Origin of the sequence: Rhodococcus sp. OK302, from assembly GCF_002245895.1 — a bacterium.
GTDB lineage: Bacteria > Actinomycetota > Actinomycetes > Mycobacteriales > Mycobacteriaceae > Rhodococcus_F.
Genome location: NZ_NPJZ01000001.1, coordinates 5,779,873 through 5,835,458, shown reverse-complemented (window position 1 = coordinate 5,835,458; position 55,586 = coordinate 5,779,873). Strand labels below are relative to the sequence as shown.

Annotated in this window: 57 protein-coding genes and 1 tRNA gene (1 of these 58 running past the window's edge); 33 read left to right on the top strand and 25 right to left on the bottom strand. The window is 61.5% G+C overall.

Annotated elements, in window-relative coordinates:
• Window positions 1-81 precede the first annotated feature (81 nt).
• From BDB13_RS26645 to BDB13_RS26635, 3 genes are all read right to left on the bottom strand, one after another.
• Window positions 82-792 carry an SAF domain-containing protein gene (locus BDB13_RS26645; protein ID WP_094274422.1) on the bottom strand — a complete coding sequence of 237 codons (711 nt, stop codon included), beginning with the start codon at window positions 790-792 and terminating at the stop codon, window positions 82-84.
• Window positions 793-893: 101 nt separating this feature from the next.
• Complete coding sequence (locus tag BDB13_RS26640; protein WP_094274421.1) at window positions 894-1,199, bottom strand: FmdB family zinc ribbon protein; 306 nt, start codon at window positions 1,197-1,199, stop codon at window positions 894-896.
• A gap of 126 nt (window positions 1,200-1,325) precedes the next feature.
• Window positions 1,326-1,901 carry a 5-formyltetrahydrofolate cyclo-ligase gene (locus tag BDB13_RS26635; protein WP_094275238.1) on the bottom strand — a complete coding sequence of 192 codons (576 nt, stop codon included), beginning with the start codon at window positions 1,899-1,901 and terminating at the stop codon, window positions 1,326-1,328.
• Window positions 1,902-1,960: 59 nt separating this feature from the next.
• Between BDB13_RS26635 and BDB13_RS26630 the strand changes: the two genes are divergently transcribed.
• From BDB13_RS26630 to BDB13_RS26595, 8 genes are all read left to right on the top strand, one after another.
• Window positions 1,961-2,872, top strand: coding sequence for a UTP--glucose-1-phosphate uridylyltransferase (locus BDB13_RS26630; protein WP_094274420.1), 912 nt, complete (start codon window positions 1,961-1,963; stop codon window positions 2,870-2,872).
• A 122-nt stretch (window positions 2,873-2,994) separates the two neighbouring features.
• Complete coding sequence (gene glp, locus BDB13_RS26625) at window positions 2,995-4,254, top strand: molybdotransferase-like divisome protein Glp (protein ID WP_094274419.1); 1,260 nt, start codon at window positions 2,995-2,997, stop codon at window positions 4,252-4,254.
• Window positions 4,255-4,350: 96 nt separating this feature from the next.
• Window positions 4,351-4,986 carry a GNAT family N-acetyltransferase gene (locus BDB13_RS26620; protein WP_094274418.1) on the top strand — a complete coding sequence of 212 codons (636 nt, stop codon included), beginning with the start codon at window positions 4,351-4,353 and terminating at the stop codon, window positions 4,984-4,986.
• A 244-nt stretch (window positions 4,987-5,230) separates the two neighbouring features.
• The gene (sepX, locus tag BDB13_RS26615; RefSeq protein WP_094274417.1) at window positions 5,231-5,968 is read left to right on the top strand and encodes a divisome protein SepX/GlpR; all 738 of its coding nucleotides are present in this window, start codon (window positions 5,231-5,233) and stop codon (window positions 5,966-5,968) included.
• Between the two features lie 85 nt (window positions 5,969-6,053).
• Window positions 6,054-6,126: transfer RNA gene (locus BDB13_RS26610), tRNA-Ala, on the top strand.
• A 296-nt stretch (window positions 6,127-6,422) separates the two neighbouring features.
• Window positions 6,423-7,544 (top strand): hypothetical protein, encoded by a 1,122-nt coding sequence (locus BDB13_RS26605; protein WP_141210698.1) that lies wholly within the window; start codon window positions 6,423-6,425, stop codon window positions 7,542-7,544.
• A gap of 6 nt (window positions 7,545-7,550) precedes the next feature.
• Window positions 7,551-8,051 (top strand): ImmA/IrrE family metallo-endopeptidase, encoded by a 501-nt coding sequence (locus BDB13_RS26600; RefSeq protein ID WP_094275237.1) that lies wholly within the window; start codon window positions 7,551-7,553, stop codon window positions 8,049-8,051.
• Window positions 8,048-9,061, top strand: coding sequence for a hypothetical protein (locus tag BDB13_RS26595; protein ID WP_094274415.1), 1,014 nt, complete (start codon window positions 8,048-8,050; stop codon window positions 9,059-9,061). The genes BDB13_RS26600 and BDB13_RS26595 overlap by 4 nt, the downstream gene beginning before the upstream one ends.
• A gap of 48 nt (window positions 9,062-9,109) precedes the next feature.
• On the opposite strand, the gene BDB13_RS26590 is transcribed toward BDB13_RS26595, so the two are convergent.
• Window positions 9,110-9,526, bottom strand: coding sequence for a helix-turn-helix domain-containing protein (locus tag BDB13_RS26590; RefSeq protein ID WP_033234244.1), 417 nt, complete (start codon window positions 9,524-9,526; stop codon window positions 9,110-9,112).
• Window positions 9,527-10,018: 492 nt separating this feature from the next.
• On the opposite strand from BDB13_RS26590, the gene BDB13_RS32275 reads away from it, so the two are divergent.
• The 3 genes from BDB13_RS32275 to BDB13_RS26580 all read left to right on the top strand — a co-directional run bounded on the left by BDB13_RS32275 (window position 10,019) and on the right by BDB13_RS26580 (window position 11,736).
• Complete coding sequence (locus BDB13_RS32275; RefSeq protein WP_169634945.1) at window positions 10,019-10,174, top strand: hypothetical protein; 156 nt, start codon at window positions 10,019-10,021, stop codon at window positions 10,172-10,174.
• 131 nt (window positions 10,175-10,305) lie between these two features.
• Window positions 10,306-11,154 carry an SDR family oxidoreductase gene (locus tag BDB13_RS26585; RefSeq protein ID WP_094274414.1) on the top strand — a complete coding sequence of 283 codons (849 nt, stop codon included), beginning with the start codon at window positions 10,306-10,308 and terminating at the stop codon, window positions 11,152-11,154.
• Between the two features lie 54 nt (window positions 11,155-11,208).
• Window positions 11,209-11,736, top strand: a complete 528-nt coding sequence (locus tag BDB13_RS26580) for a DUF2505 domain-containing protein (RefSeq protein WP_094274413.1) — start codon at window positions 11,209-11,211, stop codon at window positions 11,734-11,736.
• A 15-nt stretch (window positions 11,737-11,751) separates the two neighbouring features.
• Here BDB13_RS26580 and BDB13_RS26575 read toward each other — a convergent pair whose 3' ends face one another.
• Complete coding sequence (locus tag BDB13_RS26575; protein WP_169634942.1) at window positions 11,752-12,243, bottom strand: FABP family protein; 492 nt, start codon at window positions 12,241-12,243, stop codon at window positions 11,752-11,754.
• 62 nt (window positions 12,244-12,305) lie between these two features.
• On the opposite strand from BDB13_RS26575, the gene arcA reads away from it, so the two are divergent.
• The gene (gene arcA, locus BDB13_RS26570; protein WP_094274412.1) at window positions 12,306-13,523 is read left to right on the top strand and encodes an arginine deiminase; all 1,218 of its coding nucleotides are present in this window, start codon (window positions 12,306-12,308) and stop codon (window positions 13,521-13,523) included.
• Between the two features lie 10 nt (window positions 13,524-13,533).
• On the opposite strand, the gene arsC is transcribed toward arcA, so the two are convergent.
• Window positions 13,534-13,887 carry an arsenate reductase (glutaredoxin) gene (gene arsC, locus BDB13_RS26565; RefSeq protein ID WP_094274411.1) on the bottom strand — a complete coding sequence of 118 codons (354 nt, stop codon included), beginning with the start codon at window positions 13,885-13,887 and terminating at the stop codon, window positions 13,534-13,536.
• A 66-nt stretch (window positions 13,888-13,953) separates the two neighbouring features.
• Here arsC and BDB13_RS26560 point away from each other — a divergent pair, with 66 nt between their 5' ends.
• The 4 genes from BDB13_RS26560 to BDB13_RS26545 all read left to right on the top strand — a co-directional run bounded on the left by BDB13_RS26560 (window position 13,954) and on the right by BDB13_RS26545 (window position 17,196).
• Window positions 13,954-14,637 carry an SDR family oxidoreductase gene (locus BDB13_RS26560; RefSeq protein ID WP_094275235.1) on the top strand — a complete coding sequence of 228 codons (684 nt, stop codon included), beginning with the start codon at window positions 13,954-13,956 and terminating at the stop codon, window positions 14,635-14,637.
• Window positions 14,637-14,999: a GntR family transcriptional regulator gene (locus BDB13_RS26555; protein ID WP_094274410.1), complete on the top strand. Its 363-nt coding sequence runs from the start codon at window positions 14,637-14,639 to the stop codon at window positions 14,997-14,999. Before BDB13_RS26560 ends, BDB13_RS26555 begins: the two co-directional genes overlap by 1 nt.
• Before the next feature lie 46 nt (window positions 15,000-15,045).
• Window positions 15,046-15,477 carry a DoxX family protein gene (locus BDB13_RS26550; protein ID WP_094274409.1) on the top strand — a complete coding sequence of 144 codons (432 nt, stop codon included), beginning with the start codon at window positions 15,046-15,048 and terminating at the stop codon, window positions 15,475-15,477.
• A gap of 84 nt (window positions 15,478-15,561) precedes the next feature.
• Window positions 15,562-17,196: a BCCT family transporter gene (locus tag BDB13_RS26545; RefSeq protein WP_094274408.1), complete on the top strand. Its 1,635-nt coding sequence runs from the start codon at window positions 15,562-15,564 to the stop codon at window positions 17,194-17,196.
• Window positions 17,197-17,199: 3 nt separating this feature from the next.
• Here the strand turns inward: BDB13_RS26545 and BDB13_RS26540 are convergent, their stop codons facing one another.
• A complete protein-coding gene (locus BDB13_RS26540) occupies window positions 17,200-18,759 on the bottom strand; it encodes a dolichyl-phosphate-mannose--protein mannosyltransferase (RefSeq protein ID WP_094274407.1) in 1,560 nt (519 codons plus the stop codon).
• A 23-nt stretch (window positions 18,760-18,782) separates the two neighbouring features.
• On the opposite strand from BDB13_RS26540, the gene rsmI reads away from it, so the two are divergent.
• A complete protein-coding gene (gene rsmI, locus BDB13_RS26535; RefSeq protein WP_094274406.1) occupies window positions 18,783-19,613 on the top strand; it encodes a 16S rRNA (cytidine(1402)-2'-O)-methyltransferase in 831 nt (276 codons plus the stop codon).
• A 21-nt stretch (window positions 19,614-19,634) separates the two neighbouring features.
• Here rsmI and BDB13_RS26530 read toward each other — a convergent pair whose 3' ends face one another.
• A complete protein-coding gene (locus BDB13_RS26530; protein ID WP_254922974.1) occupies window positions 19,635-20,804 on the bottom strand; it encodes a DUF2786 domain-containing protein in 1,170 nt (389 codons plus the stop codon).
• Between the two features lie 138 nt (window positions 20,805-20,942).
• Window positions 20,943-22,541 (bottom strand): methionine--tRNA ligase, encoded by a 1,599-nt coding sequence (metG, locus tag BDB13_RS26525; RefSeq protein ID WP_094274405.1) that lies wholly within the window; start codon window positions 22,539-22,541, stop codon window positions 20,943-20,945.
• Between the two features lie 21 nt (window positions 22,542-22,562).
• On the opposite strand from metG, the gene BDB13_RS26520 reads away from it, so the two are divergent.
• Both BDB13_RS26520 and BDB13_RS26515 read left to right on the top strand, forming a co-directional pair.
• A complete protein-coding gene (locus BDB13_RS26520) occupies window positions 22,563-23,390 on the top strand; it encodes a TatD family hydrolase (RefSeq protein ID WP_094274404.1) in 828 nt (275 codons plus the stop codon).
• A gap of 77 nt (window positions 23,391-23,467) precedes the next feature.
• Window positions 23,468-23,746: a hypothetical protein gene (locus BDB13_RS26515; RefSeq protein ID WP_254922973.1), complete on the top strand. Its 279-nt coding sequence runs from the start codon at window positions 23,468-23,470 to the stop codon at window positions 23,744-23,746.
• Between the two features lie 126 nt (window positions 23,747-23,872).
• Here the strand turns inward: BDB13_RS26515 and BDB13_RS26510 are convergent, their stop codons facing one another.
• Both BDB13_RS26510 and BDB13_RS26505 read right to left on the bottom strand, forming a co-directional pair.
• Window positions 23,873-24,640, bottom strand: a complete 768-nt coding sequence (locus tag BDB13_RS26510; RefSeq protein WP_094274403.1) for an amino acid ABC transporter ATP-binding protein — start codon at window positions 24,638-24,640, stop codon at window positions 23,873-23,875.
• Window positions 24,637-26,085: an amino acid ABC transporter substrate-binding protein/permease gene (locus BDB13_RS26505; RefSeq protein WP_094274402.1), complete on the bottom strand. Its 1,449-nt coding sequence runs from the start codon at window positions 26,083-26,085 to the stop codon at window positions 24,637-24,639. The genes BDB13_RS26510 and BDB13_RS26505 overlap by 4 nt, the downstream gene beginning before the upstream one ends.
• A gap of 237 nt (window positions 26,086-26,322) precedes the next feature.
• Here BDB13_RS26505 and BDB13_RS26500 point away from each other — a divergent pair, with 237 nt between their 5' ends.
• From BDB13_RS26500 to rsmA, 3 genes are read left to right on the top strand one after another with little or no spacing between them, the layout of a single operon-like run.
• Window positions 26,323-27,447 (top strand): resuscitation-promoting factor, encoded by a 1,125-nt coding sequence (locus BDB13_RS26500; RefSeq protein ID WP_094275233.1) that lies wholly within the window; start codon window positions 26,323-26,325, stop codon window positions 27,445-27,447.
• Window positions 27,447-28,574: a resuscitation-promoting factor gene (locus tag BDB13_RS26495; RefSeq protein WP_094274401.1), complete on the top strand. Its 1,128-nt coding sequence runs from the start codon at window positions 27,447-27,449 to the stop codon at window positions 28,572-28,574. The genes BDB13_RS26500 and BDB13_RS26495 overlap by 1 nt, the downstream gene beginning before the upstream one ends.
• Window positions 28,575-28,584: 10 nt before the next feature.
• The gene (gene rsmA, locus BDB13_RS26490) at window positions 28,585-29,490 is read left to right on the top strand and encodes a 16S rRNA (adenine(1518)-N(6)/adenine(1519)-N(6))-dimethyltransferase RsmA (protein WP_094274400.1); all 906 of its coding nucleotides are present in this window, start codon (window positions 28,585-28,587) and stop codon (window positions 29,488-29,490) included.
• Window positions 29,491-29,560: 70 nt separating this feature from the next.
• Here rsmA and BDB13_RS26485 read toward each other — a convergent pair whose 3' ends face one another.
• The 3 genes from BDB13_RS26485 to BDB13_RS26475 are packed head-to-tail and all read right to left on the bottom strand — an operon-like array spanning window position 29,561 to window position 32,929.
• On the bottom strand, window positions 29,561-31,804 hold the full coding sequence (locus BDB13_RS26485; protein WP_094274399.1) for a heavy metal translocating P-type ATPase: 2,244 nt from the start codon (window positions 31,802-31,804) through the stop codon (window positions 29,561-29,563).
• Entirely contained in the window at window positions 31,804-32,712 is a 909-nt protein-coding gene (locus BDB13_RS26480) for a hypothetical protein (RefSeq protein ID WP_094274398.1), read from the bottom strand. The genes BDB13_RS26485 and BDB13_RS26480 overlap by 1 nt, the downstream gene beginning before the upstream one ends.
• A 7-nt stretch (window positions 32,713-32,719) precedes the next feature.
• Window positions 32,720-32,929 (bottom strand): heavy-metal-associated domain-containing protein, encoded by a 210-nt coding sequence (locus tag BDB13_RS26475; protein ID WP_094274397.1) that lies wholly within the window; start codon window positions 32,927-32,929, stop codon window positions 32,720-32,722.
• Between the two features lie 314 nt (window positions 32,930-33,243).
• On the opposite strand from BDB13_RS26475, the gene BDB13_RS26470 reads away from it, so the two are divergent.
• Complete coding sequence (locus BDB13_RS26470) at window positions 33,244-33,447, top strand: cold-shock protein (protein WP_072689769.1); 204 nt, start codon at window positions 33,244-33,246, stop codon at window positions 33,445-33,447.
• Window positions 33,448-33,562: 115 nt separating this feature from the next.
• On the opposite strand, the gene BDB13_RS26465 is transcribed toward BDB13_RS26470, so the two are convergent.
• A complete protein-coding gene (locus BDB13_RS26465) occupies window positions 33,563-34,531 on the bottom strand; it encodes a helix-turn-helix transcriptional regulator (protein ID WP_094274396.1) in 969 nt (322 codons plus the stop codon).
• A gap of 117 nt (window positions 34,532-34,648) precedes the next feature.
• Here BDB13_RS26465 and BDB13_RS26460 point away from each other — a divergent pair, with 117 nt between their 5' ends.
• The 4 genes from BDB13_RS26460 (at window position 34,649) to BDB13_RS26445 (ending at window position 39,264) form a co-directional block, all read left to right on the top strand.
• On the top strand, window positions 34,649-35,617 hold the full coding sequence (locus BDB13_RS26460) for an ABC transporter ATP-binding protein (RefSeq protein WP_094275232.1): 969 nt from the start codon (window positions 34,649-34,651) through the stop codon (window positions 35,615-35,617).
• Window positions 35,618-35,641: 24 nt separating this feature from the next.
• Window positions 35,642-36,418: an ABC transporter permease gene (locus BDB13_RS26455; RefSeq protein ID WP_094274395.1), complete on the top strand. Its 777-nt coding sequence runs from the start codon at window positions 35,642-35,644 to the stop codon at window positions 36,416-36,418.
• Window positions 36,419-36,520: 102 nt separating this feature from the next.
• Entirely contained in the window at window positions 36,521-37,456 is a 936-nt protein-coding gene (locus tag BDB13_RS26450; RefSeq protein WP_094274394.1) for a 4-(cytidine 5'-diphospho)-2-C-methyl-D-erythritol kinase, read from the top strand.
• Entirely contained in the window at window positions 37,456-39,264 is a 1,809-nt protein-coding gene (locus BDB13_RS26445; RefSeq protein ID WP_094274393.1) for an ABC-F family ATP-binding cassette domain-containing protein, read from the top strand. Before BDB13_RS26450 ends, BDB13_RS26445 begins: the two co-directional genes overlap by 1 nt.
• Before the next feature lie 87 nt (window positions 39,265-39,351).
• Here BDB13_RS26445 and BDB13_RS26440 read toward each other — a convergent pair whose 3' ends face one another.
• The gene (locus tag BDB13_RS26440) at window positions 39,352-39,831 is read right to left on the bottom strand and encodes a GNAT family N-acetyltransferase (protein WP_094274392.1); all 480 of its coding nucleotides are present in this window, start codon (window positions 39,829-39,831) and stop codon (window positions 39,352-39,354) included.
• A 166-nt stretch (window positions 39,832-39,997) separates the two neighbouring features.
• Here BDB13_RS26440 and BDB13_RS26435 point away from each other — a divergent pair, with 166 nt between their 5' ends.
• Complete coding sequence (locus BDB13_RS26435; RefSeq protein ID WP_094274391.1) at window positions 39,998-41,236, top strand: HNH endonuclease signature motif containing protein; 1,239 nt, start codon at window positions 39,998-40,000, stop codon at window positions 41,234-41,236.
• A 65-nt stretch (window positions 41,237-41,301) separates the two neighbouring features.
• Here the strand turns inward: BDB13_RS26435 and BDB13_RS26430 are convergent, their stop codons facing one another.
• Together BDB13_RS26430 and BDB13_RS26425 are read right to left on the bottom strand one after the other, a co-directional pair.
• A complete protein-coding gene (locus BDB13_RS26430; protein WP_094275231.1) occupies window positions 41,302-42,789 on the bottom strand; it encodes an acetyl-CoA acetyltransferase in 1,488 nt (495 codons plus the stop codon).
• 8 nt (window positions 42,790-42,797) lie between these two features.
• A complete protein-coding gene (locus BDB13_RS26425; protein WP_094274390.1) occupies window positions 42,798-43,418 on the bottom strand; it encodes a DJ-1/PfpI family protein in 621 nt (206 codons plus the stop codon).
• 290 nt (window positions 43,419-43,708) lie between these two features.
• On the opposite strand from BDB13_RS26425, the gene BDB13_RS26420 reads away from it, so the two are divergent.
• Both BDB13_RS26420 and BDB13_RS26415 read left to right on the top strand, forming a co-directional pair.
• Window positions 43,709-44,209, top strand: coding sequence for a nuclear transport factor 2 family protein (locus tag BDB13_RS26420; RefSeq protein WP_094275230.1), 501 nt, complete (start codon window positions 43,709-43,711; stop codon window positions 44,207-44,209).
• Window positions 44,210-44,231: 22 nt separating this feature from the next.
• Entirely contained in the window at window positions 44,232-44,906 is a 675-nt protein-coding gene (locus BDB13_RS26415; RefSeq protein ID WP_094274389.1) for a pyridoxine/pyridoxamine 5'-phosphate oxidase, read from the top strand.
• A gap of 27 nt (window positions 44,907-44,933) precedes the next feature.
• On the opposite strand, the gene BDB13_RS33165 is transcribed toward BDB13_RS26415, so the two are convergent.
• The 3 genes from BDB13_RS33165 to BDB13_RS26400 form a co-directional block, all read right to left on the bottom strand.
• On the bottom strand, window positions 44,934-45,254 hold the full coding sequence (locus BDB13_RS33165) for a hypothetical protein (protein ID WP_254922972.1): 321 nt from the start codon (window positions 45,252-45,254) through the stop codon (window positions 44,934-44,936).
• Between the two features lie 375 nt (window positions 45,255-45,629).
• A complete protein-coding gene (pnuC, locus tag BDB13_RS26405) occupies window positions 45,630-46,280 on the bottom strand; it encodes a nicotinamide riboside transporter PnuC (RefSeq protein ID WP_094274388.1) in 651 nt (216 codons plus the stop codon).
• A complete protein-coding gene (locus BDB13_RS26400; RefSeq protein ID WP_094275228.1) occupies window positions 46,280-47,905 on the bottom strand; it encodes a peptide chain release factor 3 in 1,626 nt (541 codons plus the stop codon). Before BDB13_RS26400 ends, pnuC begins: the two co-directional genes overlap by 1 nt.
• A gap of 294 nt (window positions 47,906-48,199) precedes the next feature.
• On the opposite strand from BDB13_RS26400, the gene BDB13_RS26395 reads away from it, so the two are divergent.
• Window positions 48,200-49,843 carry a fatty acyl-AMP ligase gene (locus tag BDB13_RS26395; RefSeq protein WP_094275227.1) on the top strand — a complete coding sequence of 548 codons (1,644 nt, stop codon included), beginning with the start codon at window positions 48,200-48,202 and terminating at the stop codon, window positions 49,841-49,843.
• Here BDB13_RS26395 and pth read toward each other — a convergent pair.
• The 4 genes from pth to BDB13_RS26375 form a co-directional block, all read right to left on the bottom strand.
• Complete coding sequence (pth, locus tag BDB13_RS26390; protein ID WP_094274387.1) at window positions 49,837-50,409, bottom strand: aminoacyl-tRNA hydrolase; 573 nt, start codon at window positions 50,407-50,409, stop codon at window positions 49,837-49,839. The two genes, BDB13_RS26395 and pth, sit on opposite strands and share 7 nt — an antisense overlap.
• A 102-nt stretch (window positions 50,410-50,511) precedes the next feature.
• Entirely contained in the window at window positions 50,512-51,099 is a 588-nt protein-coding gene (locus BDB13_RS26385) for a 50S ribosomal protein L25/general stress protein Ctc (RefSeq protein ID WP_094274386.1), read from the bottom strand.
• 256 nt (window positions 51,100-51,355) lie between these two features.
• Window positions 51,356-52,819, bottom strand: a complete 1,464-nt coding sequence (locus BDB13_RS26380) for an FAD-dependent oxidoreductase (protein ID WP_094274385.1) — start codon at window positions 52,817-52,819, stop codon at window positions 51,356-51,358.
• Between the two features lie 79 nt (window positions 52,820-52,898).
• Window positions 52,899-54,080 carry an aminotransferase class V-fold PLP-dependent enzyme gene (locus BDB13_RS26375; RefSeq protein ID WP_094274384.1) on the bottom strand — a complete coding sequence of 394 codons (1,182 nt, stop codon included), beginning with the start codon at window positions 54,078-54,080 and terminating at the stop codon, window positions 52,899-52,901.
• Between the two features lie 56 nt (window positions 54,081-54,136).
• Here BDB13_RS26375 and BDB13_RS26370 point away from each other — a divergent pair, with 56 nt between their 5' ends.
• Together BDB13_RS26370 and egtA are read left to right on the top strand one after the other, a co-directional pair.
• The gene (locus BDB13_RS26370; protein WP_094274383.1) at window positions 54,137-55,369 is read left to right on the top strand and encodes an APC family permease; all 1,233 of its coding nucleotides are present in this window, start codon (window positions 54,137-54,139) and stop codon (window positions 55,367-55,369) included.
• A 93-nt stretch (window positions 55,370-55,462) separates the two neighbouring features.
• Window positions 55,463-55,586: the beginning of an ergothioneine biosynthesis glutamate--cysteine ligase EgtA gene (gene egtA / locus BDB13_RS26365; RefSeq protein WP_094274382.1), read on the top strand. 1,100 nt of this gene lie beyond the right edge of the window; the window shows 124 of its 1,224 coding nt (coding positions 1-124); the start codon lies at window positions 55,463-55,465; the stop codon falls past the right edge of the window.

The window sequence follows — 55,586 nt, the reverse complement described above, 5'->3', positions numbered from 1 at the left end:
TTCGTGTGGCGTCCGGTTATTGGGCTCTCCGGAAACAACCGATTGCGAAAATCCTAGAGGAGCGGACCCGGATATGTTCGCTCACTGAAACGTCACCGTGATCGCATTGACCAGTGAGGCCCCGGCGACGCGGGTGGCAGCTTCGGTGGGCAGAGCCAGCATTATTATCTGTTCACGCTGGTTACTGGCATTTTCTGCCGCCGTGACGAGGACGACGACTGCCCCGGTAGCCAGGATCCGGGGCGCGGCGTCGGTCGATGTTGCGTCCGGTGTGTCGGCGCCGACTGTCAGCACGTCGACAATGTCGCCGCTGCGCAGTATGTCCGCTACTGCGGCGTCAGCGAGGCGCACCGGGACAATTCGAGCGTCGTCGATTCCGGTGGATTCTCGGGCCGAACGCGGGCCGAGAATCCTGATGTCGGTGACAGTTTCGCCGCGTCGCATCGGACCGACAACCGTTCGGCCGAGAACGTCGGCAGCGTTGGTGACAGCCCCGTCGGGGATCTGATCTGCAGTGAAGTCCCCGGTTCCGAGATCGTCGAGGGTGATGGTCTTTCCCGGTGCGACGTCGCGGGCGGCGGTGACGACGCTGATGCGCTCGGAATCGGGACTTCCACGAAAGAGCAGAGCGATCCCGAGTATTGCAAGAATCAGTGCGGCGACCTTGCGAGCGGTTGCGCTCCGCACACGATTCGGCCTTGCCAGCGAGATCAATCTGTCGAGGGCACTCGGAGTGAGATCGAGTCGGGCGGGATCACGCGGCCGGAGGAAGCGAGAGAAGACGGGTGGCATAGACGAACGGTAGGACCGGAAGTATGAATTCCGGTCCTACCGTTATTTGTCTGTGGACAACCTGACGCTTGTGGAGAAGCGGGAGAAGCGTCTGCCGTGAATCAGCTGGCAGCGGCCTTTGCCGGAGCCGGAGTGCTGGTCGACGAGGACGTTGAGGAATCCGACTTGGACTCGACCTTGACCGCCGGTGCCGAATCGCTCTTCGCGGGTTCGCTGGCAGATCCGGAACCACCGCGGCTGTCGGTGCGGTAGAAACCGCTGCCCTTGAATACGATGCCGACCGAGTTGAACAGTTTACGGAGCTTGCCGGAGCAGGCTGGGCAGACCGTCAGCGAGTCTTCACTGAAGGACTGGACGATGTCGAAACGGTTGTCACATTCCGTACATGCGTATGAGTAGGTAGGCACCGGGCTTCCTCCGCATTGTGATATCGAGCAGTGTTCTGACACTGCAGCTGTTAGCACTCTACAAGTGACAGTGCCAACAGTGCGAATTACGTGTCTATTCCCACTGGCTCGGAAGGGGTCGTCGACTCACCGATTCAGGCGGGTCAAACCCGCGCCCGGTGTCAGAGCCCAGCCCATCGAAATATCGTGGGGATCGGCGGGGAGGTGCTCTACGAGTTCCGAGTCGCGGACGATAGCGACGAGGCGAGTTGTCGGAGACACCATTCCGAGAGTGCGGTCGTAGTACCCGGCGCCGCGTCCCAGCCTCGTGCCCCGGAGATCCACGGCAAGAGCGGGGACAAAAACAGTGTGGGCGAGCGCGACGGTCTCCGGGGGCAGGACTTGCCCGACTGGTTCTCGCAATCCGTACGACGCCGGACGCAATGCATCGACACCGGTGTATTCAACCCAGCAGAGTGGGCCAGGTTCACCGGTGATCGGTAGCAGCACACGATCAGCAAGTGAAGCCAGCGCGTCCAACAGGTCGGTAGAACCCGGTTCGGTGCGGGTCGGAACGTACGCGCAGACCGTCGTATCCGGGGTAATCGCGGCGATCGCATGTCGGGCCAGAGCTGCCGATTCTTCGCGCCGTATGTGTTCCGACACATTGGCTCGTTCAGTCAGGACAGATTGTCGCCATTGCACTTTTCCTCGAGGTTCCACCACTTCACGATAGGCATCGTGATGACTGACAGGTAACAACCTGCAGTTAGGGTGTTGGCATGACAGACGTTGTTGCTAGCAACAAGAAGGCATTCCGCACGGCCGTGGTTCCGGCTGCCGGATTGGGTACGCGCTTCCTGCCTGCCACCAAGACCGTCCCGAAGGAACTACTGCCCGTGGTGGATACACCGGGCATCGAACTGGTCGCCGGTGAGGCCGCTGATTCCGGGGCCGAGCGCCTCGTCATCGTGACGTCACCAGGCAAGGACGGCGTTGTCGCACACTTCGTCGAAGACCTCGTTCTCGAAAGCAAGCTCGAGGCGAGTGGCAAATTCGCCCTCCTGGCCAAGGTGCGCAAGGCGCCGGGTCTGCTCGAGGTCGATTCGGTGATTCAGGAACAGCCTCTCGGATTGGGACACGCAGTCGGTTGCGCCGAGGTACTCCTCGACGACGACGAAGACGCCATCGCAGTTCTCCTTCCGGACGACCTCGTGTTGCCCCGCGGAGTGCTCGAGACCATGGCGAAGGTACGTGCGAAGCGCGGCGGCTCGGTTTTGTGCGCCATCGACGTTCCCAAGGACGAAGTCAGCGCTTATGGAGTTTTCGACGTCGAGATCGTTCCCGACGCGACCAATCCTGACGTCCTGAAGGTCATCGGCATGGTTGAGAAGCCGGCTATGGAGGACGCACCGTCCACCTTCGCCGCGGCCGGCCGTTACCTGCTGGATCGGGCAATCTTCGACGCACTTCGACGCATCAAGCCCGGAGCGGGTGGCGAGTTGCAACTGACCGACGCCATCGCGCTTCTGATTGCCGAGGGACACCCCGTGCACGTCGTCGTGCATCGCGGGACTCGACACGATCTCGGAAATCCCGGCGGTTACCTCCGCGCTGCGGTTGACTTCGCACTGGACATGGACGATTACGGCCCGTCGTTGCGAGAGTGGTTGACCGCTCGCCTCGAACGCTGAAGTAGTTCGAAACTGTTCCGACGGGAAGTTAACCAGTATCGAGATGTCCGGCCGCTCACGTGGCAAGGCATCATGGGGCTGAGTAACACGAGTTTCGCGACAAACAGGAGGACGCAGACCACATGCGGTCGGTTGAGGAGCAGCAGACCCGGGTTACAGCCGCTGCAGTTGCGCCCCGGCCGGTTCGTGTCGCCATTTCGGAGGCGCAGGGGTTGCTCTGTGCGGAAGAAGTGGTTACCGAGCGGCCGCTGCCAGGGTTCGATCAGGCTGCGATCGATGGATACGCCGTCCGCAGTGTCGACGTCGCGGGCGCCGGAACGGACCTGCGCGGCGATGACGGCGAGCCGATAGATCTGAACCTCCCGGTTGTCGGCGAGGTCACTGCGGGTTCTCGTCAGCCGATCCGCTTGCAGCCCCGACAGGCTGTTCGCGTCGATACCGGTGCGCCGTTACCCACGCTTGCCGACGCGGTTCTGCCGTTGGAGCACACCGATGGTGGCCGTGCGCGTGTCCGGGTGTTCCAGCCCGTTCGTTCCGGTGACTACGTACGACGCGCCGGCGACGACGTGCAGCCCGGGGACGTGGCGGTTCGCTCCGGAACGATCATCGGCGCAGCTCAGGTGGGATTGCTGGCCGCCGTGGGCCGGGACAAGGTTCTTGTTCACCCGCGCCCGCGGCTCTCGGTCATCAGTGTCGGCGGCGAGTTGGTGGACATCGATCGCACTCCCGGCCCCGGTCAGGTGTACGACGTAAATTCGTACGCGCTGGCTGCGGCTGCTCGCGATGCCGGCGCAGACGTGAACCGTGTGGGTATTGCCGGATCCGACGCGCGACGGTTGCGTGAGGTTGTCGAGGGGCAGCTGATTCGGTCCGAGATCGTGGTCATCGCCGGTGCTGTCGGGGGTGGCGCTTCCGACGAGGTTCGGGAAGCGCTGTCGGAACTGGGCTCGCTCGAAGTCGAGCGCGTCGCGATGCACCCGGGGTCCGTGCAAGGTTTCGGACAGTTGGGCCGCGACGAGGTCCCGACGTTCCTCCTACCCTCGAATCCCGTGAGCGCGCTCGTGGTTTTCGAGGTCATGGTTCGGCCGCTCATTCGCATCGCGCTGGGACGTCGTCAGCCGATGCGCCGCATCGTGAAAGCCCGGTCGGTGGGCACCATTACGTCGATTGCGGATCGCAAGGGCTTCCTCCGCGGACAGTTGATGCGCGACGAAGCGACGGGGGAGTACCTGGTCCAGGCGCTCGGCGGCGCAGCCGGAGCGTCATCGCACCTGCTGGCGACGTTGGCCGAAGCCAATTGCCTGGTGCTTGTCGATCGAGATGTCACGGAAGTTCAGATCGGTGAAATCGTCGACGTAGCGTTTCTCGCCCAGCGTGGGTGAATCGCTTCGACCCGTCGCGGTGTCGGCCCTTCAACCCGTCGCGGTGTCGGCCCTTCAACCCGTCGCGGTGTCGGCCCTTCAACCCAGTGAGGTGTGATGTCAGTCCATCCTGGATGGCCGGAAAAGTTGGGTCCGCTTCGGGTGTCTGCCGGAGTTGTGACGCTCCGGCCGATTCGGCTGCGTGACGCGTCCACTTGGAGCCGATTGAGAATTCGCGACCGGGAGCATCTCGAGCCGTGGGAACCGACTGGTGAGTCTCCGTGGGATGCGCGTCATCACGTCACGGTCTGGCCGTCGCTGTGTGGAAGTTTGCGGTCCGAGGCACGCAAAGGCCGGATTCTGCCGCTGGTGATCGAACTGGACGGCAACTACTGCGGTCAGATCACCATCGGCAACATCGTTCGGGGCGCATTGTGCTCGGCTTGGGTGGGCTACTGGGTCGCTTCCGATGTCACCGGTGGCGGTGTTGCGACGGCAGCGGTGGCTCTCACTCTCGATCACGCGTTTTCGCGGGTCGGGTTGCACCGGGTCGAGGCCACTGTCCGTCCGGAGAATTCGTCGAGTCGGGCCGTGCTCCACAATGCCGGTTTCCGTGAGGAAGGCTTGCTCCGTCGGTACCTCGATGTCGACGGGCAATGGCGTGATCATGTCCTGGTCGGGATGACGGTAGAAGAGATTCCCATCACAGTTGTTGATCGACTCGTTCGCGCCGGCCGCGCGTCGTGGGCATGAAAACCTCAGTTAAACGACAGTTACCTCATCGGTAACCGGACATAACGCTCAGTAATAGTCGTTGCGAATTCAACTTTCGGACAAAGGAATTCCGGCGGATCGGGCAGTTCGGTTCGGTACGCGTGTGACACATGAGTAAGGTGGGGTTCGGCGCGTCGGCAACGATGCGAAGGCGTCGGCCGTTAACCTGAAAGCATCAACGGCTGGCATAGGTGCTGGTAGGTGATCGTAAGGAGGTCGCGGCATGCCTAGTTCATTCGTGTGGATCGGGCTCGTGGCCGTCTGGTTGTTCGTTCTGGTGCCGATGCTCGTGAACAAGCGCCCCAGGATTCGCCAGACCAGCGAAGCAGCACTCGCGACTCGCGTACTACATCGCGGCGACAGTAATCCTGTGCGACGTGGACCAGCAGCCGGACATCGAAGCGATCCGACTTGGCAACCCGAACCAATGCGAAGCAGCTACGACGCGGAGGACCAGATGGACACTCACGCAGAAGATGACGACTACGCGGGCGCTCGCGCCCCGGTCAGGGATTTTGTGCCTGTCCGACGCGGTCGCGGTGGATTTGACCCCGAGGCCGACGCGATCGCCCGAGAAGCGCGCTACACGTTTCGGCAGCGCACACTCCTCGGTTTGGCTTTCCTCGCAATCATGGCCGGTGCTCTTGCACTGATCGTCTCGCCGATCGTGGGGTGGCTGTGCGCTCTCTCGTTCGCGGGTCTCGGCGGCTATCTCGCGTATCTGCGCCGGCAAGTGCGGATCGAGCAGGAAATCCGTCGTCGACGGACCGAACGGCTCAACCGCTCCCGTCTGGGCGTTGAGTCCCACACCGACGAAGAACTTCGACTGATCCCGGCCAGACTGAAGCGTCCGGGTGCAGTTGTACTCGAAGTCGACGATGGTGACCCGGCTTTCGACCACCTTGATCACTACGAGGAAATGCCCAGGCAGGCGGAGATGCGTCGAGCATCCGGGCAGTAAATCGTCCACCATCTCGGAGGCGGTAATTCGAGGGGCCGGATTCGGTCCTGCTAGAGTTGCCGAGCAACCGCCGAGGCGGTAGCACGGGGCTGTGGCGCAGTTGGTAGCGCGCTTCGTTCGCATCGAAGAGGTCAGGGGTTCGATTCCCCTCAGCTCCACCGAATATCAATATCAGCTCGAGCAAGAATCAGGTCCTCCGACAAGCGTCGGGGGACCTTTTCTCATCCGGACAGTTGGTCGACAAAGCGGACTGTCTCGCGGAGAATGTGGTGAACGTGTGCTGTGTCATACCCGGATTAAGGTCAAATTCGATCCACTCTCCCGCCGGTTGAGGCATGATTCCCTGGTTCAGCTATTTTCTAGGCATGTAACGATGCTTGGGTGACAGCGATAAGTACAGTGGTTCGAAGCACAGTTGCATGCAGCTAGAACGTATTTTTCGGGGAGGAAACCGATGAGCCAGCCACGACGGCTAGCCATGACGCTTGTAGCTGGGTTGTGTCTGACGGGGATGGGGTTCCTTGCTGTTTCCGTGTATCCAGCCATGGTTTCTGCCCAACCCGGTGTAAACGAGACCATCAGCGGAGATGACGTTGTTCCCCTTGGTGACGTTGTTCCCCTTGCAGGCGCCAACAACGGCGGCGGCAACAACACCGGTGAGGGCAACAACGGTGGCGGCAACAACACCGGTGAGGGCAACAACGGTGGAGGCAACAACACCGGCGGCGGCAACAATAATTGCCACCACCACTGCCCGACAACGACCACTCCGGTAGTGACGACGACAACCACTCCGGTAGTGACGACGACAACGACTCCGGTAGTGACGACGACTACGACCGAGCCGGAAGTTACGACGACCACCGAGAATCCGGAGGTTACGACGACCACCGAGAATCCGGAGGTTACGACGACCACCGAGAATCCGGAGGTTACGACGACCACGACGGATCCGGAGGTTACGACGACAACCGAGGATCCGGAGGTTGCGACGACCACGACGGATCCGGAGGTTACGACGACCACGACGGATCCAGAGGTTACGACGACAACCGAGGATCCGATCGTGCCTCCGGTGACGAACGGCCCGGGAGACAAGTCTTCGAGCAGTTCACCTGTCTCTTCGGAATCCGAGGCGTCGACAAGTTCGGAACAGTCCGATGAATCTTCTGCTGCGGTTGCGCCTGCTGGACCGGACAACCCGCAAGGTCCGTCCGCGAATGGTGGAGGGCCTGCGCCGGCGCCTGCCGGCGGACCTGCGTCCGCATTGGGTGTAACACCGGCAGCTCCCGAGGTTTTGGCTGCACCGGTACCGATCGTTGTTCCGCAGCAACCAGTTTCGCCGAATGTTGCGGTCTCGGCAGCCGGCTCCGATCCCCAGGCTCTGCCCATGGTCTTCACACACGGATTGCCTCCGATTCAGAATGCTGCTGCAGTGGTGGGCGGTGTCGCCGGAATGGCGTTGGTTGCCGCCGGTGCGGGAGCATTGACCTTCCGAGGTGCGTCCGTGCAGAAGGCGCGGTTGGTTGCCGCACGAGCTGAATTCTTGGCTCCCCGGTCCGGAAGAGGTGTGTGAGGCGTGCTGACAACTAGACGGTCGCATCGCCGAGTTCTTGCTGCGGTGGACGCTGTCTGTGATGCCGCAGCGTCCTCGGAAGCTGTGACGTTGTTGACTGTTGTCGAGGCTGTTGCCTTGGAACGTGAGCGTCCTATCGAAATTGATTTGGATACTCCGCTCGCAACGGGTGTATGCGGTCAGCGACGGGCGTATGACGATCATGACGTGATTGTTCTCGCGCCAGGTCTGCCCAACGTCGAACGGACTCTTGCACATGAGTTGGGGCACATTGTATTTCGGCATGAAGGTGCGGAGATCGCCGAGGCGACGCTGGAAGCCAGTGACGATTTGATCGCCTACATGCTGAGTCAGCGATCCCTTCGCCGCAATGAGCCTGTTCCGATGGACGACATTGCTGAGTGGGAAGCGGAAACTTTCGCATCGATGCTGCTTATGCGACTGAAAACGATGAGTGGCAGGGGAACACCGTTGTCGGTTCTGCGGTATGACGAGGCGATCGGATGATCGCTTGGGCTATTGCCTTGGTGGTGTGGATTGCAGCTGGTGCAAGACTCGGTCGAGTGGTGGCGAGGGCGGCCACTCCGCTGCGCACGGCGATGGTGATCGTCGGCTTCTGTGTTGCCTTGATGGCTACCGTGTTGGTTCCGGGCGTGTGGGACATCGTCGAACGAGTTGCCCCTGATCAGCATTTTTCGGCGATGGTTGTTGTCGTGCTGTGGGTTTTCTTGTCTGCGGCCAGTGCCGTCGGCGCAGTTTCTGCGTGGCCCGTGATGACGCGTTCGGCGATGCGAGGCATTGCGATCGTGTTGTATACGGTCGGCCTGTTGGTCTCCATCGCGGTGGGATTCGGCTATCCGATCCCGGCTTTGATGTTTGTGATCACCTCATTGTCGTTGGTGATCTCGACTGGGCTCAGGCATGTGGCGTGGGCTCCGCTGGGGCGTGGAATCGCATTGATCGTGCTGGGCTCGATAACGCTCTTGATTGTTGTCGTGGTCATGTTGGTCGAAGCGATTCGTGGAACGAATTCACTCGAATCAGGCGTCTGGACCGGCACCGGCGTGGGGTTTGTGTCGGCAGCGAGTTTGTTGATCGCATTGGGCATCACGTGGGTGCTGGCCGAGACGTGGGTGCGCGCACGGTTGGATCTGATGCGTCTGCGTCGTATGCACGAACTGCTGGTGAAGCGTTTTCCCGAGGTTGTTGATGCTGACAGTGCTGCCAGTACATCGGTTCTGCGAGCGTCTGATGTGATTGCGCAGATCATGGATGCCATGTACATCCAGGCGGGCGCCGGCATGTTCGATGTCGGCGGGCGTGAGCCTCCGCGGTCGATTGCGTCGCATTCAGGGATTTTGGCTGGGTGGATCGAGGATCCACTCGGCTCGGATGTTCTTGATACCAGGTGGATTGCACCCCCGGGCGGTATGTCCGCCCGGCGATGGGTTTTGGTTGTGGCTCGGGATCATGAGAAGTTTCGAAGTGATGTGGATACGACAAAAGCAGGTCGATAAGTACTGATCGACCTGCTCAGTGTCGTCCCGGGAGTTCCGAGCCCTCAGTCAGCGTGATGCGTCTGGTGGAACTTCAGGCAGTCCTTCACTTGCGCGAAGCTTCTCGGCCATCGTTGTGAGAAGGTTCTGCGATTCTTCGGACAGGTCGAATGCTCGGCTCGACAGTCGACGCAGACCGTAGCCCTGGAGCTGCGCAAGCAGTTCGAGGTCGTGATCGATCTTCGCGGCGTAGATGTCGTTGAAGAAGTAGTCCGGCTTCACCTTGAAGAAGCGCGCAAAAGCAGCGACAGTCTCGTCCGACGGGTTCGTGCGCTGTCCCGATCGGAGCTGTGAGATGTAGGGCTTGGAAATCTGGTGGCCGTCCTCGATCAACGCGGAGGCAACCTCAGCGTTGGTGTGAGGCTTGCGCCCCGGAGGATGGACACTGTCGAACAGTTTGTTCAATCGTTCTGCAAAGTCAGCCATTGTGAACCGCCCCGTAATCCTCTCTAGCCAGCAATTGTTCTTCCAGCGAATCCTACGATAACACGCGGATAACCGATTGGTAGCTCGCTGTAGTCCGTTTAATGGACGAATTCTCGAAGGAGGGGCTGCTCACATTGTGAAGGTTGACGCCCGTCCCGTTAGTGGTTGAGGCAATTCTTGTGGCGATGGCTATCGAAATTGGTCCCAGTGCGAGGACTTCTTCAACCTTCCTCGCGCAGGGTATTGTCACCGTAACGAACCGTTTACCCGTTTTGGTCGCAGTAGCTAAACATTAACCCGGTTTTGCAATCCACTCCTGGCCGGGAAACTGCAGTTCAGGCCATTGTCGAGTCATGTTCATGCGACGACGCGGGCTGCGGGAAGGTTCGGATTGTCACTGACCGTGATGTGTGCCACTTCGGGCGAGGTTCGTGCAGCGTCAACAGGGTGCCGGCGCTAGCCAGGGCGTGCTGAGCGGTGCAGGATTGTGATATGAAACACACCGTGAGTGACGAGGAATTGCGCCGCGCCATCCGTGCCCTCCAGGACCGGGCGCTCGATGCACGCAAACGAGGTGACGGAGCTGCGGCGGAAGAGATCGAGCGCACCATGCGCGACTATCAAGAGCAGATGGCACAGCGCCTGTAGTTGCATACTGCTGTAGTCGCAACGGTTCTGCGCACCGAGTTTGGTGCTCTGCCTTTTCCTTCCGGTACGCGGTTGTGCGTGCGTAGACTTCCCCGCATGTCTACAGAGCTAGCGCGGGGGAGAGTAAGGCCATGCCGGTAAGGTCGCTCGAAGGAAAGAAGTGCCTGATCACAGGTGCCGGTAGCGGAATTGGTCGGGCAACTGCTATTACTGCGGGCGCGGCGGGTGCCGAATTGTTTCTGACCGATATCAATAGGTCCGGCCTGGACGAGACCGTCGAAGCTATCAGCTCTGCCGGCGGCACGGTCAGCGTTGCGCAGGCGTTCGACATTTCCGATTACGAAGCAGTGAAACAGTTCGGCGCGCAGGTGGCAGAGCAGTTCGGCTCGATGGATGTCGTGATGAATATTGCGGGCATCTCTGCTTGGGGAACTATCGAGAATCTCGAGCACCGGCATTGGCGCTCCATGGTGGAAGTCAACCTGATGGGTCCGATCCACATCATGGAGACGTTCATCCCGCCCATGATCAGTGCAGGTAGGGGTGGGCACCTGGTCAATGTCTCGTCGGCAGCCGGTCTGCTGGCGCTACCCTGGCATGCGGCGTACAGCGCCAGCAAGTTCGGCCTGCGCGGTGTCTCGGAGGTCTTGCGGTTCGATCTGAAGCGTCATGGCATCGGGGTGAGTCTGGTTGTTCCGGGTGGGGTCAAGACGCCGCTGGTCGGTACCGTCGAGATTGCTGGAATCGACCGAGACGATCCGCGAGTGCAACGACTGGTGCACCGCTTCGAGAAGCGGGCAGTCACACCCGAGAAGGTAGCGTCCTGCATCGTTGCGGGTGTCCAGAAGAATCGCTATCTGGTTTATACGTCGAATGACATTAGATTCGGCTATTGGTGGGCCCGTAAGTTTTCTCCGCCATATGAATTTGTCATGCAGAAAGCGAACGATCAGTTTGGTAAATTGCTACGGCGCCCATGATTTGCTACTCGGATAGGACTTTCGCGGATTTCCGCGGGGACTAAGGTCATCGTTATGTCCAAGGGGTTTCGATACGGCATCGAATTTCGCTATCCGGTGGCGGAAGTTCACGCGACTTTGACAGATCCAAGATATTGGAAGGTTCGACTCGGCGAGCTGTATTCGAGTGCCGACATCGAGGTTGGCGACGGTTCGATCAGCGTGTCGGTTGCCGAAGACCTCGATTCGTCGGCACTTCCCGGATTGGTGTCGAAACTGGCGCCCGATCGGCTCGGCGTCGAGCGAGCCGATCGGTGGGGACCGTTGGCGGGAGGCCGAGCGGATGGTTCCGTGACGGGAACCGCTCACGGGCTGCCGATTCGGATCGAAGCGAACCTCGAACTGGCGGAATCGGCGCAGTCACACGCAGTCCTCAACGTCGTGGGCAGCGCGGAGGTGAAGATTCCCGTCCTCGGTGGCCAGATCGAGAAACTCGTGAAAAAGATGGTCGAGGACCTTCTCCATCGGGATCGCGACGCAGTGGAAGCATTCCTCGCCGATCAGCGTGACTTCGACCAGCGTGACTCGGAACAGGTCGACTGAGCAGGACGCTCGGAGCTATTCCTCCGTCACACGTTGCAACTCGGCGTGCAGGTGATGTGTAAGCGGAGTCTGATCGTGAGCCATCCACACGTCGTACGTCAGTGTGTCGTTGTGTACTCGCAGAACCCGGCGTACGTCGAGTACAGGCTTGGCATCCGGTGAGGCCGCCAACGTCAGCAACGTCAACGAGAGTGTGCCGTCGGCCTCGATCGTTCCTCGGTGGATCTCGACGAAGCCGGTGGGCTGGGTGACCAGCAATTCGACGTCACCGCCGGCGACCGGACGCAGATATCCCGATTCCATGTGGAGGGGGCGACCGTCGGGAAGCCCGCGAGTTCGCGAGGTGTACGTCAGAAACGGTTTGGGCGTCGGGGCGAACACGATTTCCTCGGAATACTCGAAATCGTCGATGGTGGGGAAATGTCCGCTGCCCGTTCCGGCCCAACGGCCACGCAGCATCTCCACTCCTGTGGGTTCACCTTCGGGTCGCTGCTGTTGTGTCGTCATCAATTATTCCTCTCGCCGGTGTCGGCCATCAGATTACGCATCGGCGGGAATAGTGTTTGTCCATGAACGGTTCTGGATCCGTCCCGCTCGGCGTCGACTCCGAGGTTGGCAGGCTGCGGTCGGTCATTCTTCATCGCCCCGGCGACGAATTGAAACGGTTGACTCCACGGAACAACGATCAACTGCTGTTCGACGGTTTGCCGTGGGTGGATCGAGCGCAAGACGAACATGACCAGTTCGCGGCGGTATTGCGGGAACGTGGCGTCGAAGTGCTGCTGCTCGCAGACCTGCTCACCGAGGCATTGTCCGTGAGCGGCGCGGCCCGGATCCAAGGTATTGCTGCGGCAGTCGATACGCGCAGGATCGGGCACGCCCTGGGGCAGCATCTGTCGTCGTATCTACGTAGCGTTCCGCCTGCCGAGTTGTCATCGATCCTGACGGCAGGCATGACGTTCGACGAGTTGCCGGTCGATGCGACGTCGACCTCGCTGGTACGGCGGATGCACCATGGTGGGGATTTTGTGATCGACCCCTTGCCGAACCTACTGTTCACCCGAGACTCGTCGTTCTGGATCCGCTCGCGAGTAGTCATCACGTCCCTCGCGCTCTCGGCCAGAGCGCGGGAGTCCTCGATCACGGACCTTGTGTACGCGCATCATCCGCGGTTCCGCGGCGTGCGAAGGGCCTACGAATCACATACGGCTCCGGTCGAGGGCGGCGACGTCCTGCTGCTTTCGCCCGGTGTGATTGCCGTCGGCGTCGGGGAGCGTACTTCGCCGGCCGGTGCGGAAGCATTGGCGCGCAGCGTGTTCGACGACGAACTGGCGCATACGGTGCTGGTGGTTCCGATCGAGCAGCGCCGGGCGTCGATGCATCTCGACACGGTATGCACCATGGTGGAGACCGATGCGGTGGTTATGTATCCGGCAATTCAGGATACGTTGTCGGCCTTCACTATTCGACGTGAAGACAACGGTGTCAGTATTCGTGGCGCGGACCCCTTCCTCGAGGCAGCCGCCGACGCCATGGGGATCGCGAAGCTGCGGGTCATCGATACCGGGCTCGACACGGTGACTGCGGAACGTGAGCAGTGGGACGACGGAAACAACACTCTTGCAATCGAACCTGGTGTGGTGATCGCGTACGAGCGAAACGTGGAAACCAACGCTCGTTTGGAGGCGTCGGGGATCGAGGTGCTGCGGATCGCGGGTTCGGAGCTGGGATCAGGTCGGGGCGGTCCCCGGTGTATGTCCTGCCCGATCGCCCGCGATCCGTTGTGACTGGGGTCGCTCAGAGGATTGCTTCGACCTTGTCAGCCGGCCGGGCGAGGACGGTGCCCTTGTCAGTGACGACAAAGGGGCGTTCGATGAGAATCGGGTGTTCGATCATCGCGTCGAGGATCTCGGACTCGGATGCGTCGGCGAGTCCGAGTTCCTTGTACTCGGTTTCGCGCTTGCGAACTGCGCTGCTGGGGGCGAGTCCGGCGTCGGAGAGGAGTTTTTCCAGCTCTGCGCGGGTAGGCGGGTTATCGAGGTACATGACGACGGTCGGTTCGATGCCGCGTTCGCGCAGGAGTGCAAGGACGGTGCGCGAGGTGTTGCACCGGTTGTTGTGAAAGATCGTTGCGGAGGACATGTTTGTCATTGTGCCTGGTGTGAATGCGCCTGAAGTATCGACATACCTGAAGTATCGAAGTGAGCGGAGAAGATGATGACGGAACATCGGAGTGTCGACGAACGACGAGTTGCGATTGCCGGGGGTCACGGCAAGATTGCGCAACACCTGACGTTTCTGCTGGCAGGGCATGGCGATCGGCCGGTTGCGTTGATCCGCAACCCCGCGCATGAAGGTGCCGTGCGGACCTTGGGCGCGTTTCCGATCGTCGTCGATTTGGAATCCGCAACGGTCGACGAGGTGGCAAAGGTGCTTGCCGGGGCCGATGTCGCTGTTTTTGCCGCGGGTGCCGGTCCGGGTAGCGGGATTTCGCGTAAGGACACCGTTGATCGTGCGGCTGCAATCCTCTTTGCCGACGCAGCGGAAAAGGCCGGCGTCCGTAGATTCATCCAGATCAGTGCGATGGGTGCTGGTGAACCGGCTCCGGCCGGGACCGACGACGTATTTGCGGCGTATCTCGAGGCGAAGACGGCTGCCGAGGAAGACTTGCGAGGCCGCACGGAACTGGATTGGACGATACTTCGGCCGGGGTTGCTCACCGACGACGATCCGAGCGGCGAGGTAACGCTGGCGGAGCCGCCGAGCTCACGCGGAGCGGTCACGCGGGCCGATGTGGCTGCGGTGATCGAGGCGTTGATCGACGCGCCCGCGAGTATCGGCAAGACGTTGGTTCTGACGTCCGGTCCGGATCTGATTCGTGATGCGGTTGATGCGCTGTGATGACGAATATCGCAATCGATCACAGTTCGTCTGTTGCCCCGTACGACCAACTGCGGCAACAGATTATCGAGGAAGTTCAGTCCGGAGGGTTGATTGCCGGGGCCAAGATCCCGACGGTTCGGGCCCTGGCGTCGGACTTGGGGCTAGCGGCCAATACCGTCGCGAAGGCGTATCGAGTGCTCGGTGAGCAAGGAGTGATCGAGACCCGAGGGAAGCAGGGCACGTTTATCGCTTCAGGGACGGATCCCGTGCGGGCTCGGGCGGAGCAGGAAGCGACGTCTTTCGTGAAAAGTGTGAGGGCGCTCGGGTATTCGAACAACGAGATCGTGGAAATGGTGGAGGCAGCATTGAGGGGTGCGTGAAACCGTTTAAGTTGACGCTTCAACCTAAAACTGTCAGGCTTGCATCATGAATTCGTCGATTGCTCGTGACCTCGGAACGCTGATCGCTCGTATCGGCCTCGGCATCATCTTCATTGCCCATGGTTGGCAGAAATTCTTCACCTACAAGATCGCCGGAACCCAGGCGGCATTCGAAGGCATGGGCGCACCGCTGCCCAAGGTGTCCGCGGTAGTTGCGGCCACTGTCGAACTCGGCGGGGGAATCCTGCTCATTGCCGGCGTCCTGACCCCGCTCGTCGGCGCACTCCTGTTTCTCGACATGGTGGGAGCCTTCTTCATCGTCCATTCGGGCAACGGCATTTTTGTCGACAAGGGTGGCTACGAACTGGTGCTCGCATTGGGCGTCGGAACGCTCTTGATCGCGACGATCGGGGCCGGACGCATCAGCGTCGACGGATTGATCGGCAAAGGCGACGGCTGGCTGAAACCTGCAGCATAAGACGGGTGTGGACGCGGGTTCGGCAGGCGCCGAGCCCGCTTCTCAGCTTGCTTTTGGCGATTGAAGTGAGCAACGTAGTGACGTATGGTGACGAAATCTGATCGATCCGAACAGAATTCCGGTGCCAACGAGGAGCAACTCGAAACCGGGTTTACTCGAGTAGGCGTACGGACCGACTACGTGGTGTTTTCCGTAGCGGCATTAGCGGTGTCGGCAATTGTCGTGTGGGGCCTCCTTGCTCCCGACAATCTGAACTCGGTAACGGGAAGTGTCCTCGACTGGCTGGTGGTCAACATCGGCTGGCTGTTCGTTCTCGCAGCGTCGGCGTTTGTACTGTTCTCCATTTATCTAGCGGTCAGTCGGTTCGGCGACATCCCGCTCGGCAAGGACGGCGAGAAGCCGGAATTCCGAACTGTCAGTTGGATTGCGATGATGTTCAGTGCCGGAATGGGAATCGGTCTGATGTTCTTCGGTGTCTCGGAACCGTTGGCGCACTACGTAAACCCGCCGCCCGGCACCGACGGCGGAGTGGGAACCGCTATGGCAACCACCATGTTCCACTGGGGATTACACCCCTGGGCGATGTATGCCGTTGTGGGCCTTGCGATTGCGTACGGATCGTACCGGCGCGGCCGCAAGCAGTTGTTCAGTTCGGCATTCATTCCGCTGCTCGGACGCAAAGCGGAAGGTCCCATCGGCAAGATTATCGACATCCTGGCAATTTTTGCCACTCTCTTCGGTACCGCAGCATCTTTGGGCCTCGGGGCACTACAGATCGGCTCAGGTTTCGAGGTGGTCGGCTGGATGGAAGAGGCCAGTGTCTTCCTGCTTGTCGCGATTGTCGCCGTGCTGACTTTGGCATTTGTCGCATCGGCAGTATCGGGCGTTTCCAAGGGAATTCAGTGGTTGTCCAACATCAACATGGTGCTCGCGTTGATTCTGGCGCTCTTCGTGTTCGTTCTCGGACCCACTGTCCTCATCCTCAACCTTCTGCCCACCACCATCGGCGCTTATGTGTCGGACCTGGCGCAGATGTCAGCTCGAACGGGAGCGTCGTCGAATCCGGAGACCGGGGCCTGGCTGTCGTCGTGGACGATCTTCTACTGGGCGTGGTGGGTGTCCTGGACACCGTTTGTCGGAATGTTCTTGGCGCGCATCAGTCGTGGGCGGACGATCCGTCAGTTCATCATCGGTGTCATCGCCGTTCCCACCACCGTGAGCCTGTTGTGGTTCGCGATCTTCGGCGGCGCCGGAATCGGTGAAGAACGCGATGGAATCGACTTGGCGAATCGTGGTTCCGAGGAAGCTCAACTGTTCGGGATGCTCGACAATCTCCCGCTCGCCGGGGTCACGACTATTCTGGTGATGCTGTTGGTGGCCGTGTTCTTCGTTTCCGGAGCCGACGCCGCCTCCATGGTGATGGGCACGCTGTCGCAGCGGGGGACTCTCGAGCCGAGTCGGTGGGTAGTCGTGTTCTGGGGCTTGTTGACCGGCGGGGTCGCGGCATTGCTGCTCTGGACCGGTGGTTCCGAAGCTCTCGACGGTTTGCAGACGATGACGATCATCGCCGCCGCGCCGTTTGTGCTGGTGATGATCGGCCTGTGTTTCTCGCTGTACAAGGATCTTTCGCACGATCCGATCATCGTTGCGGCGCGGGAACAGAAGCGGGCACTGCTGAGGCCGAAGAAGGTCAGACGGGGGACACGGCGCGAATCTTGAGAGCTACTTCCAGCTCGGTAGCCACAGGTGGCTCTGCCAGGATTCGGGCGTGATCGGCATGGCTGTGAGAATCGGCCACAGGTACACGAAGTTCGCGACTACAAGCCCGACGTAAAGACTGACCGCCAGTAGGCCGGTGGTGCGTCGCTCGACGGAGTCCGTCGCCTTGCCCAGTACATCGCCGAGCACCAGCGCAAATCCCATCACCATGAACGGGGCGAGCGCGACGGCGTAGAAGAAGTACATCTGGCGGTCCATCGTCGCGAACCAGGGGAGGTAGGCGGCGCCGTAGGCGGTGAGGACGACGGCGTAGCGCCAGTCGCGTCGTACAAATGTCTTCCAGATCGCCCAGGCCAGCATGGGCAAGGCCAGCCACCACATGGCCGGCGTGCCGATCAGCATGATCGCCTTGACGCAACTGGCGGCGCCGCAACCCGTCACCTGCTCGCCGTCGGCGTAGTAGTAGAGCATCGGACGCAGACCCATGGGCCAAGTCCATGGTTTGGATTCCCAGGGGTGATGGTTTCCGGCGGAGTTGGTCAGGCTGGAGTGGAACGTAAGTACGTTTCCGCTGTAGTACCAGAGGGAACGAAGGGCGGACGGAATGAAACTCCAGGTTCCACCTTCGCCGATCTCGTTGCCGACGGCATGGCGGTCAACGCCGGTCTCGCTGGCAAACCAGGCCCAGTAGCTGGCCAGGTAGACGCCGATCGGGATGATCACCAGCGCGTAGAGAGCCGGGCCGATGTCGCGGATCGCAGTGCCGAACCACGGCCGCTCGACGCGGTACGCGCGGCGAGCCGCCAGATCGAAAGCGACGCTGAGCAGTCCGAAGAAGAGAATGAAATACATGCCGGACCATTTGGTACCGCAGGCCAGGCCGAGCAGAATGCCGGCGCCGAAACGCCACCACCGAAATCCCAGACGGGGACCCCATTCGGAATCGCCGATCCGGCCCTCGTTGTAAGCCTTCGCCAGTCGCTCACGCACTTGGTCACGGTCCACGATGAGGCAACCGAGTGCCGCGAGAACGAAGAAGGCCAGAAAAATATCGAGCATTCCCAACCGCGACGAGACGAACGTAACTCCGTCGGCGATCAGCAGAATGCCGGCGAGCGCCCCGATCAGTGTGGACCGCGTCATCCGACGGACGATCCGGACGATCAACAGCACCATCAGGGTGCCGACGAGTGCCGACGAGAATCGCCATCCCCAGCCGTTGTAGCCGAAAAGCGCTTCACCGATCGCGATCATCTGCTTGCCGATCGGCGGGTGAACCACCAATCCGTATCCCGGGTTGTCTTCGATCCCGCCGCCGGTCAGGACCTGCCAGCCCTGCGGCGCGTAGTGCTTTTCGTCGAAGACGGGAGTGCCGGCATCCGTCGGATACGCGAGCATCGTGAAACGCGTGATGGCGGCGATGGCGGTAATGACGGCGGTGACTATCCAGCCACGAAATCTGTCGGTCGGACCGAAGTCAGGGTCCGGAACGAGCGGTGCCGGACTACGCACTACCCGATCGCCCGTGGCGGGCGTTGGCCGCTCGTCCGTCTGCACAGTCACTCGGCAATCGTAGGCTGTCAGGTATGACTGGTCGCTTGGTACTCGCCGCAACACCCATGGGAGATGTCGGTGACGCGTCTCCGCGCCTACGCGCCGCACTCGCAACCGCCGACGTCGTGGCAGCAGAGGACACCCGACGAACCAAGTCGTTGGCCTCGTCGCTCGATGTGACGATCACCGGGAAAGTAGTCAGTTTCTACGACCAGGTGGAGGTTGCCCGTCTGCCCGGGCTGGTTGCAGCAGTCGCCGAAGGTAAAACTGTCCTGCTCGTGACCGATGCCGGTATGCCGTCGGTCAGCGATCCCGGATACCGACTGGTCGCGGCGTGCGTTGCCGAGAACCTGAAGGTCACCTGCCTTCCCGGGCCGTCCGCCGTCACCACTGCTCTTGCGCTGTCCGGACTGCATGTCGAGCGGTTCTGCTTCGACGGATTCCCCCCGCGCAAGGGTGGGCAACGCAAAACCTGGTTCGCTGGACTCGTCACCGAGCAACGCGCCTGCGTGTTCTTCGAGGCACCGCACCGCCTGGCCGATTGTCTGGCCGACGCCGTCGAGGTTCTCGGTTCGGAGCGTCGCGCAGCTGTCTGTCGTGAATTGACCAAGACCTACGAAGAAGTGAAGCGCGGAACGCTCGGCGAATTGGCCGCGTGGGCAGCGGAAGGTGTGCGCGGCGAAATCACCGTGGTACTCGAAGGTGCTGTTCTGGTGGCGTCGGATCCTGTCGATCTGGTTGACGAGGTGGAACGCCTGGTTGAGGGCGGAGCCGGTCTGAAAGACGCGTGCGCCCTCGTAGCCACAGCCGGGGTGTCCAAGCGAGAACTGTACGAAACGGTGCTCGCAGCTCGTAAGGACTAGCGGCGCACTGCCGGCGCTGCTCTAACGGCGCACTGCCGGCGCACCTGGCCGGAGGTTGGCGTCGTCGGCTGCAGCCTGGCCGGCATGCCAGCCTTCGGCGTCGACGGAGCGTCCGCGTGCCTTTCGGGTTCGCGGGAACATTCGCTCGAATTCGGTGTCGACTGCTGCCGACGTCGTCGCCAGAATCGGCAGGAGGTCGGCGACGTCCATCGATTCTGCGTCGGCGGCCTCAGCGGTGGCTTTGGTGCCGGCGTCGCGCAGACGCTGCCCGATTCGATTGGCGAAACCAGTCAGAAATCCCTTGCGGAATGACGTCGTGCGAGAACCGCCACGATTGCTGGTATCGGCGAATTGCATTGCGCGAGTGGCTTGCACCAGCAATGAGGTGAACAGCATGTCGACCTGTTGAAGGTCGACGGGGGTGCCGATGACGGTGGCGATGCAGATGTCGCTGAACCACACCGCGCGTACTCGGTTGGCATCGCCGATTGCCGTGAGGAGGTGGACTTTTTCCTTGACGTACGGGTTGTCCAGGTGGATGCGACGGCCGTCGACCGTGGTGCCGGTGACGCCGGTACGTGAGTGCAGGAGTGCGGAATCGATGGCGTATCGCGTCATCAACTCCTGGGCCTTCTCAGTGAAGATCTCGGCTTCCTCGGCGAAGTTGGTGGCCTCGGCTTTGGCGAGGAGACCACGAATTCTCTTGAGTACCTTGGCATCTACTTCGGTAGCCGCGCCGGAATAGCTGCTCTCGGTGCGCTGCGCCGGCCACGTCGACGGCATGGGAAGCAGTAGGTTCCAGGGCGCGAGGCGCGTCCAGCTCATGGCCACTTCGGCGACCTGTGAAACGAGGAAGTAGGGGTCCTCGAACAGTAATCCGGCAGCAAGGGATCGAAAGAGACTGTCGTCCAGAGCGATTCGGGACGCAATGCGGTGCGAATTGGGGTACTGCTCGCGAATGGATTGTAGTTGGCCGACCCATTCGAGTGGTGCGCGATCTTCCGCCTTGGTTATTGCAGCCTCGAGCAGGACGGCCGTAGCCGCGAGATCCGCATTCGAGGAATCTTTGCTACGGCGTGCCAGGTGGATGATGTCGGCGGGTTGCCACCCTCGTTCGTAGCTGCCGGTGAGCTCGGCCATCAGGGCCCGGGCGGCTGCGACGGACTGGGGGCTGACTTCGTGGGAGGACACGTGGGCTCCGTTCCAGGGCAGTGTCTGCGCCGATGCGGTAGATCGAAAGTATGTTCTATTCGTCGTCATGGACGCAGTGTGCACGTGGGGTCCGACACACTTGATTTCAATCAGGCGTATCGGACCCCACGTGGTGCGTCACTCTTCTACGAAGCGCGGAAAAACCGGTGCCGGAGCAGGCAGGGCCTGGTTCGCGACGATGCGAACGGCAACGTCGGTGAACTGGCGGTGCTCTTCGTCCTGGCCCAGCAGGTCCAAAATCCGCGAAGCCGCGTCAGGCATGATCGGCTGCACCAGAATGCCCACGATGCGCACCACTTCGAGCGTCACGTAGAGAACCGTCGCCATCCGTGCCGGATCGGTCTTGCGCAGAACCCACGGCTCCTGCTTGGAGAAGTAGCGGTTAGTCTCACCGAGGACGGCCCACATCGCTTCGAGAGCCAGATGCAGAGCCTGCACGTCGAACTCTTTACGGCACTTGGCCAAGAGCGCGTCGGCGGACGCCAGCATCGCCAGATCGTCCTCCGTGAACTCGCCGGGAGTGGGGACCTGCGCGTCGCAGTTCTTCGCGACCATCGTCAGCGAACGCTGGGCGAGGTTGCCCAGTTCGTTGGACAGATCGGCATTCATGCGCGTCACGATCGCCTCGTGGCTGTAGCTGCCGTCCTGGCCGTACGAGATCTCACGGAGCAGGAAGAAACGGACCGCGTCGAGGCCGTACTGGTCGACCATCGCGATGGGGTCGACGACATTGCCGACGGACTTCGACATCTTCTCGCCCTTGTTGTACAAGAAGCCGTGGACAAAAACCCGCTCGGGCAGTTCGATGCCGGCGGACATCAGGAATGCAGGCCAGTACACGGTGTGGAACCGGGTGATGTCCTTGCCGATGATGTGCAGGCTGGCCGGCCAGAACTTCTTGAACTCGGCGGTGTCGACGTTCGGGTAACCCACGCCCGTCAGGTAATTGGTGAGGGCGTCGACCCACACGTACATGACGTGATCGGGGTCGCCGGGAACCGGGACGCCCCAGTCGAAGGTGGTGCGTGAGATCGACAGATCTTTGAGGCCGCCCTTGACGAAGCTGACGATCTCGTTGCGACGGGTCGCCGGGGCGATGAACTCGGGGTGCTCTTCGTAGAGCGCGAGCAGACGATCCTCGTACGCGGAGAGTTTGAAGGTGTAGTTGGCCTCCTCGGTCCACTCCACCGGGGTACCGGTCTCGGTGGAGTGGCGGGTGCCGTCGGTCTGAAGCGTGGTCTCGGCTTCGGTGTAGAAAGCCTCGTCGCGAACCGAGTACCAGCCCGAGTACGTGTCGAGGTAGATGTCGCCCGATGCGGCCATCTTCTCCCAGATTGCCTTGCTGGCCAGCTGGTGATCGGCGTCAGTCGTGCGGATGAAGCGGTCGTACGAGATGTTCAGGACCTTGTCGAGGTTCTGGAATACGTCGGAGTTGCGGGCAGCGAGGTCGCGGACGTCGATGCCCTCTTTGATCGCTGTCTGCTGCATCTTCAGACCGTGCTCGTCGGTGCCGGTCATGAAGAACACTTCATAACCGTCCAACCGCTTGAAGCGGGCGAGTGCGTCCGAGGAGATGTACTCGTAGGCGTGGCCGATGTGCGGTGCACCGTTGGGATACGCGATCGCGGTAGTGATGTAGAACGGCGATCGATCCGCGCCTTCCTGGGCAGCGGAGTCCGGGCGCGTGGTCTGGGAGGGTGAGGCAGGCACAGTCATGGTGGGCTTACTCTATCGGGCGTGAGCAAAGACCGTCCCGCCCCCGATGCCCCTGAGCCCTTGTCGCCTCTGATCGACGCCCATACGCACCTCGATGCGTGTGGTGCGCACGACGCGGCGACCGTTGCTGCGATAGTCGACAAAGCCGAGGCCGTCGGCGTCGGACGGGTGGTGACCGTGGCCGACGACCTTGATGCCGCGCGGTTTGCCGTCGATGCCGCGAACTGGGATTCCCGTGTGTACGCCGCCGTCGCGATCCACCCGACCAGGGCCAATGTGCTCGACAGTGAGACGAAGGCGGAGATCGAGCGGTTGGCTTCGGATCCGCGGGTCGTCGCGGTGGGGGAGACGGGACTCGATCTCTACTGGCCCGGCAAGCTCGAGGGCTGCGCCACCATCGAGGAGCAGGTCGACGGCTTCCGCTGGCACATCGACCTCGCGAAGCGTCTGGGCAAGACGCTGATGATCCACAACCGCGAAGCAGATCAGGACTTGCTGCGGGTGCTGAATGAAGAAGGCGCTCCCGAGACCGTCGTGTTCCACTGCTTCTCTTCGGATTCGGAGATGGCGCGGGCGTGCATCGACGCCGGCTACGTGTTGAGTTTCTCCGGCACGGTCAGTTTCAAGAATGCGAAGGCGCTGCGCGAGGCCGCGCTGTTGGTGCCGTCGGATCAGTTGATTGTCGAGACCGACGCACCGTTCCTGACGCCGCATCCGTTCCGCGGCGCGCCCAACGAGTCGTACTGCCTGCCTTACACAGTGCGTGCGTTGGCCGACATCCGCGGCGAGGATCCGCAGGTCTTGGCTGCGGCGTCGACTGCGACAGCGGAGCGCGTCTACAAGCTCTGAGGTTATTCTGGGCGCACAGGTAGCTCCGCGCCCGGGACCGTCGTGTCCCGGTTCGCCTATTGCGCGGAGTCTTGAAGATGCACAACTTCACCGAGCCGACGCCGGTCGACTCTTCGGTAAAGATCATCACCGTCCACATCGAAACGTGGGAGTTCGAGTGCTGTGCGCCGCTCCCGATCGTCGGCGAAGAATCTTCGTGGGCCCTGCACCCGATACGCGACTCGCTGTGGTTCGACGGATCGGTTCACGGTGGTATCTATCCCGGCGACGTCGAACGCACTACCGGCACCGTTCTCTCGATCAGGGTCATGGACACGGCACTTGTCATCGAGTTGGCTGTCGCCAGATGTTCGTGAATGCACGCAACGCGGCGCACCGAGTCATATCCGACCATCCGGCGTCGAGTTGTGTGCAGAAATGGCCGGCCCCGTGCGCCTTTTTGGTAGTGCCGACTACCAAAAAGGCGCACAGGGGCTTTGCCCCTAAAGCACCTTGCCCAGGAAATCCTGGGTGCGCTTCTGCTGCGGATTACCGAACAGATCTTCCGGCTTTCCTTCTTCGACGATGTAGCCCTCGGCCATGAAGATGACCCGATCGGATACCTCGCGGGCGAAGCCCATCTCGTGGGTGACGACGACCATCGTCATGCCCTGCTTCGCGAGGTCACGCAGGACCTGCAGAACCTCGCCCACCATTTCGGGGTCGAGGGCGCTGGTGGCCTCGTCGAACAGCATGATGTCCGGGCTCATTGCGAGTGCGCGGGCGATGGCGACGCGCTGCTTCTGGCCACCAGACAAGCTGGCGGGCTTGGCGTCGGCCTTTTCTGCGAGACCGACCTGGGCAAGCAGTTTCACCGCGATCTCCCGAGCCTGTTCCTTGGTGGAACGGCCCGTTTGGACGGGTGCGAGCATCACGTTCTCGACGACGCTCATGTGAGGGAACAGGTTGAAGTGCTGGAACACCATGCCGATGTGCTGGCGCACCTTGTCGATGTCGACCTCTTTGTCGGTGAGGTCGAAATGGTCGACGCGAACCGTGCCCGCAGTGATGTCTTCGAGGCGGTTGAGGCAGCGTAGGAAGGTGGATTTACCGGAACCCGAAGGCCCGATGACACACACCACTTCACCGTTCTTGATGTCGACGTCGAGACCTTTGAGGACTTCGTTGTCGCCGAACGACTTCTTCAATCCCTTGACTTCGATTTTGATCTCGGTGTCGGGCTTGCTTGGGTTGACAGCTGTTTCGGTCACTTGTTGATCCTCTTTTCGAGGCGATTCGAGAACTTGGTGAGCGCCATGATGATGATGAAGTACATGACGCCGATGATCAGCCACATGTTGAAGGACTGGAAGTTGCGCGCGATGATGATGCGCCCGGTCTGAGTGAGCTCGGCGAGTCCGATGACCGACAGGATCGACGTGTCCTTGAGGGTGATGACGAACTGGTTGATGTACGACGGGATCATCGTGCGAACTGCCTGCGGCATGATTACTTTTCGCATGGTCTTCATGTAGCTGATACCGAGGCTGCGAGATGCTTCCATCTGGCCCTTGTCGACGGAAAGGACTCCGCCGCGGACGATTTCGGCCATGTACGCGCCGGCATTCAATGAGAGCGTGATGACACCGGCGGTGAAGGCCGACATCTGGAAATCGAGCGCCGCCGGGATGCCGAAGTAGATGAAGAAGGCCTGCACCAATAGTGGTGTGCCACGGAATATGTCGACGTAGGCCGTGCCGATGCCGCGTACGAAGATGTTGGTCGATACCCGGCAGAGTCCGAAGATGCCGCCGAGGACCAAGGCGATGGCGATCGAGACGACAGATAGGACGATCGTCAGCCAAAGGCCTTTGAGCAGTTGGGGATACGTGCTCTTGATCAGTCCGATGATGGAGTTGTCGGACGTCGTTGCATCTGCACCGACGTAGGTCTGAACGATCTCGTCGTACTGACCGCTGTCACGCAGGTTCTGAAGTCCCGCGTTGAACATTTGCAGAAGTTCTGGATTCTGACCACGTTTGACCGCGAAGCCGTAGTTGTTGCCGGCTTCCTGAGGTCCGACGGCTTTGAATCCGTTGCCTTGTTTGATGCCGTACATGAGTACGGGGTAGTCGTCGAATATTGCTACCGAGTTCCCGGTGCGTACCTCGTCGTACATGGTCGCCGAATCGGCGAGCGTCACAATCGAGAATCCATACTTGTCTGCGATGGATGCCGCGAAATCAGCGCCCTGGGTTCCGGACTTGACGGCGACGCGTTTGCCCCGAAGGTCTTCGTACGACGCGATCTCGTTGTCGGAGTCGAGGACTGCCATCTGAACGTTGGAGGCGAAGTAGGGGTCCGAGAAGTCGAACTCTTTCTTCCGGTCTTCTGTGATCGACATTCCGGCGATCATTCCGTCGACTTGACCTGCCTGAACTGCAGCGAGAGCAGCATCGAAGCCGAGGGGTTTGATTACGACATCGAATCCCTGGTCCTTGGCGATGGCATTGAGAAGGTCGATGTCGATTCCGACGAACTCGCCTTTTTCGTTCTGGTACTCGAACGGGGCGAACGTGATGTCGGTGGCGATCGTGTAGGTGCGACCGGGTTGCGCGGCGGCAATGCCGGGGGCAAACAGCGCTGCGATGAGCGCGAGCAGGACAGCCAGGATCGGCCACCTCGGGTTACGTAGTCTGTCGAATTTTTTTCGCACTCTCGCCCAGCTTTCGTCTGTCACGCCCGGGATCGCCGGACTACTTATGACCAGACGAGAACATACTGCGTGCCGGCCTGAATCGATACACGAGTAACTGGCCGAGATAGTTACGAATACGCGACACGCCGTTGTCAATCCGTGACAAAGGTCGCAGTTCGTTGCGTTTTGGTTGCCGATACGGTGTCAGGCCGTTACCGTATTGTGACCGAACGTCCGACTGCCTTGGGATTTATTGTGTCGCCTTTTGCCAAGATCAACTCCGCGAAGTCACCGCTTCTTTATTCGATGGTGGCCGCACTGCTTCTGACGCTCATCGTCGGCGGCACGCTCGCGGTGGTCCAGCACAAGAACATCACCCTCGACGTGGACGGCGAGATGATCTCGCTGTCCACGATGTCGAGCAGTGTCGGTGGCGCTTTGGACAAGGCCGGATACGCCGTTGATTCCAAGGACGCACTCGCACCCAGTGCAGATGCCTCCCTTTCCGACGGTGACACCGTAGTTCTCCGCCGTGCACGTGAGTTGCAGTTGAACGTCGACGGAGCGCCTCAGACGGTCTGGACGACGGCGCTGACAGTTGACGAAGCGTTGAAGCAGTTCGACGTGGCCGACGATTTTGCCGTTTCGGCGTCACGCTCGCATCGCCTCCCGCTCGAGCGCACCGAACTTGACGTCATCAGCCCCAAGGTTGTCAAAGTTGCCGACGGTGGCGCACCGGCCACCGAAATCAAGCTCGCAGCCGCAACCGTCGGAGAGCTTCTCGCCGCACGCAATGCGCCGCTCGAGCAGGCCGACACCGTTGTACCTGCTGTGGATACTCCGGTCACCGAGGGTTTGACCATCGAAATCACCCGCGACCGCACCGATACGCGGGTCGAGACGCAGCCCATCGCGGCGCCGGAGAACAAGATCGAAGATCCTTCGCTGGAGAAGGACAAGACCGTCGTCGAGAATCCGGGTGTTCCCGGTGAGCGCACCGCGACCCTCGAGGTCAAGACGGTCAACGGCGTCGAGGCCGGACGTACCGAAGTTGCTGCCACGGTGGTCAAGGAACCAGTTGCGGCAGTGATCAAGGTCGGCACCAAAGAACCTGCAGTACCGGCCATTTCCAATGCGTCGACGTGGGATGCGATTGCGCACTGCGAGGCCACGGGTAACTGGGCTATCAACACCGGCAACGGTTTCTACGGTGGTTTGCAGTTCACACAAAGCACGTGGCAAGCCTTCGGTGGTGGCGAGTACGCATCGCGCGCAGACCTCGCGACACGCGAACAGCAGATCGCAATCGGCGAGAAGGTTCGCGCCGGTCAGGGCTGGGGCGCTTGGCCTTCCTGCACAAGCAAACTGGGCCTTCGCTGATGTCGCCGCTGAGCAAGATCAACGCGACCCGATCGCCGTTGCTGTACTCGATGATCGCCGCGCTGCTCGTGACGCTGGTAGCCGGCGGACTACTGGCGTTGGTCAACCACAAGACGATCACCCTCGACGTCGACGGTGAACAGATCCAGCTCAGCACCATGGCAAGCAAAGTCGACGGCATCCTTGCCGACGCCGGATACCCGATCGGTGACAAAGATGCAGTCGCACCGGCATCCGATGCGTCGCTGTCCGACGGCGATACCGTTGTTCTACGACGCGCTCGTGAGATTACGTTGACTGTCGACGGTCAGCCTCAGCAATTGTGGACAACAGCTCTCACTGTCGACGATGCGTTGAAGCAATTGGATGTCGCTGCCGACGTTCATGTTTCGGCTTCACGCTCGCAGCGTCTTCCGCTGGACGGTGCGGCGCTGGATGTTCTGACGCCTGTCGTCGCAAAGCTGGTCGACGGAGCGCAGCCTGTTGTCGACGTCCGGATTGCCGCGCCCACTGTCGGTGAGTTCTTGACCGCCAACGGAACTCCGCTGGAACCGACCGACACGGTAGTTCCCGCGGTGGATGCGCCGCTGACCGAAGGTCTCGAAATCACGGTGACGCGCAATCGCACCGAGAGCAAGGTGGAAACGTTGCCGCTCGATCCGCCGGATCAGCGCATCGAGGATCCCGCCATGAATCAGAGCCGCACGATTGTCGAGAACCCGGGCGTTCCCGGAGTTCGCGACGTAACTTTTGCTGTCAATCTGGTCAACGGTGTCGAAACCGGTCGCACTCCGGTTGCCGAGACGATCACCACACCGGCGCAGCCCAAGGTTGTCCGTGTCGGCACCAAGCCGGGCACTGAAGTTCCGCCGGTTCAGAACGGCAGCACCTGGGACGCTCTCGCGCAGTGCGAGGCCACCGGCAACTGGGCTATCAACACCGGCAACGGTTTTTACGGCGGCGTGCAGTTCGATCAGAACACCTGGGAGCGTCAGGGCGGCCTCAAGTATGCAGCCCGAGCAGACCTCGCCTCCCGCGAGGAGCAGATCGCGATTGCGACGCAAACCCAGCGCACCCAGGGCTGGGGCGCATGGCCGTCGTGCTCGGGCCGCCTCGGACTGGGTTAAGTTCTTACCTGTGTCAGACGTCGAATCGAACCAACCCATCGCCACCCCTCGCGGGCAGGCAGCGCTGCTCGGCCCGGCCGAGGTGCGCGCGCTCGCCGAGGAATTCGGTGTGCGCCCCACAAAGCAGTTGGGGCAGAACTTCGTTCACGACGCCAACACCGTGCGACGCATCGTCAATGTCGCCGGGGTCACCCGTGATGACGTCGTTCTCGAGGTCGGGCCGGGCCTCGGCTCGCTGACGATGGCTCTGATGGACGTCGTCGAGCGGGTCATCGCGGTCGAAATCGATCCGAACCTGGCGGCTCGTCTGCCCAAGACTGTTGCCGAGCGTGCGCCTGAACTGGCTGACCGGCTGACCGTGGTGGAGGCCGACGCGATGCGCGTGCTGCCTTCTCAGATTCCGGGGGAGCCGACGGCCCTGGTCGCCAACCTTCCGTACAACGTGGCAGTGCCGGTGTTGTTGCACCTGTTTGCTTCGCTGCCGAGCCTGCGCACTGCGCTGGTGATGGTGCAGGCCGAGGTCGCCGATCGTTTGGCGGCTGATCCGGGTAGCAAGATCTACGGTGTTCCCAGCGTCAAGGCCAACTTCTTCGGCGAGGTGCGCCGGGCGGGCGCTGTCGGGCGCAACGTGTTCTGGCCGGTACCCAAGGTGGAATCCGGATTGGTACGCGTCGATCGCTACGCCGAGCCGCCGTGGCCGATGGACGAGCAGCATCGCAAACGAGTATTCGCTGTAGTCGATGCAGCGTTCGCACAGCGCCGAAAGACGTTGCGGGCAGCGCTGAGTGGTTGGGCAGGTTCGCCTGCTGAAGCCGAGCGTCGACTTGTTGCTGCGGGTATCGAGCCGCAGTTGCGCGGCGAAATGCTCGACGCCGCAGCGTTTGTTCGGCTGGCTGCGGTAGAGCCACTCCACTAGATAGAAACTTCACGCGATACAGCGCACAAGTGAGCGGTTGGATTAATCCAACCGCTCACTTGTTTTGTTGCTACTTGAACCGGCGCAGCCTCAGGCTGTTGCTCACGACGAACACGCTGCTGAATGCCATTGCGGCACCGGCCAACATCGGGTTCAGCAGGCCGGCAGCGGCCAGGGGGATCGCCGCCGCGTTGTAGGCGAAGGCCCAGAACAAGTTGCCCTTGATGGTCTTCAAGGTCTTGCGTGAGAGCCGAATCGCGTCGGCTGCCGAGCGCAGGTCGCCGCGCACCAGCGTGATGTCGCTCGCTTCGATCGCGACGTCGGTGCCCGTGCCCATGGCCAACCCAAGATCGGCCTGAGCTAGTGCGGCGGCGTCGTTGACGCCGTCGCCGACCATGGCGACGATGCGGCCCTCGGCTTGCAACTTCTTGATCGCATCGACCTTGTCGGCGGGCATGACCTCGGCAAATACCGTGGTGATCCCGACCTGATCGGCCACCGTGCGGGCGACGGTCTTGTTGTCGCCGGTCAGCAGTACCGGTTCGAGGCCGAGTTCCTTGAGCTGGCGGATGGCCTCGGCGCTGGTGTCCTTGACGGCGTCGGCGATCACGAGAACGCCGCGTGCCGCGCCGTCCCAGCCGACGGCGATGGCCGTGCGTCCGGCTTCTTCTGCAGCGGCCTTGGCGACCCGCAGATTCTCGGGGAGCGTCATCGACCAGTCGGTGAGGAGTGCTTCCCGACCGGCAACGACGGCGTGTCCGTCGACTATGCCCTGCACTCCGAGACCCGCGATGTTCGCGAAGTCTTCGACGGGAGGAAGTTCGCCCACCTTTTCGGCGGCTCCCTTGGCAATTGCGGCGGCAATGGGGTGTTCGGAGCGATGTTCGAGTGCTCCGGCCAACCGTAGAACTTCGTCGGCGGTTGTCCCTTCTGCCACGACGGTCTCGAGCAGAGTCATCTGCCCGGTAGTGACGGTTCCGGTCTTGTCGAGGACGACGGTGTCGACTGCGCGAGTCGATTCCAGTACTTCCGGTCCTTTGATCAGGATGCCCATTTGAGCGCCCCGTCCGGTACCGACCAGCAATGCGGTGGGCGTTGCCAATCCGAGTGCACAGGGGCAGGCGATGATCAGGACTGCCACTGCGGCGGTGAAGGCCATCTCGATGGGGCTTCCCGTGCCGAGCCAATAGCCCAGGGTGGCAACGGCAATCGCGATGACGATCGGGACGAAGATCCCTGAGATCCGGTCGGCAAGGCGCTGAACTTCGGCCTTGCCGTTCTGGGCATCCTCGACCAGTGCGGCCATGTGCGCGAGCTGTGTGTCACTGCCGATGCGGGTGGCTTCGACGGTGAGTGTGCCGCCCACGTTGACGGTTGCCCCGACGACACTGTCGCCGATGCCAACCTCTTCAGGTACCGATTCGCCGGTCAGCATGCTCATGTCGACGGCGGATCGGCCTTCGGTGATGACACCGTCGGTGGCGATCTTCTCGCCGGGACGGACGACGAAGATGTCGCCGGCCACCAGGTCTTCAGCGGGAATACGTACTTCGGTGCCGTCCCTCAGCACCGCGACGTCTTTTGCGCCGAGTTCCATCAGCGCACGGAGTGCAGCGCCGGAGGTGCGCTTGGATTTGTGCTCGAAGTAGCGTCCGGCCAGCACGAAGGTGACGACGCCGGCAGCGACCTCGAGATAGATGTTGGCGCTGCCGTCCATCCTGTCGACGGTGAAGCTGAACGCGTGCTTCATCCCGGCTTCGCCGGCAGTTCCGAAGAACAGTGCGTACAGAGACCACAGGAACGCCGAGATGGTGCCCAAGGAAATGAGCGTGTCCATGGTGGCGGCGCCGTGACGCAGGTTGACCCAGGCTGCCCGGTGGAAAGGCAGTGCCGCCCAGACGATGACCGGTGCGGCCAGCGTCAGGGAGAGCCACTGCCAGTTGGTGAACTGGATGGCGGGGATCATCGCCATGGCGATGACAGGCACGGACAGGACTGTCGAGACGATCAGCCGATTGCGCAGCTCGCGAAGGTCGCGGTCCTGAGTGGTTTCGGTGTCCTCGTCGACGGAAGCTGCTGATGTCCGAGGCTTGGGTAGCGCAGCGGAATAGCCGGCGTTTGCGACGGTGGCCAGTAACTCGTCAGTGGATACCGTGTCGGGGTAGGTGACCTTCGCCTTCTCGGTGGCGTAGTTGACTGTTGCCGTCACACCGTCGATCTTGTTGAGCTTCTTCTCGATTCGGGCCGCGCAGGAGGCGCAGGTCATTCCCGTGATCGCGAGCTCAACGCTGTCTACAGCGGTAGGCGTAGTCATCAGTGACCTCCGGTGTGATTCTCGGGTGCTACAGGTGTTTCTGCGGGTGTTCCTGCGGTGACCGTGAATTCGGCTGTGCGGACGACTCCCTCGTGCTGGAAGTCGAGGAAGAAGCGGTAGGTGCCTTCGCTCGGTGCCTGCGCGTGGAAGGAGATGTCGGGACCGGCGGCTGTGACGCCGTCGCCGGGTTCGCCTTCGGGATGAACGTGCAGGTAAGCGAGGTCTCCGGTGCGCAGCGCGACGAGGTGGCCGTAGGCGCCGAGGTACGGGTCGAGATCGGTGACCGGGACGCCGTCCCTCGCGACGTTCAGCGTGATCGGGCCTCCGGCGGTGGTGAGATCACCGTCGAGGGTGACGGTGTAGCCGTCGACCGACGCGGTTGTGGATACCGGAGGTAGGGGAGCCGGTGTGAATTCGCCTGCCACGTCGATGTTTCGGCCAAGCGTCAGCTGGGTGCCGTCGGTGGGATCGAAGTCCGCGAAGGCTCGGTAGGTGCCCGCGCTGGGCCAGGTCCAGTCGATGGACCAGGTGCCGTCGGCGGCGAGAACCGGGTGTACGTGACGGAACTCGCTGGTGTCGCTGCGAACGACGATCAGGTGGAGTTTCTTCTCGTGCAGTGTATCGAAGTCGACTACCGGCTGGTTGTGGCTGTCGAGGATGCGAAAGCTCAGAGTTCCTGCCGCGCCCGACCTTTCGGGGGCAGTGACATCACTGAGTGTGTATCCGCCGGACGAGACTTCGAGTCCGGCCGGTGTTGCGGCGTCTGCGGCGGGCATGGATTCGTGGGTGCTGTGCGAGGTGGTGGACATGTCTATCGGGCTTCCGATTGCGGCCCCCACGCCGAGGGCGGCGCCGAATACGGCGACCAGCCCTACGGCGTAGGTGGCAAGTGTTGTGGAGGTGCGCACGGCTGACTCAGCTTGGTACGACGGAGTAGCCGGCTTCGTCGACTGCTGCGACGATGTCGGCTGCGGGGACGGGTGCGTCACTGATGACGGTGACTCGGCCGCTCGCCAGGTCGACGTCCACTGCGGTTACGCCCGCAATGTTGCCGACTTCTTCCTTGACGGATCCGACGCAGTGTCCACAGGTCATTCCGGAAACGGTGTATTCGGCGGTGGTCATGGCGAGCCCCTTCGGTTGATTCAACTCTAGTGTACGGATACCCGGTGTGGGTATCGCTTCGAGATTTAAGGTACCCCCGGGGGGTATACCTGTCAATGGGGTGGGAGGTGATCTGGGACTCAAACGAGACAAAGCTGCAGATCTGTGATCTACTTGTGTTGGTCGTAAGTGTTTGTGTTTGTGGTTCCACGCTCGCAAATGGTTAAGTTGCGGACGTTTGGACATCCTCCACGGATTTGTCTCAGAACGGTCGTAGTAAGTGGCCCGGGCGGTCGCAGTGACTGCCTGTAGACACTGTGTTAGAGGAGATTTACATGGCAGAGGGCATCGTGAAGTGGTTCAACTCCGAGAAGGGGTTCGGCTTCATCGCTCCCGAAGACGGCAGTGCTGACGTCTTCGTTCACTACTCCGAAATCCAGAGTGGCGGCTTCCGTACGCTCGAGGAGAACCAGCGCGTAGCGTTCGAGATCGGTCAGGGCAACAAGGGCCCGCAGGCCACCGGCGTTACCCTGATCTAAGACGCACATGATCTTCGGGTAAAACCGAAACATGACGTATAACAAAAAGGCCCCAACTCTTCGGAGTTGGGGCCTTTTTGTTTGTGCGATATTGCAGCATGTTCGAAAGGTGTTCTCACGCTTCAAGATAGCGCTGCACGACCACTCGTTGTTCGTCCGCGATTGCGCGGCACTCTTCGCGCAACTCGGGTGGGCTCACGATCGTGAAGTCGACATCGAAGGCTCGTAGCCAGTGCGCGATCGAGCGTAGTGACGTGCCGGAAAGTGCTACTACACAACGACCTTCGTCGGAAGACTCGACCGATCCCCACTGCTCACCGACCATCGGTGCGACCTCTTCGATCGATGCATGAAGCAAAACTGTTGCGCGCGTAGATGTGTACGCGCGAGCGACGCCGGCGGATACGTATTCCGCAGCTCCGCCGGCCGGTAGTTCTCGCGGTGTAAAGCGCGGGCCCGTCGGGATTTTAGGCTCCATACGGTCGACGCGGAACGAGCGCCAGTCGTCGCGGCCCAGATCCCAGGCAACCAGATACCATCGCAATCCCGAACGCACCAGTCGATAAGGTTCCACCTCGCGTCGGCTGATAGCGCCGCCGTGCGTGGTGTAGTCGAATCTCAGGCGCTCATGGTTGTGACAGACGGACGCGATCGCTGTCAATACTCCGGCGTCAACAGCACTTGCTGCCGGCGGCGTGGAAACAACGTCGATCTGCAGGGATTCGAGTCGGTGACGCAACCGCGACGGCATAATCTGGCGCAGTTTTGTCAGCGCGCGCATCGAGGCCTCGCCGATACCGACTACAGATCCGGCGGCACCGGACTGCAACGACAGCGCTACGGCCAGTACCTCCTCGTCGTCGAGTTGAAGCGGCGGCATCTCGACGCCGGCGCCCAGGCGGTAGCCGCCGCCCACTCCGACGCTGGCGTCGACGGGATACCCCAGGTCACGGAGTCTATCGACGTCGCGGCGAACTGTGCGCGGGGTGATGGCGAGCCGATCCGCAAGCTCGGCACCGGACCAGTCCCGCCGGGTTTGAAGCAGGGACAGCAACCGCAGTAGGCGAGCCGACGTCTCTTTCATGAATCCCAGTTTTGCAGAGATTGAGGACCGTAATGGTCCGCAATTGATTTTAGGTTGAATTCCCACCCGACCAATCGAGAGAAAGCGGAGGCCGACATCGTGAGTTACAGCGGGCCGATGATCGAGACGAAGGCGCTCACCAAGCACTTCGTGCAGGGAAAGAAGCTGGTCGAAGCGGTGAAAGGTGTCACCCTCGATGTTGCCGAGGGAGAGTTGGTGGCGCTACTCGGACCTAATGGTGCCGGTAAATCGACCACCCTACGGATGTTGACGACACTGCTCGAGCCGACATCCGGCACGGCAAAGGTTGCCGGTTTCGACGTGTCCGATGCTCGCAGCGAGGTGCGATCGAGGCTCGGTTACGTCGGGCAGGGGAACGGAGCAGGCCACAACCAGCGCGTTCGGGACGAGTTGGTGACGCAGGGACTCTGCTACGGAATGACAAAGCCGAGTTCGCAGGTCCGCGCCGACGAATTGCTCGGCGATCTCGAACTCGAGGAATTGGCGACTCGCAAGGTCAGCACCCTTTCGGGCGGGCAGCGGCGGCGGCTCGATATCGCTCTGGGTTTGGTGCATCGTCCACCGCTCCTATTTCTCGACGAGCCGACGACGGGGATGGACCCGCAGAGTCGGGCAAATCTGTGGGAGCACATTCTGCGGTTGCGCCGCGAGATGGGCACGACGATTGTGCTGACGACGCACTACTTGGAAGAAGCCGATTCGATGGCCGAACGCGTCATCGTGATCGACGAGGGAACGGTAATCGCGGACAACACAGCAGTTGCGCTCAAGGCCGATTTGGCCGGAGATCATCTTGTCGTGACTTTCGAGACCGCGGAGGAGGCCAGGATTGCGGCGTCGGCAGCGCAGCAGCTCATCACGGTTCGCGAGATCGAAGTTGATGGATCACGGTTGAGTATCCGTGCAAGCCAGGGAGATTCGACACTTCCGGTACTTCTACGTGATTCCGAATCCCGCGGAGCGCACGTGCTGACCGCCGATATCACGCGTCCAACTCTGGACGACGTGTTCCTCACCCTCACCGGCCGTAGCTTGCGCGAAAGCGCCGCAGCGGCTGCGTCCTGAACTCTGACGACAAAGGAAATTGCGATGACTATGACTCTTGGTAGTCCAGCTGTAGTGCGCGGCAATATTGTTCGAGATAGCGCCATTGTCATGGGTCGTGAGTTGCGGCCGATGCTGCGCGACCCCGTCAGTATCATTTTCAGCCTGATTCAACCGCTGATCTTGCTTGCACTGTTCGGGCCACTACTCAAAGGTGTTCCGGGAACCGGTGACGGCGTGTGGAATTGGTTCATCCCGGGTGTTCTGGTGATGATCGCAATCTTCGGAACGACCATGACGGGATCGAATCTGCTCTTGGAAATGCAACAGGGATCTCACGAACGAATGCTGGTGACGCCGCTGCGCCGTTCGTCGCTGCTGATCGGTCGTGCATGCAAAGAGATGGTTCCGCTTGCAGCACAGGCGATTCTCATCGTTCTGGTCGCCCTACCGCTCGGACTGGACGTGAATGCGGCCGGCGCAGCAGCTGGCATCGTTCTACTCGGAGTATTCGGCGTCGGCCTCGGGGCCTTGTCCTATGCTTTGGCTTTGGCTGTGCGTGAGCAGGATTGGATGTTCTGGGTAGTGCAGCAGACACTGATGTTCCCGCTTCTGATTCTGTCGGGAACCATGCTTCCGCTCGACGATGCGCCAGGTTGGATGAAGGTTCTCGTGAACATCAATCCGCTGGGGTACGTCGTTGATGCGGAGCGTGCGTTGTTTGCCGGCGACTTCGCCTCAGGGAGCGTCCTTGCAGGAATTGTTGCTGCGGTGAGCGTGGCAGTGGTCGGACTGGGAGTGGGAGTAAGAGCAGTGAAGTGAGGTGCGATCCGGGCACACTTGTCGGGTGACGGGGGCGTCCAGAGTTGTTCCGCTGGTCGCATGTTTTCGCCTGGGTGTTCGCAGCGCCTATTGTTGTTCCTTGTGCTCTCCGTCGTCCCTCGCCCAGTTATAGTCCGGGCCCCGTCCAAGGTGAATCTCCACCTGGCTGTCGGGGACCTGCGCGCCGACGGTTACCACGATCTGACTACCGTCTTCCAAGCTCTGTCTCTCGCTGACACCGTCACCGTGACGCCGTCCGACGGCCTGTCCGTGATCGTGACCGGAGACGACGCCGCGGCAGTTCCCGTCGACCGCACCAACCTCGTATGGAAGGCAGCGGAGTTGCTGTCGGCCGAGGCCGGTGTGGACGCCGACGTCGAGATTCTCATCGACAAGGGAATTCCCGTCGCCGGCGGGATGGCCGGTGGAAGCGCCGACGCGGCGGCAACGCTCGTTGCGCTCAACGCGCTGTGGAAGTTGGAACTCTCGCGTCGTGACTTGGACAGTTTTGCGGCCAGGCTCGGCAGCGATGTTCCTTTTTCGTTGCACGGGGGTACCGCTTTGGGGACAGGCCGCGGCGAGCACCTGGTTCCCGTACTGACTCGAAGCACCTTCCATTGGGTATTGGCGCTGGCCAAGGGCGGATTGAGCACGCCCGTCGTGTTCCGTGAACTCGATAGACTGCGCAGTGAGGGTTCACCGAACCGACTCGGCGACGCGGACGACCTGATTTCGGCCCTCACGACCGGTGATCCACGACAACTTGCACCACTACTCGGAAATGATCTGCAAGCGGCGGCGTTATCGCTCAATCCGGCACTACGGCGGACGCTGCGCGCGGGTGTCGACGCCGGGGCTCTGACCGGCATGGTGTCCGGATCCGGACCGACATGCGCTTTTCTCTGCAGTGACGCTCAGTCCGCCTTGGACGTGAGCGCAGAACTTGCGGGAGCGGGGGTGTGCCGCACCGTTCGCGTGGCGAGCGGACCCGTACCCGGAGCACGAATACTCGACAAAGCGGCAAAGGGACAGCACTGATGGCTAACTTGATCAATCTGGAAAACGTGTCGAAGTCATTCGGCGTCAAGCCGTTGCTCGACGGAGTGTCGATGGGCGTCGAGGAAGGCGAGCGCATCGGCGTCGTCGGCCTCAACGGTGGCGGCAAGACGACAATGCTCGAGGTCCTCGCGGGCGTCGAAGAACCCGATTCCGGTCGGGTCAGCCGAGTCGGCGGATTGCGGATGGCGGTAGTCACGCAGCGCGGTGTGCTGCCTCCCGGATCCACTGTCGGCGACATCGTTCTCGGGCCACTGGGCGTCGCTCAGCACGAGTGGGCCGGCAACGCCCGCATCCGCTCGGTGCTCTCGGGAATCGGAATCGACAACCTCGGAGCCGGCGGCGAGCGGTCTGCCCTCGACGCCAAGGTAGACGGCCTCTCCGGTGGTGAGCGTCGACGCGTAGCTTTGGCTGCCGCTCTCGTTCAGGATCTGGACTTGCTGGTACTCGACGAGCCCACCAACCACCTCGACGTCGAAGGCGTCCAGTGGCTGGCCGAGCACCTCGTGTCGCGTCGTAGCGCGCTGGTGGTCGTGACGCACGATCGCTGGTTCCTCGACACTGTCGCAACTCGCACGTGGGAAGTTGTCGGCGGTGGCGTCGAAAGCTACGAGGGTGGCTACAACGACTGGGTGTTCGCCCGCGCCGAGCGTTCCCGTCAGGGTGACGTCGCGGAAGAGCGTCGTCGCAACCTGGCGCGTAAGGAATTGGCATGGCTACGACGCGGCGCTCCCGCCCGTACCTCCAAGCCCAAGTACCGCATCGAGGCTGCCGAGGCTTTGATCGCCGACGTACCGGCACCTCGCGACGCTGTCGCGCTGGCGTCGTTCGCTCAGCGCCGGTTGGGCAAGGTCGTCATCGAGCTCGAAGACGCTCGCCTCGAAACGCCGGACGGCCGGATGCTGGTCGACGATCTGACGTGGCGTCTCGCTCCCGGCGAGCGCGTCGGTTTGGTCGGCGTCAACGGCTCGGGCAAGACGACGCTTCTGCGTACCCTCGCCGGAGAGCTGGAACCTGCTGCCGGACGCCGTATTCAGGGTCAGACCGTACACATCGGTTGGCTCAAGCAGGAACTCGACGATCTGCCGACCGACATGCGGGTGCTCGACGCGGTCAAGGATGTCGCAGAGCGAATCACCTTGGGTGACAAGGAAGTATCTGCCGGTCAGTTGGCCGAGCGCTTGGGCTTCACGCCCGCTCGTCAGCGGACGCCGGTGGGTGACCTGTCCGGTGGTGAGCGTCGACGCCTGCAGTTGACGCGTGTTCTCATGGCAGAGCCCAACGTTCTGCTCCTCGATGAGCCCACCAACGATCTTGACATCGACACCCTTCAGCAACTCGAGGATCTGCTCGACGGCTGGGCCGGCACGATGGTCGTGATCTCCCACGACCGGTACCTGATCGAACGTATCTGTGACACCACCTGGGCGCTCTTCGGCGACGGCAAGCTCACCAACCTGCCGCTCGGTATCGAGGACTACTTGAAGCGGCGCGCAGCAATGGGGGACGGCGACAACCCGTCCGTGGCCTCCACCGCCAGCGGTGCGTCCAAGAGCAAGCAGGTGCGCGATGGTGCTGCGGATCGTGCTGCACGCAAGGAACTTTCGAAGCTCGAACGTTCCATCGCCAAGTTCGACGACCGTGAGAAGCAGCTGCATGCGGCACTCGCCGATGCGGCTACCGACTCGGACAAGCTGCAGTCGCTCGGTGCCGAACTCAAGTCGGTTATCGCGAGCAAGGAAGCTGCCGAAGAGCAGTGGATGGAGTTGTTCGCCGACCTCGACGGCTAGACGTCAGTTGGTCGAGTTCTAGCTCACGTTGAAGTCGGGTCGTCGCACATCGAAATGATGCGCGGCGGCCCGGCGTTGTCGTTGTGCTTAGCGCAATTGCTTGGATAGATGGACCAGCGCATAGCCACTCGGGGTTGGTGTGCGATGGGTTTCCTTGTAGCCGAACCGTTCGTAGAGTCGAAGATTGCCGGTGCTGAACTCGCCGGTGAACAACCGCAAATCGGTTACCGTTGCAGGCAGGTGACTCTCCGCCAGCCCGAGCAGTCGACTGCCAAGCCCCCGGCCCTGCCTGTCCGGCGCCACGATCAGCCTGCCAAGTTCAGCCACGTGCGGACGAGCCGCTGCGATATTCAGGCGTACCGCTCCGACAAGACGAGCAGTTTCGCTGCGTAATCCGATCGCGGTCACTTCGGGGTCGGACAGTTCAGTGACCAGCTCCTCCAATGACTGCGTCAGTGGAGGAAGGCTCATATCGCTGTGAGCTTGCGCCTCGGAGACGTAGGCAGCGCGTTGCAATGTCAGCACCTCGCCGGCGTCTTCCATACTCAATGTCACGATGGATTCCATGATCAGAGACTATTCCAGTCCTCCGTTCATGGCGTCCTAACGTTGTCGATTCTCTTGCCTGAACCTTCGAATATTCCTGTATATCAACAACTCTCGATCAAAACTTCTCGAAAACCTGTCCGAAATGTCTCTAGGAATCGAAATCTTGTTCGATTAGAATCAATGTATGGGGAATCGGGAAGCGTGGCAACTGGACAGCGAGGGTCTCAAAGTCGAGGTTCTCGACCTGGTTCGCGCGCGTCACGACATGCAATCCCGCCTGGTGCACCTTGTTGTCGAGATGTTCACTCGTGACGCTCTCCCCGACACGGGCTTTCGGGCTATCGCCCAGTGGCTGCACCGGTCCACCAATCTCGAGATCGGCGAATGCAGCCAACTGGTCAGCCTCGCGCGGTTGTTCATGCTTGAACCTGTAGTCGCACAGTCCTTTCACGATGGTGACATCGATATGCAGAAGGCCCGTCAGGTGGCACAGTTCTGCCAGCACCCACCCAAGAATATGCATATCACGGACGTCGAAAAGGCTCGGGAAATCCTTCTGGACCTCGCCTCGAAAAAAGTTTCCGACTGCGACGCCATCCGCGCGGTCATCCGGCGTATCGAAAAGAAATACGGCAACCGCGACGACGGCATCCCCGTCGGCGAGGATTCCGAGCGCAACGAGTTCTACGCCTCCAAAGGTTTGTACGGCCGCGTCAGCGTCAAAGGTGACCTCGATGCCGTCAACGGCGCCCGGCTGATCGCCCTACTGTCCGGACTTTCCAAGCCGACACCCGAAATTGACGGCGTGAAAGATCTTCGTACCCCGACACTTCGACGCGCCGACGGTTTCTGCGAACTCCTGCGACGCTTCGAGATGGCCGGCCTCGGCCCCGTTGAAGGTGGCGTCAAACCGCACCTGACGATCACGGCCACCGCGAAAGACCTCACGGACCTGCAAGCTCTCAAAGATCTCCTTCCGTCCACCGAAGAACTCGGGTATGCGATCACCAACTGGGCCGGGCCTATCAGCCTCGACAGCGCCCGCATGCTGGCCTGCGATTGCATGGTCACCCGAATCCTGCTCGACCAGAACGGTGTTCCGCTCAATCATGGAATCGACGAGCGAACCGCGACAGTCCCGCAGCGGCGAGCTTTGGCCGTCAGGGATGGGGGATGCGCGTTTCCCGGCTGCGGAACCCCGCCGGGATGGTGCGACGCCCACCATATTGTTCATTGGATGGACAGTGGCCCAACAGATTTCGACAACCTCATACTTTTGTGCGGTCACCATCATCGGTTGCTGCACCACACCGAGTGGAGTGTCGAGATCGGGGACGATCGGAAAACCCGGTTCTATCCGCCGATGTCGGTGGATCCGTATCAGGTTCCGATATCGGGGAACAGTCCACCGACAGCCGCTTGAACAACCGAATATCCAGCAATGTACACCGGGGAAGAAACATGCCTCGGTGTACACGGCTGTCGCTGTCAGAACGTCACGGTGAGCTTTCCGTTCTCGTCGACGATATGAACTGTGCGACCAATGGCGGCAGGGTTGTTGCCACTGAACTGCGTTAGCTCTGCCGCATTCTCGGCTCCGGTGTGGCCGGCCACGCGCCCGCCGTCCGGTGTTGTGGCGATGACAAATCCGGTTTCCGGTTCACCGCCTCGGCCGTATTCCACCGTGGCCGTGATGATTTCCGCGTTGCCACTGTATCCGGTGACAAGTTCGGGCGCGTCCGCGGAAAGCGAGCGAGCTTCCGGATTTCCGATGTATCCGTCCGCATGAGCGGACGCGGACAGCAGTACAGCGTGTTGGTGGGTCAGGAATCCGCCATTGCCGTGGACCAGCGCGAGTTTGCCGTCTGCTCGGAGTCTTCGTGTCACTTCCGCGATGGAATGCAAGGTGTAGCTGTTGAGCGGTCCGCCGAAGAAAGAGTGCCCGCCCGTGACGCTGGGGATCGTGTTGTCGGGGAGGCCGAGTTCGCGGATCAGAAGTTTCGGAACGATCGGGAAGCAACTGTAGGCGTCGACGATATCGAGAGCATCAGCGCCCACTCCTGCGCTGTCGAGCGTGCGGTCTACTGCGTCATGCATCGCAGCAGATGCGTGGAAATTGTTGCGGCTCAATATGTCCAGTGGATCGGTGGCGCCGGCCCCACCCCAGAGATAGATCAGCTTGTCTTCGTCGACGCCGAACTCACGGGTCTTCTCGAGAGAGCAGACCACAACGGCCGCAGCCTGATTGACAAACGGCATGGCGTTGAGCATCAGTGGATACGGCTCGGAGACCATGCGGTTGCCTGGTCCGATTGTGCTGATTTCTTCTACGGTACGGACGTCCGGCGTCCACGATGCCGGGTTCTTTGCTGCAAGCTCGGAGAACGCGGCATACATTCGCGCTGACCAGGTCAAGGACTGTGCAGCGTCGTGGCCGATGGTTGCGCTGAAACTATTTTCGAACAACGGGTAGACGCGTGTCGGAACTATGAATCCGGCGCGCTGCATCTCGGGGCTACCCAGGTCGTTTGGATCGAAGCCGGGAGGTCCGCCCGGTGCGGCAGTCCACCCGATGGAGTCGGGAGTGACGCCGGACTTTCGCAGCACAGTTGTGCTGGCATGTGATTCGCCGCCGACGAGCAGTGCCACCGAGGATTCGCCGGCCGCAATAGCAGCGCCGATGCGATCGAGAAGGGCAGCAGGCCAGTGCCCACCGATGGGCGAGGTGGCGGTGGTCCTCGGCGTCGCACCCACGCGGTCGGCAAGGAGTGCCGGGAGGTCGTCGTAGGACCAGCTGACTGTCTTGATCGCGTACACGGAGTCGACGTGTTCTCCGAGTGAGGGTTGACCGCTGTCCGATAGCGCCGCAACAGTTGCTTCGTGGATCAGATCGAGCGGTTCACGGTGCCCGTCGGCGGGGTTCCATCGAAGGTCACCGACCCCGACTACGACGGGTATGCGTGATGCGTCAACCATTGTGTACCTCATTCTGGGGAGTGAACGGCCGCAAAAGGATCCCAGTCCGGGTCGGTCTGAACCTCGAGTTCGGCAGCTTTGGTGATTGCATCGGCCATCGCGCTCCCACACAATCGAGCGATGAGGGCGGCCGCCATGTCCATTCCAGCTGCAACGCCGGAGGATGTCCAACGGTTCTGGTCTTCGACCCACCGCGCTCGGGCAACCCAGGTCACCGATGATCCGTGCGATGTTGCCCATTCGTAGGCACGCTTGTTGGCGGTCGCTCGGTAGCCGTCCAGTAGTCCTGCCGCGGCAAGGACAGCGGACCCGGTACAGACCGAGGTCACGAGTTGTGCGTCTGTCGCCCACACGTTCAGCCAATCGAGGAAGGCGCGGTCTGCAACAGCACGTCGGGTTCCCTGTCCGCCAGGCACCAGAACGATGTCGGGGAGGTGGGCGTCTTCGTATCCCACCGTTGCGAGGACTTCGGTCCCTTGACTGCTTCGGACCGGTCCGGCAGTGGGCCCGACCAGTTCGACGGAAATCGTCTCCGGCACCATGCCGAACAGCCCTAGTGGGCCGAAGACGTCAAGCAGTTCGAATCCTTCGAACAGGACGATCGACAGGCGTCGACGCGATTCGTTCATGGTTGCATCATCACAGATACGACCTTGTCACCTTCTTCGACTATCCGATATCCGGCGTCATTGGTTACCGTGCAACGGCTTCCGTCGGTTTGTGTCACGGATCGGCGGCAGCGTTCCGAACGCAGGAGTACCCGGAGAGTAGGAAACAAGATCACGATCACGATCGACGGTCGCGAATCGCGTGTTATCCGCCGAGATTTGCACTAACTTTGAGAGTAATGCCCGCTTCGGCGTACTGCAGGTTAAGGTCCCGGTAGACGCGGGTGGTGGCTCCACGAGAGGCAGGGATCATGGATCTCGAAGCGATACTTCTGATTCAACGACTCAAGTACCGGTATGCGCGTGCGCTCGACACCAAATCGTGGGTTGAACTCGCCGATACATTGACGGTCGACGCGACCGCGATCTACGGCGAGCAGCTCAGCTTCGATTCCCGTGATTCATTTGTGTCCTTCCTCGAGAACACACTCGGCTCCCACATCATCACCGAGCATCAGTGTGGGCAACCGGAGATCGATGTCGACGGCGACACCGCTACGGGGGTGTGGTGTCTCGCGGATACCGTCGTGGTGCCGGAGGACGGAATGTTGCTGCGGGGGTCCGCTTTTTATCACGACCGGTATGCATTGTGCAGTGACGGGAAGTGGCGGATTTCGCACACCAGTTACGAGCGGACCTGGGAGTCGGTCGTGTCGTTGTCCGACATGCCGAGTTTCCGCTTGACCTCGAACAAGTGGGCAATGCTGCAGCCGTCGTCGTTGGGTAATTCGGTAGTGCGCAACGTGTCTTGATCGCGGCTATTACAGTCGTTGAATGGCCGAGGACGTTTCACCCGAGTTGGATACACGTGCGTGGATCCGAGGCATTCCGGCACTGACCGGCGTCGCACCGGATGCTCCGACTGAATTTCCGTCCACACCGAGTGCGTTGTTTCTTACCTGGCTGCGTCAAGCCGTCGACGGCGGAGTTACTGAACCGCACGTGTGTGCGTTGTCCACTGTCGACGATACGGGCATGCCGGATTCACGGTTCCTCATCCTGAAGGATGTCGGCGCCCGCGGTTTTTGGTTCTCGGGATCGGCTCGATCGCCGAAAGGTGTTGAGCTCACGGCCAATCCGCGCGCCTCGTTGGCTTTCTACTGGCGCGAGAGTGGTCAGCAGGTACGTGTGCGCGGTGTGGTCCGCGAAGGAGACGAGCAGATACGGGCACGAGACTTCGTCGAACGGTCTGTGACAGCACGCGCAGTGGCGACGGCGAGCCGGCAAAGTCAAGAGCTGGCAGACTCGCGTGACTACGAGCGTGCGGTGGCCGGTGCGGTCGACAGCATCGAGGCTGATCCGGCATTTGTCTCCGACGATTGGCGGGCGTGGTGTCTCGAGCCGGAGTCCGTCGAATTCTGGCAAGCAGACCCGGGTCGCCGACACCTGCGGTGGTTGTACCGGCGTACGTCAGACGGGACATGGACGGTCACGAACTTGTGGCCGTGACCGACCACGGAAATCGCCCTGGTGCAGTCAGGTTGCGCTGATCTCCGGTGACACGAGATTGACGACGATAGATTGGCCGCCGAGTTTTGCATGGATCTCGGGATGCTCGAAGCCTGAGGACAGCAAGTAGCTTCCCAACATTGTAAGCAGTTCATCCAGATTGATCGTGGGATCGGCTGAATAGGTGCCCGACGGTGATGAATGGTTGGCAATGAGTTCGGTGTGGGTGAGGCGCCCGGCGACGCGAACTGCTGCTACACCCATCGCGTCGCGCCGGACGACGGTGCGGCTGCGAGTCTCGAGGGTTCGTGACGATTCACGTGACGGTGTGGGGGTTGGGGCAGGCATGGAAGGGTCCTCTCCGCTGCTGTGTGCGGCCGTGCTTCGGTCGGGGAGCGGAAAAGTGAAGGCACCTGTCGGCCCGGTCGAGAGTGCGTCCTCGATAGGCCTGACAGACAGGGTGTCTGTGGTTGCCGCGGAACTGCTCGTTCGTGAGCCGTTGGATCCGTTGGACCCATTGGTGAGGCCGTTTGTCGAACCACCGTTAGCCGAACCACCGTTGGCCGAACCACCGTTTGTCGAACTACCGTGGCCGCTTGCTCCATGCGAAGTCTTGTCTTCCATTGTTTCGCTCCTGATGCCCGTAAACAGACCGTCGGTTTGCATAGTGCTGGCAAACATACCAGGAGTTGGTTTCGGGTCGCACTCCCTCGGTGGGCGGAGCTAGGTGAGTACGGGCGTCCGTCGTTGGATTCGGAGCCATGACCAGAATCCCCAGAGAACAAAAAATGCGTAGACGAGATAGAGGATTGCCGACGGGTAGTAACCGGCGCGGAAGAGTAGGGGAACACCCACGGCGTCGACGCCGATCCAGATGAGCCAGAACTCGGTCCACCCACGGGCCATGCCGTAGGTGGCGAGGATGGATCCGGTGAAGATCCAGGCTTCAGCCCAGGCGCCGTACGATCCCAGGACATTGAATATCCAAGCGAAAATAACTGTGCCGCTTATCATTACGGCAACCATTGTGAGGCGCTGGTGCGTGGATGCCCAATGGGGCAGGACTGCGTTTCCGGAGCTTTGCGCCCCGCGTCGCCACTGCGTCCAGCCGTAGATGCTGACGGTGATGAACAGCAGTTGACGGCCGGCTTGTCCGTACAGGTTGAGTTCCTGCGGCGTGTGGAACAGTGCGCCCATGAACACGGTGAACAGCAGGGCATTTCCGGCGATACCGACCGGCCATGCCCACACCGAACGCCGTGCCCCGGCAATGGCAGACCCGATGCCGAAGGTGTTGCCGATGATCTCCCGCCAGAGAATCGTGGCGCTGCCGATGTGTAGTTCGGCGTCGAACAGCGCCTCGATCAGACTCATCAGTCAGCAGCGGCGACGAGTGGTTCGAGCGTCAGATCGGGAAGTTCCTTCTGGATGTACTGCAGGCGCCACTTGTCGCTGACCAAAGCGAGCATGACGCCGTCGGAACGGGTGAAGACCTCGACGCCGCGCTGACGGTTGAGCTCCACCTCGGACTCGGCATCGGTACGACGCGCAAGGGCGTAGCCGAGCGGTTCCATCTTCGCTTCGACGTTGAACTCCGACTTCATGCGGGCTGCGACAACCTCGAACTGCATGGGTCCGACGGCGGCCATGACCGGGGAAGCGTCGCCGCGAATGTCGTTGCGAAGGATCTGAACGACGCCTTCGGAGTCGAGTTGGTCGACGGCGCGTCGGAACTGCTTGTACTTGCCGGCGCTCTCGGCGCGCAGGATCGAGAAGTGTTCCGGTGCAAACGACGGGATGGGCGGGAACTCCACCTTCTTGTCCGTGTACAGCGTGTGACCGGGGGCGAGCGCGGTTGCGTTGACCAGACCCACGACGTCGCCGGGGAACGCGGATTCAACGGTGGAACGCTCGCGGCCGAAGACGGTCTGGGCGTACTTGGTGGTGAACGGCTTGCCGGTCTGGGCGTGCGTGACAACCATGCCGCGCTCGAACACTCCGGACACGATGCGCATGAACGCCAGACGGTCGCGGTGCGCGGTGTCCATGCCGGCCTGAACCTTGAAGATCACGGCGCTGAACGGGTCGGTGACCTCGCGAGGCTTGCCGTTCACGTCTTCGCGTTCACGCGGCGGCGGCGCCAACTCCACAAGGGTGTCGAGGATCTGACGGACACCGAAGTTCAGCATCGCGGACGCGAAGATGACGGGTGACGTCTGACCGGCCAGGAACATTTCCTGGTCGTGATCCTGGCCGGTGGCCGAGAGCAGTTCACTCTCTTCAGCGGCGGTCTCCCACTCGGAGCCTTCCTTGGCCAGGGCGGCGTCGGCGTCCATGATCTCTTCGGGAGCGATCTTTGCGCCACCGGCGGTACGGGTGAATCGGACGTACTCACGAGCTGCGCCGTCTTCGCCGCGTCGCAGCAGACCGCGGAAATCGCCGGCAATGCCGACAGGCCAGTACAGGGGAGTGGGGGTGAGGCCGATGCGTTCGCTGATCTCGTCGAGCAGTTCGAGCGGCGTCTGACCGGGACGGTCCCACTTGTTGATGACGGTGATGACCGGGATGCCGCGGTGACGGCAGACCTGGAAGAGCTTGAGTGTCTGCGGCTCGAGGCCCTTGGCCGCGTCGATAAGCATGACGGCCGCGTCGACAGCTGTCAGGACGCGGTAGGTGTCCTCGGAGAAGTCGGAGTGACCCGGGGTGTCGACGAGGTTGATGACGTTGATCGTGTTGTCAGGCGTCTCGGACGAGTGGTAGTTGAACTGCAGCGCCGTGGAGCTGACGGAGATGCCTCGGGCCTTCTCCATTTCCATCCAGTCGGAGACCGTGGACTTGCGCCCGGCCTTGCCGTGGACCGCGCCGGCCTCGGAAATCTTCTTGGCATGCAGCGCGAGCGCTTCGGTGAGCGTCGACTTACCGGCGTCGGGGTGAGAGATGACAGCGAAGGTGCGACGACGGGTGGCTTCGGCAGCCAGGCCCTTCGTCGTGGTGGGGATCGACGTCGTCGCTAGGCCTGCTGTGTCTTCGCCCGTGGCGTCGGACTGGACAGTCGAGTCGGTAGGGACAGTCGAGTCGGACGGGGTAGTCAACGAAGAACCTCTCGCAAGTGGGTACAGCGCGCGGTGAAGCAAGGGCGCAGAGTGCGGACGCACAACAGAGAAAGGATACTCGCCGCCGCATTACCGGTAACACTCGGCGAACTTTGTCTGATTATCCACATGGGTATGCGCTACATCACATGGCGTTCGAATGGGTACAACAACTGCATCAAAGCGTTCTTAGGAGTTGCGTTGAGCAAATTCACAGACGAAATGTATGCGAGTGCCGCAATCAGTAATCGCGGCCTGGTGACGGGTGAGCCGGAGAGCCCGTTTCGACAGACCTGGGGTGAGATCCATCAAGACGCACGACGGATGGCGGGTGGGCTTGCCGACGCCGGGATTGCTCATGGGGCTGCGATCGCAGTCTTAGCCGGTCAGCCGGTGGACATCGCGCCGGCGTGTCAGGCGAGTTGGATGCGTGGCGCTTCCGTGACGATGCTCCATCAACCGACGCCACGTACCGATCTGGCGGTCTGGGGTCAGGACACGCAGACGGTGATCGACATGATTTCCGCGAAGGTGGTCATTCTCGGAGCCCCGTTCGGTGTGGCGAAACCGCTCCTCGAGGAGCGCGGTATCACTGTGGTGACAGTGGAGGAACTGCGGAAAGGTCCCTCGATCGATCCGGTGCCGACGGCCGAGTCGGATATCGTTTTTCAGCAACTGACGTCCGGTTCGACAGGTTCCCCGAAGGCAGTGCAGATCACGCACGAGAACTTCTATGTCAACGCCTACGCGATGATCAACCGCATCAAGTTCTCGATCGACGACGACGTGATGGTGAGTTGGCTTCCGCTCTTCCACGACATGGGGATGGTCGGATTCCTCACGGTTCCCATGCAATTGGGGGCCGAAATTGTCTCCATTACTCCGTTGGACTTTCTCCGTAGCCCGCTGCTGTGGGCAGAGCTGATGGGTAAGTATCGCGGAACTGTCACGGCTGCACCGAATTTCGCGTACTCCCTGCTGGCTCGTCGGCTTGCGCAGGCGCCGGACGGTGCCGTTGATCTCTCGAGCGTCCGGTACATGTGGAACGGCGCCGAGCCGGTAGATCCGGACACCATGGTTGCTCTCGCCGAAGCCGGCGCTCGGTTCGGCCTCGATCCCACTGCGCTTGCACCCTCGTACGGAATGGCGGAAACAACGCTGGCAGCGTCGGTCCCCGATCCGAATCAGGGACAGGTTCTCGACTACGTCGATCCGGACTTTCTCGAAGCGATGTCCCGCGCCGTTCCGTCGACGAGGCAGAACGCCCGGGCGATGGCGACCCTGGGACGGATGGTTCCGGGCTTGGAAGGGCGCGTTGTCGACAGCGAGGAGCAGGTTCTGCCGGCGCGCGGAGTCGGAATCATCGAAGTTCGTGGACGGGCTGTCACCGCCGGGTATCTCACCGTGGACGGACCCAAACCGGCGCAAGACGCCGACGGTTGGCTCGACACCGGTGATGTCGGCTACTTCACCGAAGAAGGCCTCGTTGTCGTCTGTGGCCGTGTCAAGGACGTCATCATCATGGGCGGTCGCAATGTCTATCCGACTGATATCGAGCGGGCCGCGGGAACGGTCGCCGGAGTGCGCCCGGGAAATGCGGTTGCGATTCGTCTGGACGCAGGTCAGAAGCGTGAGAGTTTTGCCGTCGCAGTCGAGACCAACGCGTTCGAGGATCCTGAGGAGGTCAAACGCATCGAACGCGAAGTCGTCAGAGCCGTCGTTTCGGACGTGGGAGTACGCCCGCGCGCCGTGGCAGTGCTCGGCCCCGGCACGATCCCCAAGACGTCGTCGGGCAAATTGCGTCGCGCGAACTCGGCTGCGTTGCTCGGAGCGTCGGATCAGTGAAGGCGGTTCTGCGCCGCTTCGAGACCTAGCTCGAGTAGGAGTTCGACGGCGTCTGCGGCTTCCTCGCACACGAGGTCGAGTTCCTTACGTTCCGCAGCGGAGAAAGGTTTGAGGACGTAGTCGGCCGGGTCCATCCGACCCGGCGGACGGCCGATGCCGACGCGGGTACGCAGATAGTCCTTGGTGGCCAGGGAACTCGAAATGGAGCGCAGGCCGTTGTGGCCACCTTCGCCGCCGCCGAGCTTGAGGCGAATGGTCCCGAAGTCCAGATCAAGTTCGTCGTGGACGACGATGATGTTTGCCGGATCAACGGAGAAGAACCGGGCCAGCCCAGCTACGGCGCCGCCCGAGAGGTTCATGTACGAGCGAGGTTTGCCCAGGATCACGCGTCGGCCGGCCAGGCGGCCCTCGACGATCTCGGCACCACTCTTCTTGTGCGCGTTGAACTTTCCGCCCATACGGCCCGCGAGTGTGCCGGCAACCATGAAGCCCACGTTGTGGCGAGTCTTCTCGTACTGTGGGCCGGGGTTACCGAGTCCGATCACCAGGGCGGTGTCTGTGCTCAACGGATGCTGTCCTTTACGGGCTCGAGGATACGACGCGCAAACGGCGCGTCACTTCCGAAAACTCGGAAATGACGCGCCGCCGGCAAGTGAAGCTTGCGAGGATCAGGCCTCGGCTGCAGCCTCGGCTGCTGCCTCGGAAGCATCCGTGGCCGCTGCGGTGACGTTGATGATCAGCGTGTCCGCATCTGCCTGCAGGATGGAGCCTTCCGGCAAAACGAGCTGGCTTGCCAGGATCTGCGTGCCGGCCTCGAGGCCTTCGATCGAAACCTCGATCGACTCGGGGATGTGCAGCGCGTCTGCCTCGATGGAGATGGAGGAAGCATCCTGAGCGACCATGGTGCCGGCAGCAGCGTCGCCGACAACGATGACGTGAACGTCGATGGTGACCTTCTCGCCCTTCTTGATGACGAGGAGGTCAGCGTGCTCGATGTAGTTGCGGATGGGGTGCACGACGATGGACTTGACCAGTGCAACCTGGTCCGTGCCGTCGATGTCGAGGGTCAGGATGGCGTTGGTGCCGTGTGCACGGAGGATGCGAGCGAAGTCGCGAGCCGTGACGTTGAGGTGCTTCGGGTCTTCACCGTGGCCGTACAGAACCGTGGGGACCAGGCCGTCGCGACGTGCACGGCGAGCCGCGCCCTTGCCGAATTCGGTGCGGGTAACGGCGACGAGGTTGTTCGCTACAGACATGATGAAAAGCTCCTACAACTCACGGAATGCGTGCTCGGTGTGTACTGGCGGTGTGGCTCTCTTGTCACAAACGAGTGGACAGGCGCGCACGGCCAGGAGCGAAACGCTCGAGCTGAACCGTATCCGCGTCGATCACGGTAAACCTGCAGCATGTGGAGCAGCTGCGATTCACCCTCGCCGAGACAACTTTTCATACCCTACCGGAACTCGTGCGTCGGAGCGAATCACCGCACGAGTTCCGGTACTGGTAGCGGCGCTAGCGAGCGGCGCTGATGCCGGCGCGACGACCGAAGAAGCTGCCGTCGCCGAGGCTTGTTCCGCTGGCATATCCGCCGGCGCAGACGCCGGAGGTGCAGCGGCCCGCAGCGAAGAGTCCGGGGATGGGCTCGCCGGAGACGTGCAGAACCTCGGAATTGACGTTGGTCTTCAATCCGCCGAGGGTGAATCCGCCGGTACGTCCACGTAGATCGATAGCGGCGACGGGGCTTCCGATCGGCTTGACCCATTCGGAGTTCTTGCCCAGCAACGGATCCGAACCCTCGGCGGCGTGACGGTTGTAGACGTCGACGGTGGATTGCAGTGCGCCGGCAACGAGGCCCATCTCAGCTTCGAGTTCCTCGACGGTTTCGGCGACCCACTTCGGCTGGGCCCGCAACTGGATGGTCTTGGTTTCGGCTGCGACGCCCTCCTCGTAGGCAGCTTCGTCGATGACCAGGAATGCCTGATTGTCCTGCTGAAACAGTGCTGCCTGACCGATCCGGCCGGGGTACGTGTCTTCGGGGATGAATCGCTGGCCACGGCCGTTGACCAGGATGCCGCGCGCCATCAACTGGGGGTCGCAGAAGAAGGCAACTTCGGTGGCATCCATATGGGCGGTGTCAGCGCCGAGAGCCTGCCCGATCTGGATCGCTCGGCCGTCGTGCGCCTCGATGGAAGCTGCCGGATGTCCGAAGATCTTGGGAGCGTTGGAACGCACCATCTCGTCGTTGTACGCAAAACTGCCCATAGCCAGCACGACGCCCTTGCGGGCCCGGATGGTGACGTCCTTGCCGTAGCGCTTGGCGACGATCCCGACGACGCGTCCGCTCTCGTCAACGACGACGGTCTGCACCCGCAGATCGTATTCTGCTCGTACACCCAGCTTTTCGGCAGTTTCGACGAGCGGTGTCATCAACATGAAGCCGGCGCCGTGCTCGCTGGTCGTCTTGCCCGACATCTGCGGGACGTGACCGCGCGGTGCCGGATCGACGAGGGTGTTGAACGGTGCGGCATTCTCGCCGCCGGAGTACATGAGTCCGTCGTCGTACGGCGGTTCCCAGCCGGGCTGACCCCAGAACGTTTCCTTGAATGCAACGCCCGCATCCACGAGCCAGTTGAAATGATCGACGCTGCCCTCGCAGTAGGCGTCGATCTTGGCATCGTCGGTTCCGGGGCCCAGTGCAGCCTTCATGAAGGTCTTCATATTGTCGACGGTGTCGTCGAATCCGCAGGCCTTCTGGAGCGGTGTGCCGCCGCCGAGGTAGATGATGCCGCCGGCCTGCGATGCTGCGCCGCCCCATCCGCCGGTCCGTTCGAGTACCAATACCTCGGAGCCGGCGCGTGCGGCTTCGATTGCTGCGGTGACACCGGCAATGCCGTAACCAGCGACAACGACGTCGGCTTCGTAGTCCCAGGTGGTGATGTCGGCGGCAGAAATCGGATTAATTGTGGCGTCAGCCATGTGCAGAGTCCTCTCCAAATGTGAGCTAGGTATCACTTACATTTGCAGTTCTGGTCGACTTTGCGCACTGTCGTCCCAATCATCGGGAGATCTGTAGATCCCGCACCGAGCCGAGAAATTTGTCCAGGTCCGCGTCGTCGACAAAGCAGTGCGGGGAGGCCCGCACGACGGCGTCGAGCCCCCTCGCGGTCATATCGAGGAGAGTCGAACTGCGACTACTGACGGTGACCGTGATGTTCTGGGCGGCAAGGTGATCGCGCACCTCGGCGGCTTCGTGGCCGTCGAGCGTGAACGAGACGATCCCACTCAGGTGTGCGCCGCGATCGTGAACGGCAACGCCTGGCATGGTTTTCAGTCCGTCTCGAAGATGGTTCGCCCGCAACTGGATCTGCTGCGCAACGGTTTCCGTCCCCAGGCCGAGCAGATAGTCCGCGGCGGCGCCGAGTCCGAGTCGAGCCGCGACACTGGTCTCCCACAACTCGAATCGTGTTGCATCCGGCGCGGGAACATAGGCGTCGGCGTGGGTCCACGCGGCGCCGTGCAGGTCCATCGAGACCGGTTCGAGGGCGTCAGCCAATCCGGGACGTACGTAGAGAATCCCGGTGCCGCGTGGACCGCGAAGCCATTTGCGGCCCGTTGCGCTCAACGCGTCGACGCCCAGCGAAATCACGTCGATAGGTAATTGGCCGACGGATTGGCAGGCGTCGAGGAGAACCAACGCGCCGTGGGGTGCGGCAAGTTCGACGACTTCCCGGACCGGATTGATCAGTCCGCTGTTGGTTGGCACGTGAACTACAGAGATCAATCGAACTCGGTCGTCGAGCATCGATTCGAGTGCGTCGAGGTCGATCCGGCCGTCGGCGTCGCTCGGAATCACCTCGACCTGTGCGCCGGTGATGCGGGCGCGGCCGAGTGCGGCAATTGCGTTGCTGGCGTACTCGACTCCGGAGATCAAGATGCGGTCACCGGACTTCAGGGGTACCGCGTTGAAAAAGTCGTTCCAGGCGCGGGTTGCGCTGTCCGTCAGCGCGATATCCGATGCCTGGGCGCCGATCACGCGGGCGATCGAGTGCGGCACCGCGGCCAAGGCCTCGGCCTGCCGACTGGCTGCGACGTACCCGCCCACATCAGCTTCGAGGCGCAGATGTTCGATCATCGTGGTCACTACGGATTCGGGTGGGAGCGAGGATCCCGCGCTGTCGAGGAAAACCTTGTCTCGGCATCCGGGAGTATCGCGGCGGACCGTATCGAGATCGAACATGGCACCTTCCGTTCACATCGGTGTGGTTCTAATACCTTGTGAACGAAGCTATACCGATGGAGCGAAGGCTGGGCACCCTCGACGCGGTTGTCATCGGTTTGGGCGCGATGATCGGCGCCGGAGTCTTTGTGGTGTTCGCACCGGCGGCGGCAGTTGCGGGTACCGGCCTGTTGTTCGGGTTGGTGTTCGCAGCCTTTGTTGCGTACTGCAATGCGACGTCGTCGGCGCAACTTGCGGCGCGCTATCCGACTTCGGGTGGAACGTACGTCTACGGCCGTGAACAACTGGGGCCGTGGTGGGGCTTTGTTGCCGGCTGGTCGTTTGTGATCGGCAAGACCGCGAGTTGCGCAGCGATGGCTCTGACATTTGCGACTTACGTTGTGCCCGAACCATATCGGAAGCTCGCGGCGATTCTGATCGTGGTAGTCCTGGTCGGTGTGAACTATCGCGGGGTCACCAGAACTGCGCAGATGGCTCGGGTGATTGTCGCGGTGTCGTTGACGGGGCTGGGCGTGGGGTTGGCGACGGCATTCTGGGGCCGCGATGTGGATCTGGCACTTCCCGATTTTGCAGTGGGGTCCTGGTACGGCGTTCTGCAATCGGCGGGATTGTTGTTCTTCGCCTTCGCCGGCTACGCCAGGATCGCGACGTTGGGAGAGGAGGTCCGCGATCCCCGGCGCACTATTCCGCGGGCAATTCTCATCGCGCTGACGGTAGCGATTGTTGTGTATGCACTGGTAGCGACGGTTCTCCTGGTGACGCTGGGGCCAGAGAAGCTTGCTGTGTCAGCCCGGCCGCTCTCCGACGCCGTCGCCGCGGGAGGTGTGGCGTGGGCGGTGCCCGTTGTGGTGATCGGCGCCGCCGCAGCGTCCGCGGGTGCGCTGTTGGCGTTGATCGCCGGTGTCAGTCGAACGGCGATGGCAATGGGCCGAGAACGGGACCTTCCCACCACTTTTGCGGTTGTTCATCCGCGATTCGCGGTGCCCCATCACGCTGAACTGACCGTGGGCGTCATCGTGATTCTCTTGGTGTCTGTGGTTGATCTCCGTGGGGTGATCGGGTTTTCGTCGTTCGGTGTGTTGTTGTACTACTTCGTGGCCAATGTCAGTGCATTCGTGCAGGGTGACGCGGATCGAATGTTCCCGCAGTGGCTCCAACTGGTGGGCGCCCTCGGTTGCGTGGTTCTGGCATTCACGCTGCCGGTATCGGCCGTGGTAGCAGGCGTAGGTGTGGTTCTGGTGGGTTGTGGGTATCGGTGGTTACGACTGGAAAAAACCAGCGACACGTAAAGGGACAAAGCGTGCATGTCGGGCTCAGGCGCTCTATGGTCGGTAGCGATCATCAGTAGGGCCCGCTAGACACCACCCGAAGGGGACCGTCGAATGGCAACCGCAGTACTGAACACTCAGGTGGACTCACGTCCCGCAGCCGAGGCGTACATCGGCGGTGTGTGCTTCAAACAAGGCCCACCGCGACTCATCGGTGCCGAGGTCGAGTGGCTGACCA

Coding starts and splice junctions, on each gene's coding strand:
- BDB13_RS26560 (WP_094275235.1), top strand. CDS start 13,954: ATGACGGAACATCGGAGTGTCGACGAACGACGAGTTGCGATTGCCGGG.
- BDB13_RS26470 (WP_072689769.1), top strand. CDS start 33,244: ATGGCAGAGGGCATCGTGAAGTGGTTCAACTCCGAGAAGGGGTTCGGC.
- BDB13_RS26420 (WP_094275230.1), top strand. CDS start 43,709: ATGGATCTCGAAGCGATACTTCTGATTCAACGACTCAAGTACCGGTAT.
- sepX (WP_094274417.1), top strand. CDS start 5,231: ATGCCTAGTTCATTCGTGTGGATCGGGCTCGTGGCCGTCTGGTTGTTC.
- BDB13_RS26465 (WP_094274396.1), bottom strand. CDS start 34,531: ATGAAAGAGACGTCGGCTCGCCTACTGCGGTTGCTGTCCCTGCTTCAA.
- BDB13_RS26605 (WP_141210698.1), top strand. CDS start 6,423: ATGAGCCAGCCACGACGGCTAGCCATGACGCTTGTAGCTGGGTTGTGT.
- BDB13_RS26370 (WP_094274383.1), top strand. CDS start 54,137: ATGGAGCGAAGGCTGGGCACCCTCGACGCGGTTGTCATCGGTTTGGGC.
- BDB13_RS26455 (WP_094274395.1), top strand. CDS start 35,642: ATGACTATGACTCTTGGTAGTCCAGCTGTAGTGCGCGGCAATATTGTT.
- BDB13_RS26545 (WP_094274408.1), top strand. CDS start 15,562: ATGGTGACGAAATCTGATCGATCCGAACAGAATTCCGGTGCCAACGAG.
- glp (WP_094274419.1), top strand. CDS start 2,995: ATGCGGTCGGTTGAGGAGCAGCAGACCCGGGTTACAGCCGCTGCAGTT.
- BDB13_RS33165 (WP_254922972.1), bottom strand. CDS start 45,254: ATGCCTGCCCCAACCCCCACACCGTCACGTGAATCGTCACGAACCCTC.
- BDB13_RS26515 (WP_254922973.1), top strand. CDS start 23,468: ATGCACAACTTCACCGAGCCGACGCCGGTCGACTCTTCGGTAAAGATC.
- arsC (WP_094274411.1), bottom strand. CDS start 13,887: ATGACAAACATGTCCTCCGCAACGATCTTTCACAACAACCGGTGCAAC.
- pnuC (WP_094274388.1), bottom strand. CDS start 46,280: ATGAGTCTGATCGAGGCGCTGTTCGACGCCGAACTACACATCGGCAGC.
- BDB13_RS26590 (WP_033234244.1), bottom strand. CDS start 9,526: ATGGCTGACTTTGCAGAACGATTGAACAAACTGTTCGACAGTGTCCAT.
- BDB13_RS26495 (WP_094274401.1), top strand. CDS start 27,447: ATGTCGCCGCTGAGCAAGATCAACGCGACCCGATCGCCGTTGCTGTAC.
- BDB13_RS26585 (WP_094274414.1), top strand. CDS start 10,306: ATGCCGGTAAGGTCGCTCGAAGGAAAGAAGTGCCTGATCACAGGTGCC.
- BDB13_RS26580 (WP_094274413.1), top strand. CDS start 11,209: ATGTCCAAGGGGTTTCGATACGGCATCGAATTTCGCTATCCGGTGGCG.
- BDB13_RS26630 (WP_094274420.1), top strand. CDS start 1,961: ATGACAGACGTTGTTGCTAGCAACAAGAAGGCATTCCGCACGGCCGTG.
- metG (WP_094274405.1), bottom strand. CDS start 22,541: ATGACTGTGCCTGCCTCACCCTCCCAGACCACGCGCCCGGACTCCGCT.
- BDB13_RS26595 (WP_094274415.1), top strand. CDS start 8,048: ATGATCGCTTGGGCTATTGCCTTGGTGGTGTGGATTGCAGCTGGTGCA.
- rsmI (WP_094274406.1), top strand. CDS start 18,783: ATGACTGGTCGCTTGGTACTCGCCGCAACACCCATGGGAGATGTCGGT.
- BDB13_RS26550 (WP_094274409.1), top strand. CDS start 15,046: ATGAATTCGTCGATTGCTCGTGACCTCGGAACGCTGATCGCTCGTATC.
- BDB13_RS26620 (WP_094274418.1), top strand. CDS start 4,351: ATGTCAGTCCATCCTGGATGGCCGGAAAAGTTGGGTCCGCTTCGGGTG.
- BDB13_RS26460 (WP_094275232.1), top strand. CDS start 34,649: ATGATCGAGACGAAGGCGCTCACCAAGCACTTCGTGCAGGGAAAGAAG.
- BDB13_RS26385 (WP_094274386.1), bottom strand. CDS start 51,099: ATGTCTGTAGCGAACAACCTCGTCGCCGTTACCCGCACCGAATTCGGC.
- BDB13_RS26430 (WP_094275231.1), bottom strand. CDS start 42,789: ATGGTTGACGCATCACGCATACCCGTCGTAGTCGGGGTCGGTGACCTT.
- BDB13_RS26645 (WP_094274422.1), bottom strand. CDS start 792: ATGCCACCCGTCTTCTCTCGCTTCCTCCGGCCGCGTGATCCCGCCCGA.
- BDB13_RS26485 (WP_094274399.1), bottom strand. CDS start 31,804: ATGACTACGCCTACCGCTGTAGACAGCGTTGAGCTCGCGATCACGGGA.
- BDB13_RS26425 (WP_094274390.1), bottom strand. CDS start 43,418: ATGAACGAATCGCGTCGACGCCTGTCGATCGTCCTGTTCGAAGGATTC.
- BDB13_RS26375 (WP_094274384.1), bottom strand. CDS start 54,080: ATGTTCGATCTCGATACGGTCCGCCGCGATACTCCCGGATGCCGAGAC.
- BDB13_RS26435 (WP_094274391.1), top strand. CDS start 39,998: ATGGGGAATCGGGAAGCGTGGCAACTGGACAGCGAGGGTCTCAAAGTC.
- BDB13_RS26475 (WP_094274397.1), bottom strand. CDS start 32,929: ATGACCACCGCCGAATACACCGTTTCCGGAATGACCTGTGGACACTGC.
- arcA (WP_094274412.1), top strand. CDS start 12,306: ATGAACGGTTCTGGATCCGTCCCGCTCGGCGTCGACTCCGAGGTTGGC.
- BDB13_RS26555 (WP_094274410.1), top strand. CDS start 14,637: ATGACGAATATCGCAATCGATCACAGTTCGTCTGTTGCCCCGTACGAC.
- BDB13_RS26445 (WP_094274393.1), top strand. CDS start 37,456: ATGGCTAACTTGATCAATCTGGAAAACGTGTCGAAGTCATTCGGCGTC.
- BDB13_RS26440 (WP_094274392.1), bottom strand. CDS start 39,831: ATGGAATCCATCGTGACATTGAGTATGGAAGACGCCGGCGAGGTGCTG.
- BDB13_RS26575 (WP_169634942.1), bottom strand. CDS start 12,243: ATGACGACACAACAGCAGCGACCCGAAGGTGAACCCACAGGAGTGGAG.
- BDB13_RS26415 (WP_094274389.1), top strand. CDS start 44,232: ATGGCCGAGGACGTTTCACCCGAGTTGGATACACGTGCGTGGATCCGA.
- BDB13_RS26380 (WP_094274385.1), bottom strand. CDS start 52,819: ATGGCTGACGCCACAATTAATCCGATTTCTGCCGCCGACATCACCACC.
- BDB13_RS32275 (WP_169634945.1), top strand. CDS start 10,019: ATGAAACACACCGTGAGTGACGAGGAATTGCGCCGCGCCATCCGTGCC.